Annotated in this window: 46 protein-coding genes and 1 pseudogene (1 of these 47 running past the window's edge); 23 read left to right on the forward strand and 24 right to left on the reverse strand. The window is 73.4% G+C overall.

Annotation, left to right across the window (positions count from 1 at the left end; translation table 11 throughout):
* Window positions 1-74, forward strand: partial view of an NAD-dependent epimerase/dehydratase family protein gene (locus ABWI04_RS03540; RefSeq protein ID WP_345172976.1) — the 3' end only. The gene continues 781 nt to the left of window position 1, outside the view; only the last 74 of its 855 coding nucleotides appear in the window; its start codon lies beyond the left edge, outside the window; its stop codon occupies window positions 72-74.
* Between the two features lie 8 nt (window positions 75-82).
* On the opposite strand, the gene ABWI04_RS03545 is transcribed toward ABWI04_RS03540, so the two are convergent.
* The gene (locus ABWI04_RS03545; RefSeq protein WP_353831398.1) at window positions 83-844 is read right to left on the reverse strand and encodes a dioxygenase family protein; all 762 of its coding nucleotides are present in this window, start codon (window positions 842-844) and stop codon (window positions 83-85) included.
* Window positions 845-980: 136 nt separating this feature from the next.
* On the opposite strand from ABWI04_RS03545, the gene ABWI04_RS03550 reads away from it, so the two are divergent.
* Window positions 981-1505, forward strand: coding sequence for a MarR family winged helix-turn-helix transcriptional regulator (locus ABWI04_RS03550; protein WP_345173123.1), 525 nt, complete (start codon window positions 981-983; stop codon window positions 1503-1505).
* Here ABWI04_RS03550 and ABWI04_RS03555 read toward each other — a convergent pair.
* Window positions 1502-2590 (reverse strand): winged helix DNA-binding domain-containing protein, encoded by a 1089-nt coding sequence (locus ABWI04_RS03555; RefSeq protein WP_353831399.1) that lies wholly within the window; start codon window positions 2588-2590, stop codon window positions 1502-1504. The genes ABWI04_RS03550 and ABWI04_RS03555 overlap by 4 nt on opposite strands.
* Window positions 2580-3215, reverse strand: coding sequence for a TetR/AcrR family transcriptional regulator (locus tag ABWI04_RS03560; RefSeq protein ID WP_345172970.1), 636 nt, complete (start codon window positions 3213-3215; stop codon window positions 2580-2582). Before ABWI04_RS03560 ends, ABWI04_RS03555 begins: the two co-directional genes overlap by 11 nt.
* A 126-nt stretch (window positions 3216-3341) precedes the next feature.
* On the opposite strand from ABWI04_RS03560, the gene ABWI04_RS03565 reads away from it, so the two are divergent.
* Together ABWI04_RS03565 and ABWI04_RS03570 are read left to right on the forward strand one after the other, a co-directional pair.
* Entirely contained in the window at window positions 3342-4154 is an 813-nt protein-coding gene (locus tag ABWI04_RS03565; protein ID WP_353831400.1) for a class I SAM-dependent methyltransferase, read from the forward strand.
* Between the two features lie 76 nt (window positions 4155-4230).
* On the forward strand, window positions 4231-4848 hold the full coding sequence (locus ABWI04_RS03570) for a TetR/AcrR family transcriptional regulator (protein WP_345172964.1): 618 nt from the start codon (window positions 4231-4233) through the stop codon (window positions 4846-4848).
* A 13-nt stretch (window positions 4849-4861) separates the two neighbouring features.
* Here ABWI04_RS03570 and trpS read toward each other — a convergent pair whose 3' ends face one another.
* The gene (gene trpS, locus ABWI04_RS03575) at window positions 4862-5893 is read right to left on the reverse strand and encodes a tryptophan--tRNA ligase (protein WP_353831401.1); all 1032 of its coding nucleotides are present in this window, start codon (window positions 5891-5893) and stop codon (window positions 4862-4864) included.
* A 223-nt stretch (window positions 5894-6116) separates the two neighbouring features.
* On the opposite strand from trpS, the gene ABWI04_RS03580 reads away from it, so the two are divergent.
* The 3 genes from ABWI04_RS03580 (at window position 6117) to ABWI04_RS03590 (ending at window position 8627) form a co-directional block, all read left to right on the forward strand.
* Entirely contained in the window at window positions 6117-6605 is a 489-nt protein-coding gene (locus ABWI04_RS03580; protein WP_345172959.1) for a MarR family winged helix-turn-helix transcriptional regulator, read from the forward strand.
* A 72-nt stretch (window positions 6606-6677) separates the two neighbouring features.
* Entirely contained in the window at window positions 6678-8132 is a 1455-nt protein-coding gene (locus ABWI04_RS03585) for an MFS transporter (protein ID WP_353831402.1), read from the forward strand.
* Between the two features lie 27 nt (window positions 8133-8159).
* Complete coding sequence (locus tag ABWI04_RS03590) at window positions 8160-8627, forward strand: pyridoxamine 5'-phosphate oxidase family protein (RefSeq protein WP_345172955.1); 468 nt, start codon at window positions 8160-8162, stop codon at window positions 8625-8627.
* A 203-nt stretch (window positions 8628-8830) separates the two neighbouring features.
* On the opposite strand, the gene ABWI04_RS03595 is transcribed toward ABWI04_RS03590, so the two are convergent.
* Genes ABWI04_RS03595 through ABWI04_RS03610 form a run of 4 tightly spaced genes read right to left on the reverse strand, consistent with a single transcriptional unit; the run spans window position 8831 to window position 11959 of the window.
* Entirely contained in the window at window positions 8831-9739 is a 909-nt protein-coding gene (locus ABWI04_RS03595) for a M56 family metallopeptidase (protein ID WP_345172952.1), read from the reverse strand.
* The gene (locus ABWI04_RS03600; RefSeq protein WP_345172950.1) at window positions 9736-10119 is read right to left on the reverse strand and encodes a BlaI/MecI/CopY family transcriptional regulator; all 384 of its coding nucleotides are present in this window, start codon (window positions 10117-10119) and stop codon (window positions 9736-9738) included. The genes ABWI04_RS03595 and ABWI04_RS03600 overlap by 4 nt, the downstream gene beginning before the upstream one ends.
* 38 nt (window positions 10120-10157) lie before the next feature.
* The gene (locus ABWI04_RS03605; protein WP_345172948.1) at window positions 10158-10835 is read right to left on the reverse strand and encodes a response regulator; all 678 of its coding nucleotides are present in this window, start codon (window positions 10833-10835) and stop codon (window positions 10158-10160) included.
* Complete coding sequence (locus ABWI04_RS03610) at window positions 10832-11959, reverse strand: sensor histidine kinase (RefSeq protein WP_345172946.1); 1128 nt, start codon at window positions 11957-11959, stop codon at window positions 10832-10834. Before ABWI04_RS03610 ends, ABWI04_RS03605 begins: the two co-directional genes overlap by 4 nt.
* A gap of 134 nt (window positions 11960-12093) precedes the next feature.
* Between ABWI04_RS03610 and ABWI04_RS03615 the strand changes: the two genes are divergently transcribed.
* Window positions 12094-13281: a glycosyltransferase 87 family protein gene (locus ABWI04_RS03615; RefSeq protein ID WP_353831403.1), complete on the forward strand. Its 1188-nt coding sequence runs from the start codon at window positions 12094-12096 to the stop codon at window positions 13279-13281.
* On the opposite strand, the gene bluB is transcribed toward ABWI04_RS03615, so the two are convergent.
* A complete protein-coding gene (gene bluB, locus ABWI04_RS03620; protein WP_353831404.1) occupies window positions 13175-13804 on the reverse strand; it encodes a 5,6-dimethylbenzimidazole synthase in 630 nt (209 codons plus the stop codon). The genes ABWI04_RS03615 and bluB overlap by 107 nt on opposite strands.
* 52 nt (window positions 13805-13856) lie before the next feature.
* The gene (locus ABWI04_RS03625) at window positions 13857-14699 is read right to left on the reverse strand and encodes an SMP-30/gluconolactonase/LRE family protein (RefSeq protein WP_353831405.1); all 843 of its coding nucleotides are present in this window, start codon (window positions 14697-14699) and stop codon (window positions 13857-13859) included.
* 163 nt (window positions 14700-14862) lie between these two features.
* Here ABWI04_RS03625 and ABWI04_RS03630 point away from each other — a divergent pair, with 163 nt between their 5' ends.
* Together ABWI04_RS03630 and ABWI04_RS03635 are read left to right on the forward strand one after the other, a co-directional pair.
* Entirely contained in the window at window positions 14863-15102 is a 240-nt protein-coding gene (locus ABWI04_RS03630) for a ribbon-helix-helix domain-containing protein (RefSeq protein ID WP_149263024.1), read from the forward strand.
* Window positions 15099-15488, forward strand: coding sequence for a hypothetical protein (locus ABWI04_RS03635; protein ID WP_185031584.1), 390 nt, complete (start codon window positions 15099-15101; stop codon window positions 15486-15488). Before ABWI04_RS03630 ends, ABWI04_RS03635 begins: the two co-directional genes overlap by 4 nt.
* Before the next feature lie 10 nt (window positions 15489-15498).
* Here ABWI04_RS03635 and ABWI04_RS03640 read toward each other — a convergent pair whose 3' ends face one another.
* Window positions 15499-17817, reverse strand: coding sequence for an MMPL family transporter (locus tag ABWI04_RS03640; RefSeq protein ID WP_353831406.1), 2319 nt, complete (start codon window positions 17815-17817; stop codon window positions 15499-15501).
* 72 nt (window positions 17818-17889) lie between these two features.
* Between ABWI04_RS03640 and ABWI04_RS03645 the strand changes: the two genes are divergently transcribed.
* Window positions 17890-18519: a TetR family transcriptional regulator gene (locus ABWI04_RS03645; RefSeq protein WP_345172931.1), complete on the forward strand. Its 630-nt coding sequence runs from the start codon at window positions 17890-17892 to the stop codon at window positions 18517-18519.
* A 205-nt stretch (window positions 18520-18724) separates the two neighbouring features.
* A complete protein-coding gene (locus tag ABWI04_RS03650; RefSeq protein WP_353831407.1) occupies window positions 18725-20647 on the forward strand; it encodes a hypothetical protein in 1923 nt (640 codons plus the stop codon).
* A gap of 22 nt (window positions 20648-20669) precedes the next feature.
* On the opposite strand, the gene ABWI04_RS03655 is transcribed toward ABWI04_RS03650, so the two are convergent.
* The 3 genes from ABWI04_RS03655 to ABWI04_RS03665 all read right to left on the reverse strand — a co-directional run bounded on the left by ABWI04_RS03655 (window position 20670) and on the right by ABWI04_RS03665 (window position 22109).
* Entirely contained in the window at window positions 20670-21032 is a 363-nt protein-coding gene (locus ABWI04_RS03655; RefSeq protein WP_221493399.1) for a DUF2516 family protein, read from the reverse strand.
* A gap of 172 nt (window positions 21033-21204) precedes the next feature.
* Window positions 21205-21660, reverse strand: a complete 456-nt coding sequence (locus tag ABWI04_RS03660; protein WP_353831408.1) for a hypothetical protein — start codon at window positions 21658-21660, stop codon at window positions 21205-21207.
* Window positions 21657-22109 carry a helix-turn-helix domain-containing protein gene (locus tag ABWI04_RS03665; protein WP_345172926.1) on the reverse strand — a complete coding sequence of 151 codons (453 nt, stop codon included), beginning with the start codon at window positions 22107-22109 and terminating at the stop codon, window positions 21657-21659. The genes ABWI04_RS03660 and ABWI04_RS03665 overlap by 4 nt, the downstream gene beginning before the upstream one ends.
* Window positions 22110-22284: 175 nt before the next feature.
* Between ABWI04_RS03665 and ABWI04_RS03670 the strand changes: the two genes are divergently transcribed.
* Window positions 22285-22668 (forward strand): DoxX family protein, encoded by a 384-nt coding sequence (locus ABWI04_RS03670; RefSeq protein ID WP_353831409.1) that lies wholly within the window; start codon window positions 22285-22287, stop codon window positions 22666-22668.
* 48 nt (window positions 22669-22716) lie between these two features.
* Here the strand turns inward: ABWI04_RS03670 and ABWI04_RS03675 are convergent, their stop codons facing one another.
* Window positions 22717-23601 carry a neutral zinc metallopeptidase gene (locus tag ABWI04_RS03675; protein WP_345172922.1) on the reverse strand — a complete coding sequence of 295 codons (885 nt, stop codon included), beginning with the start codon at window positions 23599-23601 and terminating at the stop codon, window positions 22717-22719.
* 216 nt (window positions 23602-23817) lie between these two features.
* Here ABWI04_RS03675 and ABWI04_RS03680 point away from each other — a divergent pair, with 216 nt between their 5' ends.
* From ABWI04_RS03680 to ABWI04_RS03705, 6 genes are all read left to right on the forward strand, one after another.
* Entirely contained in the window at window positions 23818-25593 is a 1776-nt protein-coding gene (locus ABWI04_RS03680; RefSeq protein WP_345172920.1) for a DUF2207 domain-containing protein, read from the forward strand.
* A gap of 61 nt (window positions 25594-25654) precedes the next feature.
* Window positions 25655-26062, forward strand: a complete 408-nt coding sequence (locus ABWI04_RS03685; RefSeq protein WP_345172918.1) for a hypothetical protein — start codon at window positions 25655-25657, stop codon at window positions 26060-26062.
* A gap of 176 nt (window positions 26063-26238) precedes the next feature.
* The gene (locus ABWI04_RS03690) at window positions 26239-26937 is read left to right on the forward strand and encodes a FadR/GntR family transcriptional regulator (protein WP_345172916.1); all 699 of its coding nucleotides are present in this window, start codon (window positions 26239-26241) and stop codon (window positions 26935-26937) included.
* The gene (locus ABWI04_RS03695; protein ID WP_353831410.1) at window positions 26934-28181 is read left to right on the forward strand and encodes a CynX/NimT family MFS transporter; all 1248 of its coding nucleotides are present in this window, start codon (window positions 26934-26936) and stop codon (window positions 28179-28181) included. Before ABWI04_RS03690 ends, ABWI04_RS03695 begins: the two co-directional genes overlap by 4 nt.
* Window positions 28182-28220: 39 nt before the next feature.
* Window positions 28221-28622: a hypothetical protein gene (locus ABWI04_RS03700; protein ID WP_353831411.1), complete on the forward strand. Its 402-nt coding sequence runs from the start codon at window positions 28221-28223 to the stop codon at window positions 28620-28622.
* Between the two features lie 54 nt (window positions 28623-28676).
* Window positions 28677-31934: a DUF4132 domain-containing protein gene (locus ABWI04_RS03705; RefSeq protein ID WP_353831412.1), complete on the forward strand. Its 3258-nt coding sequence runs from the start codon at window positions 28677-28679 to the stop codon at window positions 31932-31934.
* Window positions 31935-32104: 170 nt separating this feature from the next.
* Here the strand turns inward: ABWI04_RS03705 and ABWI04_RS03710 are convergent, their stop codons facing one another.
* A complete protein-coding gene (locus tag ABWI04_RS03710; RefSeq protein ID WP_345172908.1) occupies window positions 32105-33082 on the reverse strand; it encodes an asparaginase in 978 nt (325 codons plus the stop codon).
* Between the two features lie 162 nt (window positions 33083-33244).
* Complete coding sequence (locus ABWI04_RS03715) at window positions 33245-34072, reverse strand: beta-keto acid cleavage family enzyme (protein ID WP_353831413.1); 828 nt, start codon at window positions 34070-34072, stop codon at window positions 33245-33247.
* Between the two features lie 19 nt (window positions 34073-34091).
* On the opposite strand from ABWI04_RS03715, the gene dtd reads away from it, so the two are divergent.
* Entirely contained in the window at window positions 34092-34517 is a 426-nt protein-coding gene (gene dtd, locus ABWI04_RS03720) for a D-aminoacyl-tRNA deacylase (protein ID WP_353831414.1), read from the forward strand.
* A 25-nt stretch (window positions 34518-34542) separates the two neighbouring features.
* On the opposite strand, the gene ABWI04_RS03725 is transcribed toward dtd, so the two are convergent.
* From ABWI04_RS03725 to ABWI04_RS03740, 4 genes are all read right to left on the reverse strand, one after another.
* Window positions 34543-35034 carry a hypothetical protein gene (locus tag ABWI04_RS03725; RefSeq protein ID WP_345172904.1) on the reverse strand — a complete coding sequence of 164 codons (492 nt, stop codon included), beginning with the start codon at window positions 35032-35034 and terminating at the stop codon, window positions 34543-34545.
* A gap of 79 nt (window positions 35035-35113) precedes the next feature.
* Window positions 35114-36100, reverse strand: a complete 987-nt coding sequence (gene ygfZ / locus ABWI04_RS03730; protein ID WP_353831415.1) for a CAF17-like 4Fe-4S cluster assembly/insertion protein YgfZ — start codon at window positions 36098-36100, stop codon at window positions 35114-35116.
* A gap of 58 nt (window positions 36101-36158) precedes the next feature.
* On the reverse strand, window positions 36159-36575 hold the full coding sequence (locus ABWI04_RS03735) for a Fur family transcriptional regulator (protein WP_345172900.1): 417 nt from the start codon (window positions 36573-36575) through the stop codon (window positions 36159-36161).
* Between the two features lie 462 nt (window positions 36576-37037).
* Window positions 37038-37523, reverse strand: coding sequence for a heme-binding beta-barrel domain-containing protein (locus tag ABWI04_RS03740; RefSeq protein WP_345172898.1), 486 nt, complete (start codon window positions 37521-37523; stop codon window positions 37038-37040).
* Between the two features lie 121 nt (window positions 37524-37644).
* Between ABWI04_RS03740 and ABWI04_RS03745 the strand changes: the two genes are divergently transcribed.
* Both ABWI04_RS03745 and ABWI04_RS03750 read left to right on the forward strand, forming a co-directional pair.
* Window positions 37645-38307, forward strand: a complete 663-nt coding sequence (locus ABWI04_RS03745) for a GIDE domain-containing protein (RefSeq protein WP_345172896.1) — start codon at window positions 37645-37647, stop codon at window positions 38305-38307.
* 151 nt (window positions 38308-38458) lie between these two features.
* Window positions 38459-38821 (forward strand): DsrE family protein, encoded by a 363-nt coding sequence (locus tag ABWI04_RS03750; RefSeq protein WP_345172894.1) that lies wholly within the window; start codon window positions 38459-38461, stop codon window positions 38819-38821.
* A 99-nt stretch (window positions 38822-38920) separates the two neighbouring features.
* On the opposite strand, the pseudogene ABWI04_RS42790 reads toward ABWI04_RS03750, so the two are convergent.
* A pseudogene (locus tag ABWI04_RS42790) lies at window positions 38921-39496 on the reverse strand (DUF2238 domain-containing protein); the annotation flags it as partial.
* Between the two features lie 143 nt (window positions 39497-39639).
* Here ABWI04_RS42790 and ABWI04_RS03755 point away from each other — a divergent pair.
* Window positions 39640-40659: a TerC family protein gene (locus ABWI04_RS03755; RefSeq protein WP_345172892.1), complete on the forward strand. Its 1020-nt coding sequence runs from the start codon at window positions 39640-39642 to the stop codon at window positions 40657-40659.
* Window positions 40660-40665: 6 nt separating this feature from the next.
* On the opposite strand, the gene ABWI04_RS03760 is transcribed toward ABWI04_RS03755, so the two are convergent.
* Window positions 40666-41196 carry a DinB family protein gene (locus ABWI04_RS03760; RefSeq protein ID WP_345172890.1) on the reverse strand — a complete coding sequence of 177 codons (531 nt, stop codon included), beginning with the start codon at window positions 41194-41196 and terminating at the stop codon, window positions 40666-40668.
* A gap of 105 nt (window positions 41197-41301) precedes the next feature.
* Window positions 41302-42308 (reverse strand): hypothetical protein (locus ABWI04_RS03765; RefSeq protein ID WP_353831416.1); only part of this gene is annotated, 1007 nt, incomplete at its 5' end.

Consider the following 42308-nt stretch of genomic DNA (forward strand, 5'->3'; position numbering starts at 1 on the left):
TCGGCTGGAAGCCGCGGGTCGCGTCCTGGCGCACCGGTTTCGCGCGGATGGACGTGCCCGTCCGGACCGACTGACCTCCCGGTCAGCCGAACTGGAACGAGCGCTTGGCCAGTCCGAGCCAGTAGCCGTCGATGACCGACCGCCGTCCCGAGGCGGCGTCGGCGTCGGCGCCGAGCGCCACGAACAGGGGCGCGAAGTGCTCCGTCCGGGGGTGCGCGATGCGCGCCGCCGGGGCCTTGGCGCGGAAGTCGAGCAGGGAGTCGACGTCGCCGCCCCGCACGGCCCGGTCCGTCCACTCGTCGAACTCCGCCGACCAGGCGGGCGGCGCCGCGTCCGGGTCCGGGCGCATCTCCCGCAGGTTGTGCGTGGTGAAACCGCTCCCGACGATGAGGACGCCCTGGTCGCGCAGCGGCGCGAGGCTCCGCCCGATCTCGAAGAGCCGCTCGGGCTCCAGGGTGGGCATCGACATCTGCAGCACGGGCACCTCGGCGTCCGGGTACATCTCCACGAGCGGGACGTACGCGCCGTGGTCCAGCCCCCGCTCCTCGTCCTGGTGGACGCCGGGGATCAGCTTGCGCACGTCGTCGGCGAGGGCCGGCGCGCCGGGCGCGTCGTACCGGACGTCGTAGTAGCGCTGGGGGAAGCCCCAGAAGTCGTACACGAGCGGCACCGGCCGGGTCGCGCCGATGCTCAGCGGCGCCTCCTCCCAGTGCGCCGACACCATGAGGATCGCCTCCGGCCTCGGCAGTTCCGCCGACCAGCGGGCCAGCTCGGCGGTCCACCGGTCGTCGTCGGCCAGCGGAGGCGCGCCGTGGCTGAGATAGAGCACCGGCATCCTGGTCATGTCCACCCTCCCCTTACTTGAGAGTTCAACCATACTCGACATCATTGAACTTTCAAGTCTTGAGGGTTCAAATGCCGGGTAGAGTGGAGGCATGGCCGAGACGATGACCGGCGACGGGACGACGACCGACGAGACGATGACCGGCGAGACCACCGGCGAGGCGACCGGCGGGACGACGGCCGAGCCGCGCTGGCTCGACGACGACGAGCAGGAGACCTGGCGCGCCTTCCTGTGGACGTCCCGGCTGCTCGGCGAGGCGCTCGACCGCCAGCTCCAGCGCGACTCGGGCCTGCCGCACGCCTACTACATGATCCTGGCGATGCTGTCGGAGGCGCCCGGCCGCGCGCTGACGATGACCGAGCTCGCCGAGATCGTCCACTCGTCCCCGAGCCGCCTGTCGCACGCGGTGAACCGGCTGGAGGAGGCCGGCTGGGTGAGCCGGTGCAAGCCCGCCGCCGACCGGCGCACCACGATCGCCCACCTCACCGACGAGGGCTTCGCCGTCCTCGCGAAGGCGGCGCCGGGCCACGTCGCCGAGGTCAGGCGCCACCTGTTCGACCCGCTCACCCGCGAGCAGATGCTGGCCTACCGCGAGATCCTGCACGCCCTCCTGGGATCCCTCGACCCGAACCGCGAGGCGCCGTGCGCCCGCGAGGGCTAGACGAACTCCACGCCGTGCGACTTCGCCTTGGGGTGCGCGGCGGCGAGCAGGCGCATGCCCTCCTCCTCCAGCGCGGCGCGCTCCGGCGCCGGGACGGGGGCGAACGGCTCGATCCGCAGGACCGCCTCGCCGCGCGCCTTCTCGATCTTCCACATGCCGTGGACGAAGCCGTCCACGAGGAACGTCGCGCGGATGATGCCGTTGACGGTGAAGACGCGCCTGCGGTGCTCCTCGGAGATGATCCGCGCCCGGTCGGCGTGGGACAGCAGCAGGTTGTCGAAGTCGGGGACGAACCGGACCGGCGCCTCCGCGCCGGGACCGGGGCGCGGCGCGTCCGGCAGGTCGTACAGCGTCCTGCCGTTCTCGTCGCGGAAGGTCACCAGCTCCGGCCCGAGCCGCTCGACGACCTCGCCGAGGCGCGTGAGCCCGGCCCACTGCTGGACGTCCTGGACGCTCGCGGGCCCGAACGCCCCCAGGTAGCGCCGCACGAGGTCGTCCAGGGACGGGTCGGGCGCCGCGGGTCCGAGCCAGTTCTCCAGCGTCGTGTGCCGGGCGGTCCCGGACGAGCCCCATATCCCCCGCGGCGGGACCTGCACGAGCGGCAGCCGGCAGCGGACGGCCCACGCCAATAGCGCCGGGTCCTCGTCCGGCCACCGTTCGGCCAGCAGCGCGCGCAGATCCTTGTCGGAGCGCGGCTCCTCCTCCAGCAGGGCCCGCGCCCACGCCGTGACGGCCTCCAGGTCGAGGTGCCCCAGTTCGGCCGCCCGCGCCTTCAGATAGTTGTCGAGGATGACCTGGGTGATCGGCCGCAGCGCGCGGGCGTCGCGGGCGCTGACCAGGTGCAGCGTCCCGCGCATCAGGACCATCCGCAGCGCCCGGCGGTCGGCGATCAGCTCCCCGGCCTCGTCGAGCGCGTAGTCCGCGAGCCGCGTCCACAGCCCGATGTGGGGCGGGTTCGGGGCCTGCGCCTGCAGGCCGACCAGATGCTCGATCGCCTCCAGCGCGGGCATGGCGTGCCGCTCCAGCAGGAGCTGGCGGGCCAGCAGTGCGCGGTTGAGCGCGCGTCGTCCCAGCTCAGTCGTCATAGCGGGTGACCAGCTCCTGCCAGCTCGGCGCGGGACCGGGCGGTTCCGGCCGGTCCGCGAGGTTCAGGGCGTCCAGGAACAGCGCCAGGTAGCGGTGCCGCAGCCGGTTCATCCGCTCGTCGTCCCCGATCCGGATGCCGTGCAGGTGTTCGAGGATCACCGAGACGTCGCCGACCTCGATCCCGGGGCGCAGCGCGCCCGCCTCCCGGGTGCGCTCCAGCAGCCGCCGCGTCGCGACGTGGATCTCCCGGCCCTTGCGGCTCATGTCCTCGGTGACCTCGAAGCCGCCCGCCAGCCGCATGGTGAGCGAGCCCGCTCCGATGTCCAGGCAGCGGCGCATGAACGCGGCGAACGCCTCCCACGCGTCGCCGTCGTCGTCCAGGGCCGCCTCCACCTCGGCGAGGTAGCGGTCCATGCCCTCGTCGGCCAGCTTCTGGAGCAGGTCCTCCTTGCTCTTGTACCGCCGGTACAGCGCGCTGATCCCCACCCCGGCGTGCTCGGCCACCGCCGAGATCGGCGCTCCGGGGTCGGCGGTGAACACCGCCCGCGCCGCCTCCTTGATCAGCTCGTCGTTGCGGGCGGCCTGTGCCTTCCGCCCGCTCATGGGCTCTCGTGCCGTCTCCATGCCCGCCATCCTAGCGGAACGAAGAATTCCGTTCTACGTCTGGGAACCGGCGGCCTTGACCCGGCCGCCGTCCGCCTCCATTATGAACACACGTTCATGAACAAGTGTTCACATGAAGGAGGCCGGATGACGGAGATCGTCAACACCCACCAGGCGGAGGCGTGGAACGGGTACGAGGGCGAGCACTGGGCCGAGAACCACGACCGGTACGACGCCATGAACGGCGGGTTCAACGACGCCCTGCTGGAGGCGGCGCGGATCGGGCCGCGCGACCGGGTCCTCGACATCGGCTGCGGGAACGGGCAGATCACCCGGCTCGCGGCGAGGCGGGCGTCCCTCGGCAGCGCGACGGGCGTCGACCTGTCCCGGCCGATGCTCGCCCGCGCCCGCTCCCTCGCCGGGAGGGAGGGCGTCGCGAACGTGGCGTTCGAGCGGGGCGACGCGCAGGTGCACCCGTTCCCCGCGGCCGGCTTCGACGTCGCCCTCAGCCGGTTCGGGATCATGTTCTTCACCGACCCGGTCGCCGCGTTCGGCAACGTCCGGCGGGCCCTGCGCGAGGGCGGCCGGCTGGCGTTCCTGTGCATGACGCCCCCCGCCGAGAGCGACATGGCCGCCCTCGCGGCCGCGCTCCCGCCCCTCGACCGTCCGCCCGTCGGGCACGGCGGCCCGCTGTCGCTCTCCGACCCCGACCGCGTCGAGGAGGTTCTCGGCGGCGCGGGTTTCCACGACGTGTCCAGCCGCAGGGTCGAGGCCGAACAGGTCTGGGGACGGGACGCCCGCGACGCCGGGGAGTTCTTCGCCGGGTGGGGGCCGATCCGCCACAACTACGGCGCGGGCGAGGAGGTGCGCGACGCCCTCGTCGAGGCGATGCGCTCCTTCGAGCGCGACGGCGCCGTCCGCCTGCGCGCCACCGCGTGGCTGGTCACGGCACGGCGATGAGGCGCGCCACCGGGCGGCGGCCCCCGCCCGGACTCGCCGCGCACGGGTCCGGGGCCGCTCATTACGATGCGGGGTGATGTCACCTCGAAGAGCGGCGGCGCTGGGCGCCGGCGACCGCACCCTGCGCGACCACCTGATCGCCACGGCCGAGCGGATGATCGCCGAGCGCGGGACGGCGGGCCTGACCGTCCGGGCGATCGCGCGGGAGGCCGGCGTCGCCGACGGCGTCCTCTACAACCACTTCGCCGACAAGGAGGAGCTGCTCGCGCACGCGCTGCGGGCGCACGCCGAGTCGGTCGCACGGCCGCTCGGCCCCTTGCCCGAGCCCGGCGCCGGCACGGTCGAGGAGAACCTGCGCGCGTACGTGGCGTACGGTCTCGCCCTGCACGACGGGGTGCTGCCCGCGCTGGCCGGGCTGGTCGGGCACCCGGCCGTCCTCGCCCGGTTCGCGGCGCTGAGCGGCGGGGGCGACACCTGGAGGGACCGGCTCGCCGCCTACCTGCGCGGCGAGCGCGACCTCGGCCGCCTCGCCCCGCAGGCCCGGGTCGAGGCGGCGGCCTCCCTGATCGTCGGCGCGTGCCACGAGCCGGTGCTGTCGGTGCTGTTCCAGGGCCAGGGCCTCGCGCACCGCGTGTCACCGGACGTCGTGGACGACCTCGTCGCGACCGTCCTCAACGGCCTCGCCCCCCGCTAGGGCGCCCCGCTCCTCACGACGCCATCGCCTCCCTGACCTCCGCCAGCGTGCGGTCCGCGATCGCGTTGGCGCGCTCGTCTCCCTCCGCAAGGACCTGGCGCAGGTACGCGCGGTCGGCGGCCAGCTCGGCGCGGCGGGCGCGGATCGGGCGCAGGAACTCGTTCACCGAGTCGGTCACGACCTTCTTCAGCGCCGCCGAGCCGCCGTCGCCGATCTCGGCGGCGACGGCGTGCGGGTCGCGGTCCTGGCAGAGCGCGGCGAGCAGCACCAGCCCGGAGACCTCCGGGCGGGTCTCGGGCGCGTAGGCGATGGTCCGGTCGGCGTCGGTCACGGCCCGCCTGATCAGCCGCGCCGTCTCGTCCTCGGTGGCGGAGAGCGCGACGGCGTTGCCGCGGCTCTTGCTCATCTTGCGGCCGTCGGTTCCGAGCAGGAGCGGCGCGGACGACAGCAGGGCGTCCGGCACCGGGAAGACGGGCCCGTAGCGCTCGTTGAAGCGGCGCGCGACGGTCCGGGTGATCTCCTGGTGCGGGAGCTGGTCCCGGCCGACGGGCACCAGGTTGGCCTTGCAGAACAGGATGTCGGCGGCCTGGTGGACGGGGTAGGTGAACATCAGCCCGCTGACGGCCGCCTGCCGGGACGTCGCGATCTCGTCCTTCACCGTGGGGTTGCGGCTCAGCTCCGCGATCGACACCAGCGACAGGAACGGCAGCATGAGCTGGTTCAGCGCGGGGACGGAGCTGTGCCGGAAGATCGTCGCCTTGGCCGGGTCGATCCCCGCCGCGAGGTAGTCGGCGACCAGGCCCTCGACGTACTCCGACAGGTGGTCGGCGACGTCCCGGTCGGTGAGCACCTGGTAGTCGGCCACGAGGACGAACAGCTCCACGCCCGCGCGCTGGAGCCGCACCCGGTTGGCCAGGGTGCCGAAGTAGTGCCCGAGGTGCAGCGGGCCGGTGGGGCGGTCGCCGGTCAGGATCCGGAAGGCTCCGGGGTCGACCGCGATGCGTTCTTCCAGCTCGCGGCTGCGGGCTTCAGGGGTGGTGTCCATGGGGTCCTCCTCGTCGGGTCCGGCCGTCCGCCGGTCCGGTCCCGGTTCGCCGAGGAGGAGAAAGGGCCGTCCAGCGGACGGCCCGATCGCATGCGTCGTTGTGGCCGTCCTAGGACGGCCACCAGCCGAGACATGCGGTGCGCTTCACCCCTCGATGCTACTCCATCGGATGTGCGGGCTGCCAGATAATCTAGAACGGAACCATCTTGGGTAGGCTGGGCGCATGACCTCGATGGCCCCCGCCCGCACGCAGACGGACCTGTCCTTCCTGCTCGACCACACCAGCCACGTGCTGCGCGGCCGCATGACCGCGGCGCTCGCGGAGATCGGGCTGACGCCGCGCATGCACTGCGTCCTGGTGCACGCGCTGGAGGAGGAGCGCACCCAGATCCAGCTCGCCGAGATCGGCGACATGGACAAGACCACCATGGTCGTGACCGTGGACGCGCTGGAGAAGGCCGGGCTCGCCGAGCGGCGCCCCTCGTCCCGGGACCGGCGGGCCCGGATCATCGCCGTCACCGAGGAGGGCGCGCGGGTCGCCGCCCGCAGCCAGGAGATCGTGGACGGCGTCCACGCGGCGGCCCTCGGCTCGCTGCCGGACGACCAGCGCGAGGCTCTCGTCCGCGCACTGAACACCCTGGTCACCGGGCATCTGGCCACCCCGCCGGAGGCGTCGGCGCCGGCCCGGCGGGCCCGCGAGCGCCAGAAATAAGCCCGTCCCAGATCGTCTGTAACAAAACTATCTGCTACGGTCTCTCCTGTACCTCCCGACAGGAGATGACCAATGCCCTCCCTCTCGCTCTCCCCGCTCCGCTCCCGATGGGCGGCGCTCGGCGTGCTGTCGGCCACGATGCTGATGACCATCCTCGACGGCAGCATCGTCACGGTCGCCGCCCCCGCCATCCAGGACGACCTCGGCTTCTCGCCCGCCGGGCTCAGCTGGATCATGAACGCCTACCTGATCCCCCTCGGCGGCCTGCTGCTCCTCGCCGGACGGCTCGGCGACCTCGTCGGCCGCCGCACGCTGTTCCTCGCCGGGAACGCCGTCTTCACCGCGGCGTCGGTGCTGGCGGGCGCCGCCACCTCGTCCGGCCTGCTGATCGCCGCCCGGTTCCTGCAGGGCGTCGGCAGCGCCCTCGCCTCCGCCGTCGTGCTCGGCATCCTCGTGACGCTGTTCGCCGACCCCCGCGAACGGACGAAGGCGATCGGGGTGTTCAGCTTCACCGGCGCGGCCGGCGCCTCCATCGGGCAGGTGCTCGGCGGCGTGCTCACCGACGCGCTGAGCTGGCACTGGATCTTCCTGATCAACCTGCCGATCGGCCTCGCCGTGATGCTGCTCGCCCTCCCCGCGCTCCCCCGCGACCGGGGCGCCGGCCTGGCCGCCGGCGCCGACGTCGTGGGCGCGGCGCTCGTCACGTCCGGGCTGATGCTCGGCATCTACACGGTCGTCAAGGTCGAGCGGTTCGGCTGGCTCTCGGCGCACACGCTCGGCCTCGGCGCCGTGTCGCTGCTGCTGCTCGCCGGGTTCGCCGTCCGCCAGTCCCGCGCCGCGACCCCGCTGATGCCGCTGCGGATCCTGCGCTCCCGCAACGTGTCCGGCGCCTACGTCGTCCAGCTGCTGACCCTGTCGGCGATGTTCTCGTTCCAGGTGATCGTCGCCCTCTACATGCAGCAGGTCCTCGGCTACAGCGCGCTCGGCACCGGCCTCGCGATGCTCCCCGCCGCCGTCTCGATCGGCGCGGTGTCGCTGCTGGCCTCCGCCCGGCTCTCCAACCGCTTCGGCGAGCGCTTCGTGCTGGTCGCCGGGCTCGTCCTGCTCATCGGCGCGATGGCCTGGCTCACGACCGTCCCGGTGGACGCGGACTACGTCACCGACCTGCTCCCGGTCTTCGTGCTGATCGCCGGCGGCGGGCTCGTGCTGCCGTCCCTGACCGGGCTCGGCATGTCCAGCGCCCGTCCCGAGGACGCGGGCCTGGCGTCCGGCCTGTTCAACACCGTCCAGCAGGTCGGGATGGCGCTCGGCGTCGCGGTCATGACCACGCTCGCGGCGTCCCGTGTCGAGTCCCTGCGGGCGGACGGGCGGGACACCGCCGCCGCCCTCACCGGCGGCTACCACCTGGCGTTCACCGTCTCGGCCGGCCTGCTGGTCGCCGCGCTCGCGGTGTCGCTGCTCGTCCTCCGCCGCCCGGCGCCGGTGGCCGCCGCCGCGCCCGTCGAGTCCGTCCCCACCACCGTCTGACCCCACCACCACCTGAAGGAGATCACGATGACCGAGTACGGCCCCGGCCAGGGACCCGGCCCCAAGCCCGTCGGCGAGGACGAGCTGTCCCGCCTCCTCGGCGAGCAGCAGTTCGGCGTCCTCGCCACGAACCGGAAGAGCGGCCACCCCCACGTCTCCACGGTCGTCTACACGTGGGACCCGGACGAGCGCGTCGTGCGGATCTCCACGACGGCCGATCGGGCGAAGGTGAAGCAGCTCCGGCGCGACCCGCGCGCCGCCCTGCACGCCTCCGGCCCCGGCCACCTGTCGTTCGCGGTCGCCGAGGGCGCCGCGGAGCTGTCCGCCGTCAGCGAGGAGCCCGGGGACGCGACCGGGCGCGAGCTGCTCGCGATGACGCCGGGCTTCGACGACCCGGCGGACGAGCGGGCGTTCCTGGAGCAGATGGTGAAGGACCGACGGCTGGTCATCCGCCTGCGCGTCGCCCGCCTCTACGGCACGGTCCTGGCCGACTAGCGGCACGGGCGGGCGGCGCTGCCGCGGGGCCAGGGCCGGTCCCGAAGTGGCCCTGGCCGCGCGCGCGAACGCGTGACCTGCCCGGTGGAGCGAAGCCGGAGGCGAGCGGAGCCGGGCAGATCGCGAAGCGATGCCGCGTTCGCCCAGGCCCGGTCACGCAGCGAGCCGCCAGGCGAGCGAAGTGGGCCGGGACTGCGAAAAGACTAGTGCGGCAGGACCAGGAGCAGCAGCGGGAGGACGGCGATGACCGGGACGGCGACCGACGCGGCGAGGCGGGTCCGGCGGGGCAGCGGCTCCGGCTCCAGCAGCCGGTTCACCCGCGCCATCACCGGGATGTCGCTGTGGGAGGCGACGCCGAGCGTGCCGGACGGCGCGGCGGCCGGGCGGGCGGCCGCGAAGCGCAGCAGCGCGGTCGCCAGCTCGCGCGGCGGCCGGCCGTGCCGGGCGCGGTCGTCGGCGGCCATCTCGATCAGCAGCTCCACCGCGTCCAGGCACCGCCCGACCAGCCGGAACTGCGGGAAGACCTGGCGCAGCGACGCGAACGGCAGCAGCACCAGGTCGTGGCGCTCGCGGGCGTGCGCGCGCTCGTGCGCGAGCACCGCGGCCAGCTCGCCGCGGTCGAGCAGCTCCAGCGTCCCGGCGCTGACGACGACCTTGGACGAGCGGACGCCCGGCACGCAGTACGCCGCGGCGCCGGGGTGGTCGAGGACGAGGGTGCCGGGCACCGAGGAGTCGCGGCGCGACACCAGCGCGAGCAGGGCCCGGTGCCGCCGCCGGGCCCGCACGACCCGCAGCACCGCGAACATCAGCATGACCAGCAGCACGCCGGTCAGGCTGATCGCGGCGAGCAGGGCCGCCACCTGCGCCGGGTTGAGCCGGGCCGCCTGGTCGTCGTACAGGCCGGGCAGCCCGCCGAGGACGCCCTTGCGGTACGGCAGGAGGGCGAGCCCGAGCAGGGCGCCGATCGTGGCGACGCCCCAGCACAGCCCGAGGGCCTGCCAGAGCGCGATCCCGATCCGGGGCGTGCGCCACGTCCACCGGGCCCGGGACAGCAGGTGCGCCCCGCCGACGGTCCCCAGTGAGATCAATGCGAGCAGGGCGGTGCCGGTCATGCCGGAGGTTCCTTACCGGTGAGGCCCGCGAGGGTCTGGCGGATCACGTCGATCTCGTCCCGCGACACGGAGCGGACGAAGTGCGCGAGCGCCGCGTCGCGGTCACCGGTCTCGTTCAGGGCCCCGAGCATCAGCTCGGTGACGTACATCTCGCGGCTCGCCACCGGGTGGTAGCGCCAGGCGCGGCCGTCGCGCTCGCGTTCCAGGAAGCCCTTCTTCGCGAGCCTGTCGAGGACGGTCATGACCGTGGTGTGCGCGAGGTCCCGGTCGTCGGCGAGGGCACGGCTCACGTCGCGCGCGGTGGCCGCCTGGTGCCCGGCTTCCTGCCGCGCCCACAGGACCTCCATGACCGTGCGTTCAAGCTCTCCCAGACCCTTCACGCGTCCCAGATTATCCGACGGCCACCGCACTGACCACGTCAGGTAGTACTACCGCCCGTAGGGGGCGCGACGAGGCCGGACTCGTAGGCGATGATGACGAGCTGGACGCGGTCGCGGGCGGCGAGCTTGGCGAGCAGCCGCGCGACGTGCGCCTTCGCGGTGGCCACGCTGATCACCAGCTCCGCGGCGATCTCCTGGTTGGACAGGCCGCGCCCGACCAGGGTCAGCACCTCCCGCTCGCGCTCGGTGACGCCCTCCACGTGCCGGGGGCGCCCCGCGGCCGGTCGCGGACGCGCCGCGAACTCCTCGATCAGCCGGCGGGTGACGCTCGGCGCGATCAGGGCGTCCCCGGCCGCGACGACGCGGATCGCCGCGAGGATCTCCTCCAGCGCCATGTCCTTGACGAGGAAGCCGCTGGCGCCCGCCCGGAGCGAGCCGTAGACGTAGTCGTCGTCGTCGAAGGTCGTCAGCATCAGCACGCGGGCGGTGCCGGGCCCCGCGCCGCGGATCCGGCGGGTGGCCTCGATGCCGTCCATGTCGGGCATGCGGATGTCCATCACGACCACGTCCGGGGCCAGGTCCGCCGCGAGGCGGACCGCCTCGGCGCCCGTCCCGGCCTCGCCCGCGATCTCCAGGTCGGGGGTGTCGGCGATCAGGACCCGCAGCCCGGCGCGGATCAGCGGCTGGTCGTCGGCCAGCAGGACGCGGATCGTCATGCGGCCGCCGGCGCCGGGATCCGCGCCGCCACCCGGAACCCCCCGCCGGGCCGCGGGCCCGCGGCGAACTCGCCGCGCAGCAGGGCGACCCGCTCCCGCATCCCGACGAGACCGTATCCGGTGCCGACCACGCCGCCGGCCCCGTCGTCCTCGATCTCGACGGCCAGCTCGCCGTCGCCGTAGCCGATCGTCACCCGGCAGCGGTCGGTGTCCGCGTGCCGGACGACGTTCGTGACCGCCTCCTGGACGATCCGGTAGGCGGACAGGTCGACGTCCGGCGGCAGCGCCCTCGGCTCGCCCGACGTGCGGACGTCGACCGCGACGCCCGCGTCCCCCGCGGCCTCGGCGAGGCGGGCGAGGTCGTCCAGGCCGGGGGCGGGCCCGAGCGGCGCGGCGCCGGGGTCGTCCCTGCGCAGGGCGGTGAGCATCCTGCGCAGCCCCGACAGGGTGTCGCGGCTGGTGGCCTCGATGGCGTCCAGCGCGTTGCGGGCCTCGGCGGGCTGGGTGTCGATGACCCGCCCGCCCACGCCCGCCTGGATCGCGATGATCCCGATGCTGTGGGCGACCATGTCGTGCAGCTCCCGCGCGATCCGGAGCCGCTCGGCCGCGACGGCCTGCGCGGTGGCCTGCTCCCGCATCGCCTCGGCGTGCGCGCGCCGCGTCCGAAGGGAGTTCCCCGTCATGTACGTGACGGCCGCCGCCAGCAGGATCGTCATCAGCAGGATCTCGTCGGCGTTCAGGAAGGCGGTGACGGCCGCGGCCTGGAGGACGCCCGTCGCGGCGCCGACGGGCACGGAGACCTTCCGCGGGCGGGTCGCCGCGATGTATCCGGACGAGACGTCGGTGATGAGGACCAGCAGGCCGGCGACCGCCCCGGACGGCAGCGACACCATGGCGAAGACCCAGGCGAGGAGCAGGATCGCGTGCGCGGCGAGAGCCCGCCGCCGCAGCAGGGACAGCACGAGGACCGTGAGCCCGGCCGCGACGGGGATCTCCAGCTGCTGGAAGGCGGACCTCCCATGGGAGAACGTGAGGAACACGACCACCGGGTACACGGCGGCGCCGCTCCAGGCGAGAACCGTCCCTGCGCCGCGGCTCACGCGGCGCACCGGCAGGGCTGACATGCGCCGATCGTAACCGCCGCCCCCGTCCCGGCACATTGGCCCGGAGGCGTAATCCCGCAGGCTACAAGCGCCTTTCGCCAATGTGGCCGGTGGCCCGATGCGCGGCGGGCGCCTCCGCCGAGACCGTTGCCCGGGTGAAGCGCTGGGCACCTTTCCTTCTGGCCGCCGAAGTTCTCGGAATCGTCGTCTTCTCCGCCGTCTACGACTCGCTGGATTTCCGCATCTACCGGCTCGGCGGGCATGTCTTGACGGATGGCGCGCGCCTCTACCAAGGACAGCTCGCCGAGCACTATTTCACCAACACGCCTTTCATGGCCGCGCTGTTCACTCCGTTGGCCGCGCTCCCGCTCACCCTCGCCCGCGTGCTGTGGCAACTGTCATCGCTGGCGGCCTTCGCCTGGGCGTGCGCGCTCACCGTGCGAATGGCCGGTCGCGACATCTCCCTTGTCCTGGTGGTGGCCGCGGGCCTGCTCCTCCAACCGGTCTGGCAGTCGTTCTTCCTCGGCCAGGTCAACCTGATCCTGCTCGCCCTGGTCCTCGCCGACCTGCGTCGGGTCGCGCGCGGGCGTCCGGCCGGAATCGGCGTCGGCGTGGCGACCGCGATCAAACTGACGCCGGCCGTCTTCGTCGTGCTGCTCCTGCTGAGCAGGCGGACGAAGGACGCGGTCACCGCCACCGCGACCTTCGCCGCCTGCACTTTCCTCGCCTACGCCATCGCGCCGGACGCGTCCCGCGTCTATTGGTCGCGCACCTTCTACGACACCTCTCGCGTGGGCGTGACCTACATCAGCAACCAGTCCCCCTATGGCGCGCTGGCCCGCGTGTTGCGGGGCACGGCCGAGGTGGGCGACTGGTACACGGCGATACCGCTGGCCATCGCCGTCTCCGGCCTCGCGGTGGCCGCCCTCTGGGCTCGACGAGGCGACTGGCTGAGCGCGACGGCCGTCACCGGCGCGACGGGCCTGCTCGTCTCCCCGGTCTCCTGGGCGCACCACTGGGTGTGGATCGTCCCGGCGCTGGCGGTGCTCCTCCGGAACGGCCACCGGAAGAGCGCCCTGGCCGCCTTCATCGTGTTCGCCGTCTCGCCGTTGTGGTGGACGCCCCACAACGGCGACCCGCGCGAGTACGGCTTCCACGTCCTCCTGACCCCGGTCGCCAACTGCTACCTGCTGGCGGGCCTGTCCTTCCTGGCGTACGCGGCGATCCGCCTCCGGGTCAGCCCGCCGGCTCCGTCCAGCGATCGTGGTGGACGGCGGCGTCCAGTGCCCTGCGCCGCCGCCAGCCGTGCCGTTCGAGATCGGGAACGGATTCCAGGTGGGTGACGGGGCCGAGGCAGAGCCAGGCGACCGGGCGGATCGTCTCCGGGATGCCGAGCAGGTCGCGCAGGTGCGGCTCCCGGTAGAACGACACCCATCCGACGCCGAGGCCCTCGGCGGTGGCGGCGAGCCACAGGTTCTGGATCGCCAGGCACACCGAGTACAGCCCCGCGTCGGCGATCGTGTGCCGCCCGAGGACCGCCGGGCCGCCGCGCTCGGGATCGTAGGTGACCACGACCGACAGGCTGGACTCCAGGATCCCGTCGATCTTGATCCGGGCGAACCGCTCGGCGGCGTCGCCCGTCAGGGTGGCGGCGAAGGCGGCGCGTTCGGACTGGACGTGCTCGTGGAAGGCCCGCCGGATCTCCGGGTCTCCCACGAGCACGAAGTCCCAGGGCTGGGACAGCCCGACGCTCGGCGCGGCGTGCGCGGCCTCCAGCACCCGGTCGAGGACGTCCCGCGGCAGGGGCGCACCGGTGAACTCGCCGCGCACGTCGCGGCGGCGGTGGATGGCGTCGTAGATGTCCATGGCAGGCGATTGTGCCCACGCCGGAGCCCGCGCCGCCCGCCGGGCGGGGGCGTCAGGGCCGTCCGGCGCCCGGGACGTCGACCTCGACGGTGAACACCCGGCCGCTGCCGGGCGCCACCGGCTCGGCCTCGGTCATCCCGCGCCATTCGGCGGCCGTGACGAACAGGGTGGTCCCGCCCGGCCCGCCCAGGACGCAGGCGAAGCCGCCGCGGTCGAGGCCGACCGTGCGCAGCACCTCGCCGCCCTCCGCGACGCGCACGCACCGCTGGTTGGGGACGTCGGCGTACCAGACGGCGCCCTCCGCGTCGACGCAGATGCCGTCCGGGACGCCGTCGCCGAGGTCCGCCCAGGTCCGGCGGCCGGACAGCTCCCCGTCCGCGCCGATGTCGAAGGCCACCAGGCTGCCGCCGTAGGAGTCCGCGACGATCAGGGTGGAGTCGCCTGGCGTCACCGCCATGCCGTTGGGGAAGGCGATGCCGTCCGCCACCTCGCGCACGGAGCCGTCCGGCCGCACCAGGGCGACCGCCCCCGGCGCGAACTCCTCCCCCGCCATCGGGTCGAAGCCGGGCCGGTTGACGTAGACGTTGCCGCGCCCGTCGGCGACGACGTCGTTCCAGCCCGGCCGGCCGAGGTCGGCGTGGACGGCCAGGGAGCCGTCGGGTTCCCGGCGCAGCAGCCGTCCGTCCGCCGAGGAGACGATCACCATGCGCCCGTCCGGCAGCCACGCGGTGCACAGCGGGAGCGAGGCGACCCGCGCCACCACCTCGTGCGCGCCGTCCAGCCCCACCGCGACGACCTCGCCCGCCGTCCAGTCGGAGAAGTACAACCTGTCGCCGTGCCAGCGCGGCGACTCGACCAGTCCGCGGCCGTCGAGAAGCGTCCGCACTTCGTCCATCGTCCTCACCGTCCTCCTCGGATACCGATGTTCCGCCTTCTACACGAACGGCATCCGGCCGGATCGACACCGCGCCCCCGCCCACTCCGCGGTCCGCGTTCCGCTGGAGCCGGGACGACCCGAGTACACACTGGAAGGCCTCCGAGTGTGTATCGTGTGCCCCATGGCGAGACTCAACATCACGCTGCCCGACGAGCTTGCCGCCACGCTCCAGGGGCTCGCCGAGGACAAGAAGATCGCCTCGGTGTCGGGGTTCCTGGCGGACGGCGCGCGGCTCAAGCTGGCCTACCTCCGGGACGCCTCCACGATCGACGACCTGTTCGGGCCGCCGAGCCCCGACGAGCAGGCCATGGTCGACCGGCTGGTCGAGGGCGGCCCCTCGTCCCGCCGGGACGTCGCGTGATCACCGGTCACGTCTTCGACGCGACAGCACTCCTGGACCTCGCCACCGGCAAGACCGTCTACGTCCGCGCCCGGCTCCGGGCGTCCATCGCCCAGCACGCCACCATCGTCATCCCCGCGACGTCGCTCGCCCGCGCCTGGCAGCTCGTCCCCGACCACGGCCGCGCCGTGCTGGAGCGCCTCCCCGGCATGCAGGTCGTGCACGTCGACGACCTCGACGACGTGATCGCCCAGCAGACCGGCCTGCTCGTCACCACGATCCCGAACCTCGGCATGGACGCCGCCCAGGCCGCCTGGTCCGCCCGGTGGCGGCGCTGGCCCCTGATCACCGCCGAGCCCGGCCTCTACGCGTCCGTCCCGGGCGTCCGCGTGGAGCAGATCCCCTAGCGGGCCGCGGTCAGGTCGTGAGCTCCAGTTCCAGCTGCTCGTGGACGGGCCGCGGGGGCGGGGGCGGCGGAGCGACCGGCCGGGAGCGGCCCGGCCACCACCAGTTGGCATGGCCGAGCAGGCTCATCAGCGCCGGGACGAGCATGAGGCGCACGATCGTGGCGTCCATGGCGACGGCGACCGCCAGCCCCAGGGCCATCATCTTCACCATCGGGTCCGGCTGCGGGACGAAGCTGGCGAACACGAAGATCATGATGAGCGCGGCGGAGGTGATGAGGCGGGCGGTGGCCCCGATGCCGGTCACGACGGACTCGTGCGGATCTCCCGTCCGGTCGTACTCCTCCTTGATCCGCGACAGCAGGAAGACCTCGTAGTCCATGGACAGCCCGAAGATCAGGGCGAACATGAACAGCGGGATGAACGACATGATGGGGATCGCCTGGTCGACGCCGAACAGCTCGACGCCCCAGCCCCACTGGAAGACGGCCGTGACGACGCCGAACGACGCGCCGATCGACAGCAGGTTCATCAGCGCGGCCTTCACCGGGACGATCACCGACCGGAACGCGACGACCAGCAGCAGGAGCGCGACGCCCACCACCGCGACCACGACGGCCGGCATGCGGTCCCCGACCGTGGCGGCGATGTCGATGATCGCCGGGTTCTCCCCGCCGAGGTAGATCCGGGCGCCCGGATGCGCGTCCCGCACCTCCCTGATCTCCACGTTCCGCAGGCGGTGGACGAGGTCGGTGGTCGAGGCGGCGTGCGGCGCGTCCCGGGGGACAACCTGCACGATCGCCGTCGTGCCGGTCACGACGGGCTCCCCGGCGAACACCACGCCGGGCACCTCGGAGAGCTTCTGCCGCAGTTCCTGCCCGAGCAGGACCGCGCGCTTGTCGGGCTTCTTGGTGGTGTCCGGCGCCCCCTTGGGAAGGGCCGGCTCCGGGGAGGGGCTCGGCGCGGCCGCCGGCGCCGGACCCGTCAGGCCGGACAGCCCCTCGCGCCCCTTCACGGTCGGGACCACGCGCTTCGGCTTGGCGCGCCTCTCCTCGCCCGGCACCTTCGCGACCACGACGAACGGGCTGTAGTGGCCCGCGCCGAACTCCTCGGCGACGATGTCGTAGGCCTGCCGCGCCTCCATCTTCGGGGACGACATGCTGTCGGCCATCACCCCGAACCGCAGGCTGAGCGTCGGCACGGACAGCGTCAGCAGGACGAGCGTCGCGACGATCGCGTACGGCCAGGCGTGGCGGTCGACGTGGCGTCCCCAGGCCGTCCAGCGGGCGGAGCCGCGGTCCGGGCGCACCCGTGGCAGGCGGTACCGGTCGATGCGCGGCCCCAGGGCGCCCAGGATCGCCGGGAGCAGGGTCAGCGCCGCGGCGACCATGATGGCGACGGCCAGCGCGGCGGCGATCCCGATGCGCCCGATGAAGGCGATCCCGGACAGGAACAGCCCGCAGATCGCGAAGACGACGGTACCGCCGGCGAACACGACCGCGTGGCCCGAGTGCGCCATGGCGCGCCCGACCGCGGTCTCGGCGTCGTCGCCCTCGGCGAGCTGCTGCCGGTAGCGCGTCACGATGAACAGGGCGTAGTCGATCCCGGCGCCGATGCCGAGCATGGCGGCGACCATCGGCGCGGTCGGCGCGATCTGGAACATCGACGCCAGGAAGTGGATCAGCGAGTACGCCACCGCCATCCCGCACAGCGACACCACGATCGGGATTCCCGCGGCGAGGAACGAGCCGAACGCCAGCAGCAGCACCAGCATCGCCAGCAGGATCCCGACGCCCTCCTGCGGCCCGCCCTTCGGCTGGTTGAGGATCATCGCGACGATCCCGCCGAACTTCACCTCCAGCCCGGCCATCCGCGCGGGCTCGACGGCCCGGTTCAGCGCGTCGAGGTCGGCGTGGCCGACGTCGCTCATCGTGCCGGTGAAGTTGAGCCGGACGACGACGGCGGCGTCGTCCTTCAACCCGCCCATCCCCTGCGCGTAGGGGTTCTCGACGAACGCGACCCGGTCGAGCTCGGAGATGTTCTCGATCGACTGCCCGACGGTGAGCGCGACCCTCCAGTCGGCGGGACTGGCCTGGCGCGTCTCGTGGAACACCACGGTCGCGGTCGGCCCGGTCATCGCGGGGAAGTCCTGCCCGAGCGTGTCGAGGGCGCGCTGGGTCTCGGTGCCCGGCAGGGTGCTCTGCTGGACGAACATCCCCCCGTGCGTCAGGCCGAGGACGCCCGCGCCGAGCATCACGGCGACCCAGAGCTCGAACACCGCGCGGCGCCGTCGCACGCAGAGCCGTCCGAGTGCCTCCAGGAAACGCGCCATGCCCGCAGAAAACACCCAATGCATGCAGTTTTGCAATAGATGCAACTTTGCAGCCATGGTAACGTGCGTCACATGGTGGAGGACGACGGCCGGCCGGGGCTGCGGGAGCGCAAGAAGATGCGCACGCGGCAGGCCATCGCGACGGCCGCGCTGCGCCTGTTCGCCGAGCGCGGCTACGAGGAGACGACGATCGCCGACATCGCGGCCGCCGCCGACGTCTCGCCCCGCACGTTCTTCAGCTACTTCCCCTCCAAGGAAGACGTGATCTTCGCCGAGATCGACGACCGGCTCGCCGAGGTCGCCGAGCGGCTGCGCCGCACCCCCGGCGAGTCCCCCATGGAGACCATCCGGCGCAGCATCGTGGACGTCCTCGAAGCGATCGTGGCCGAGCACCGCGACTACGGCCCGGTCCAGGTCGCCCTCATCCTGGAGCGCCCCGCCCTGCGCGCCCGGGCGCTCCAGCGCATGACCGACGCCCAGGACGCGATCGAGGCGCTGCTGCGCGAGCTGTGCCCCGGCATCTCCGAGATCGACGCGGTGGCCGCGGCGGGCATCGCGGTCGGCGGCATGCAGGCGGTCGTGGCGCACTGCCGCCGCGAGGGCTACGACCCGCTGTCCATGCGCACCGCCCTCGACCGCGCCGTGGACATCGTCGAGCACGGCCTCGTCTCGGTGGACGCGCTGTCGCGTCCGTCCCCCTGAGCCGCCGGGCACCGGCCGGCGGAGGCGCCCGCCGGCCGGTGCCCGGCTCAGCGCCCGCCTCCCGCCGATCGGATGGGCGAAAGATCAGCGAATGTCTCCGGCGCGGTGTAGAACTGCGGCCGTGGCAGACGAGACAGGGCGACCGGACGGCCCCGCGCGACTTTCCGAGCATGAACGCGGCACGGAGGCCGCGCTGAGCCAACTCGTGACGAGATCCGGCTTCGGCGGGCCGTCCAGGAGCACGCTCGCCCACATCGACATGGTCGGCCGGTTCCTGGCCGGAGCGGTGGACCCCGCGACGGCCGTGGCCGGGCAGACGTCCGATGTCTGCCCGTGGGGGCCGCTGGCCGGACGGATCGGGGCCGCCGCGCTGCGGGCGGTCTCGCCCGTCACCGCCGATCCCCATCGGGAGACCCTGCTGGCCCTGCTGGAGCTCTGGTCGCGCACGCCCATGGCCGACCCCGCCGTCCGGCTGCGCAGGGGACGCGTGGCCGCGAGCGTCACCGCCGCGCGGGACGAGCACGGGGCGGCCGTGACGATCGGGGGCGCCGACCCGGAATGGGTCGCCCGGAAGAATCCGGAACTGGCCTTCCTCGACCGCGCGTTCGACGAGGGCGCCCCGCCCGCCCTCGGCGACGTCGTGGAAGTCGCCGACGCGCCCCTGGGATGGGGGACCGCCGATCAGCTCACCCGCCTGGTCGCCCTGGTCCGCGCCAAGGGCCCGGTGCCCTGGGACCGCAAGGCCGTGGACCTGCTGGCCGGGAAGACCGGCTTGTCGCGCACCACCGCGAGCGTGGCGCTGTGCGGGTTCCTCGGCCACCCCAACGCCAAGGCCGGCAAGCTGTCACCCCAGGCGCGCAAGACCCTCAAGGTGACGTTCCGCGACCTCGAAGACGCCTGGTTCCGCGACCTGGAAGGGCACACCGACGAGGACCGGCTCGAACTCCTCGCCGACGTCCTCCCTCAGGACCCGGAAGAGCTGTGGGAGCCCGGTGGCCTCGGCGAGGTCGCGCTGCGCCTCTCCCAGGCGTGGCGGCAGCGGTTCGGCGCGAAGCCGGTCGCACCGCCCGCCACCGTCCAGGCGGCCGAGACGGTGGCCCCGAACGTCACCGGCGCCCAGCTGTGCGAATGGCTGATCGATCCCGGCGCCGTCCCGCTGCTCACCAAGGACCTGGACACCTGGCTGGAGTCCGACGACACCCCCAAGTACAGGCACCAGAAGTGCGTTCCCGCCGCGGAGACGCTCCAACTCCGGAACCTGATCGAAGCCGTCCTGCTCGGGCTGCGCTGGTCCTACGACGAGCTGCCCGCCGGCGACCCGGTCCGGGAGGGCGCTTCCGCGGCCTACGACCTGCTGCTCCAGCGGCTGGCCCACCCCGGCCTGCTGCTGCCGGCCTGCCTCTTCGACACCGGGTCGGAGGGGCTGGACGCGATCACCGGCAGGTTCGGGACCACCCCCTACAGCGGCCCGAGCGAACTCACCGTCGACTACGTCGACGACGGCCTCACGGTCGCCTCACTCATCGAGCACCGGCGGCTCGCGAGCCTGTTCTTCCGCCCCGCCCTCTACGGCGTGGACGACCGGACCGAGCGCCTCGCCGAAGTGGTGGACGCGTCCCGCGACAGCAGGCACGCCTTCGAACGCGTCCGCCTGCTGCGGGGGAAGGGCGCCGAGGCCATGGCGCGCCGCATCCGGTCCGGGGCTCTGCCGGAGGGCGCGTACGAGGCCGATCCGTCGGCGTCGGCGCCGTCCTTGGTGGAGGAGGCGGCCGGGCGCCTGGACGTCCCGCCGGACTCCGCCGCGCTCTACCTCCAGTTGCTCACCCTGACCGCACCGACGGACCGCAACGTGCGGAAGTGGAACAACTGGACCCCAGCCCGCCTCCGCAAGGCCGCCGAGCCCCTGGTGGCCCGCGACCTGGTGGCCCGGCACGAGTACCGGGGCGACGGACGCAAGATCTTCCTCCCGGGTCCCTACACCCAGGGCCCGCCGCCCCAGGAGACGTGGAAGGCCGACCTGAAGGCCGCGGCGGACGCGGAGGACCCCCGGAACCCCTTCATCTGGCGACCGCTCCCCGACCGCTTCACCTACGCCTGGCACCACGCCCAGAAACACCCGCCCGCGTGACACGCCCAGGTCGTCGATCCTGCTACCAGGGGCCGTAGGGGCCCTGGCGGGAGCCGCCGCGGCCGCCGTTCTTCTTGTACGGGCCGACGGCCGGGCGGACGTCGGCCAGGTAGACGGCGGCGGCGATGAACGCGGCGACCGGGAGGATGCCGAGGAGCAGGGCGATGGGGCTGGCGCCGAGCGCCACCGGCGCGACCGCGTAGGCGGCGCCGACCACCGTCGCGACGATCAGGATGATCATCCACAGCTTCTTGCTCTGCTTGCTCGCCGCGGCGTAGGCGTTCACGGGCACGGTCAGCGAGTCGACCAGCGCCCACGCCTCCATCGCGAACGCGATGATCAGCAGCAGCCAGAAGAAGTAGTCCAGCACGTTGAAGCCCGACATCGGCGATCAGCGCTCCTGCTCGTCTCGGACGGCGACTCCTCGTCGCACGCGGGTCTTCCTTCACCGCAACCCTATGCGCACCGTCCACCAGGGCGGCCTGATGGAACAGGCACCTGTAGGGACGACGGAGCCCGGCCGGGTGTTCCCGGCCGGGCTCCGTCGTTCGGCGCCGTTACTTCTTCGTGGTGGAGCGGGACTGCCCGGTGGCCCGGCTCTGCGCCGTCCGGCGCTGCGCGGTGCGGGCCTTGGACGCCTGCTTCGGCGCGGCCTGGTCGGTCGCGGCGATCTCGGCGACCTCGGAGGCCTCGCGGTGCACGACCTTCTTGCCGCGCTCGGCGAGCTCGTCGATGAACTCGACGGCGCGGGTGCCGAAGTGCGTGGCGTACGCGACGGCGGCGCCCGGCAGGTCCTTGGCGTCCACGCGCTCCTGGTACCGGGAGACCTCGCCGCGGTAGCGGGCGGCGGTCTCGCGGACCTGCACGCGGTAGCGGTCGACGGTCTCGCGGACCTCGCCCTGGTACCTGGTCACCTGCTCGGGGACCTCACGGATCTTCTCCACCGCGAAGTCGCCGGCGCCGGCCACGGCGTACACGGCCTTGTTCTCACGGAGGTTGCTGGCCAGCGTCATCCGACCTCTTCCTTTCCCTGTTGCTGTGGTCCGGCCTGTTCTGGGCCGGTCTCTTCCGGTACGGCGGTCTCGGCGGGCTCGTCGGGCTCGGCGCCGAGGACGCCGCTGGCTTCGTTCTCCTTGAGGAACGACGCGTAGATGTCGAGCAGGACCTGCTTCTGCCGTTCCGTCAGGACGAGGTCGGCCCGCACGGCGGCCTGCACGTCGGTGTCGGCCTCGCGGTCCTCCAGGATTCCGGCCTGCACGTACAGCGCCTCGGCGGAGATCCGCAGCCCCTTGGCGATCTGCTGCAGGATCTCGGCGCTCGGCTTGCGCAGGCCGCGTTCGATCTGGCTCAGGTACGGGTTGGAGATCCCGGACACGTCCGCCAGCTGGCGCAGCGAGATCTTCGCCCGCGTCCGCTGCTCCCGGATGTACTCCCCGATGGAGCCGACCTTCGAACTCGCCATGTCTCCACTCTCCGTCATGGTGCTTGCTATTGCAAGCACCATAGCTAGCACTTTGTGGTGAAACGGCTCACATGACTGAAATGCCAGGTGGCGCAGGTCACGGCGGGCGGTGTCACACGGGTCGCGGCGCCGGTGTCTTGGGGACGAACCACTCGTCCCACCAAGGAGGAAGCTCATGAACACGGCGCTGTGGATCGCGGCGGGGCTGTTGACCGCGGTGGCGCTCACCGGTGGTTTCACCAAGGTCCTCGTCCCCACCGCCAAGCTCGCCGAGGCCCCCGGCGGGCAGTGGACCGGGAGCGCCGGCGACGGCTTCGTGAAGGCGCTCGGCGGTCTGGAACTCCTCGCCGCCGCGGGCCTGGTCCTGCCCGCCGTGGTCGGCGTCGCGCCGGTCATGGTGCCGGTGACGGCCGCCTGCTGGGTGCTGCTGATGGTCGGCGCGATGGTCACGCACGGCCGGCGCGGCGAAGGCAGGTTCGTGGCGTTGAACCTGGTCTACCTCGCGATCGCGCTCTTCATCGCGGTGGGCCGCTTCGGCCCCTGGCCCTTCACCGGCTGACCGTGCGCGGGAACCGTCATGCCCCGCCGTCCCCCACGGACGGCGGGGTCAGCTCACCTTGGACGGGGGCGCGATCCAGGTGTTGCAGACGGTCAGGTCGCGCCCGTTGAAGCCGGCGACCACCCAGCCCGCGTAGTGGCGGCCCGAGCCGTGGTCGCGCTTCTCCGGCGGCTGGCGGTCGTCGCCCCTGGCCAGCACGTCGTTGACCATGGCCGTGTACTGCTCGCGGGTCATCGGGAGGGTGGTGCGCTCGCTGCCGAGGAACGCGCCCGCGAAGCACTGGGCCTGGAGCTCGATGCGGCGGCTCGCCTCCGTGCGGGTGGCGGTGTCGCCGGACTCCATCTGGCCGTCGCCGTAGAGCAGGATCCCGGCCCGGTCCTGGACGTGGTGCCCGTACTCGTGCGCGATCACGCGGGCGTAGACGGCGTAGTGGGACAGCGGCTCGCCGCCGGACGTCTCCACGACGTGCCGGAGCCCCACGTACATCGTGTTGTTGGCCGGGCAGTAGAACGCGGACGCGCCGGGCGCCGGGTAGGAGCCGCACGGGCTGCGCCCCGGCTCGACCCAGAACACCCGGTCGGGCCTGTCGAACGCGATGCCGGCCTTGGTGAACTGCTTGGTCCACGTCGCGTCGAGGCAGTCGCTCAGGGTGTCCATGAACCCGCGCATGGACTCGGCGGACGGCTGGATCTGCGGCAGGCGGCAGCTCACCGGCGTGAGCGGGCCGGTCCTGTAGAGCTTGCTGTTGGTCGCCTTCTCCCGCGGGGTCGAGGGGCCGCCGGCCGTGGTGGTGGGCGTCCCGGTGCCGCCGGCGGCGTCCCGGCCGCCGCCGAACAGCGAGATCCCCAGGATCGCCAGGACCACCAGGGACGTGAGCCCGCCGAAGATGCCCGCGATCGTCCCGCCCGCGCTGCGGCGCGGCGGCGGGCGCATCGGGGCGTACCGGTACTGCGGAGGCCCGTAGGCAGGAGACCCGTAGCCCGGACCGCCATACCCCGGCCCGCCGTACGGCGGACTCCCCTGCGGCGGCCCACCGTACGGCGGGCGGCCGTAGGGCGGTCCGGGAGGCCGCGGCGGAGGGGGCGGCGGGGGGTAGTGACCTGCCATAGCGCAGAATCATCGCACGCATTCCCGATACCATTTGCGGCCATGTCTGCTCTTGCGGCGATGTTCCGGTCGCGTCCGGCGGTCCTGGTGGTCTCGGCGGCCCTGGCCGCCCCCCTGCTGACCTGCACTTCCGCGACGGCGGCCGAGGCCGGCGAGCCGTCCGCGGCCGGTGCGGCGGCGTCCGGTCCCGCGGCCGAGCGGGTGCTCAAGGACGACGTCGTCCTCACCGCGGTCCAGGGCGGCACGGTCAGGGTGAAGGAGACGATCGTCTACCGGTTCGCCGGGCACGACGGCTTCCAGCGGACGTACCCGACCAGGACGCACGAGAGCGTCACCGAGGACCGCGTCCACCGGATCGAGAACCTGCGGGCCGCCAGCCCGGACGGCGGGCCCACGAGGGCCACCGCGTCCGCCTCGGGCCTGAACACGACGGTCAAGGTGGCGGGCGACCGGAAGCTCACCGGCGACCACACGGTCGTCCTGGAGTACGACGTGCGCGGCGCGATCACCCGGATGGGCGCGGCGGAGGAGCTGCGCTGGCCGGTGGTCGGCGGCTGGAAGGTGCCCCTCGACGAGGCCAAGGCGGTCGTCGAGGGCGGCGCGATGATCCGCAACGTCAACTGCTTCACCGGGCCGATCGGCAGCACGATCGGCTGCACGCAGTACTACACGAACCACACGCACACCCAGGGCGTCTTCGCCCAGCAGGGCATGCTGCCCGGCGAGTACCTGACGGTCGTCGCGGGCCTGCCCGCCGGGACGACGGGCGGGCGCGCGATCTACGAGCGCCGCCACACGGTCGCGACCGCGTTCTCCGTCAACGCCGTGACCGGCGCCGCGCTCGCCGGCCTGCTGGTGCTGCTCGTGGGCGGCGTCCTCGCCCTGTACCTGCTGCGCGGCCGGGACGCGCGGACCGTCGGCAAGCGGGCCGCCGAGGGCGACCAGGTGCCGGTGGCCGGGACGGAGTTCGAGCCGCCGAACGGGGTGCGGCCCGGCCAGATCGGCACGCTGATCGACGAGCAGGCCGACGTGATCGACGTGACCGCGACGATCGTCGACCTCGCCGTGCGCGGCTACCTGCTGATCGAGGAGGAGGACCGGGCCGTCACCGGCCGCCTCGACTGGACGCTGCGCCGCCTCGAACGCCCACAGGCCGACCTGCTCCCCTACGAGCGGATCCTGCTGGACGCGCTGCTGACGGCGCCGGACGGGTCGGCCCGCGACGCCGTCCGGCTGTCGGAGCTCGGCGGGACGTTCGCGACGAAGCTGACGCAGGTCAGGTCCGCGATGTACGACGACGTGGTGAAGCAGGGCTGGTTCGCGCGGCGGCCCGACACCGTCCGGTCCCGGTGGACGGTCGCGGGCATCCTCGTGACGGTGCTCGGCATCGCCGGGACGGTCGCGCTGGCGCTCACCACCGAGTGGGCGCTGGCCGGGCTCGCGCTGATCATCGCGGGCGCGGCGCTGGCCTATGGCGGCCAGTACATGCCGGCGAAGACCTCGCGCGGCGCCACCGTCCTCGCGCACACGATCGGTTTCCGCGCGTTCCTGGAGCGCGGCGCCCTCCCCGACGACGGCTCCATGGCGGCGCGCCAGCGGATCGCGCTGTTCTCCCGGTTCCTGCCCTACGCGGTGGTGTTCGACCTCGTGGCGAAGTGGGCCGAGACGGTGAAGGACGCGGGCGAGCGCGCGGAGGGGGCCGACAACCTCTACTGGTACGAGGGCCCGGCGGAATGGGACCTGTCGAAGTTCGCCGAGTCGATGCGCACGTTCACGCTGGCCACGTCGGGCTCCATCTCCCAGTCGCGCGGGCTGTGACGGCGCCGGGCGGTTAACCGCCGGACGCCGGGTAAAGCCTGGGGCGAGGAGGTGTCGCCCCATGGTCGCCAGCGCCGTGCTCGCCGCCCCCTTGGCCGCCCAGTCCAACCGCCTCGGCGACGCCTACTTCATGGCCGTCGGCCCGGCCGTCATCTTCGTGGCGCTCATCGCCTGGGTGACGGTCGTGCTGACGACGTCACGCAAACGCCACCACTATCCCCCCAGCTCCGCGGACGGCCTGTCCCACCGCGGGCCCGTCATGGGCGGCGTGATCACGGGCAGCCCGTCGCAGCGGACGCGCCGCGACCCGGCCCCGTCGGTGACCCACCGCGAGGTCATGGCCCATGTCGAGCGGGGGCGCGCGGAAGAGGAGGCGGCCCGCGAGCGGGGACGGGCGGAGGCCGAGAGGGTCCGCGCCGAGCCGCCCGCCAGGAGCCGCCGCAGATTCGGCCTTCCCAGGCTCCGCTGACGCGGAGCGGCCGGAACGAAGGACGCGCCGCCCGCCGGATCCGGCGCCCCCGCACCCCGCCCGGCGGGCGCCGTGGACGCCCGCGGTGGCGGCCGCGACCCCTCCCGGCCGCCACCGCGGGTCCGCGCCGGACCCGCCCCTCGTAAGATGTCTGACATCTTACTTTGGAGGCTTTCGTGGCGTTGAGTCCCGTACCGGGCGGGTCGACGGTGGACGCCGTCCTCGACCAGCTCCAGGCGCAGGTCAGCGGGGGCGCCTGGCCGGTCGGCCGGCGGATCCCGGCCGAGCTGGAACTGGCCGCGCAGCTCGGGGTCAGCCGTCCGGCCGTCCGGGAGGCGATCCGGGCGCTGTCGCACGTCGGGGTTCTGGAGGTGCGCCGCGGCGACGGGACGTACGTGCGCAGCACCGCCGACCCGCGCCCGCTGCTGCGGCGGGTGTCCCGCGCGTCCGCCCGGGACGTGTTCGAGGTGCAGCTCGCCTACGACGTCCAGGCGGCCCGGCTGGCGGCGCGCCGCCGCACCGGCGCCGACCTGGCGCGGCTGGAGGAGCTGCTCCGCGCCCGCGACGAGGCCACCGAGCCGGACGCGTTCGGCGCCGCCGACGCGCGCTTCCACCTCGGCGTCGCGGAGGCGTCCCGCAACCCGGTGCTGATCGAGGCGATGCGGTTCTTCATCGACCGGCTGCACGAGTCGATGCGCGCGATCCGGATGGACCGCGAGGTGCCCGAGGCGGGTCCGGCCCGGCACCGCGCCGTGCTGGACGCCATCGCGGCGGGCGACCCGGAGGCGGCCGCGTCCGCCGCCGCCGCCGTCGTGGAACCGACCCTCGCCGTCCTGCAGTCCCTGCTCGGCGACGCGCCCGGGGAGGACGCGTGACCGGGCGGCGCGCCGGGCTGGCCGGCGCCCTGCTGATGATCGTCCTGCTGGCGGTCAACCTGCGTCCGGCGATCGCGGCGGTCGGGCCGCTGCTGACCGAGATCAGCGACGCCTTCCGGCTGTCGGGGACGGCGGCGGGCGCGCTCACCACGCTGCCGCTGGCGTTCTTCGGCTCCTACGGGCTCGTCGCCGCCTTCCTGCGGCGCCCGCCGCGCAGCGAGACGCTGCTGGTGTGCGCGATGGCGCTGCTCGTCGCCGGGCTCCTGCTGCGGCTGCCGGGCGGCGTGGCCGCGCTGTTCGCCGGCTCCCTGGTCGCGGGGATCGCGATCAGCATCGGCAACATCGCGGTGCCGGCCATCATCAAGCGGGACCACCCGTCCCGGATCACCACGGTCACGGCGGTCTACACGGTCGCGGTGACGGCCGGCGCGGCCCTGTCGTCCGGGCTCGCCGTGCCGGTGGAGGACCTGTTCGGCGCGTCGTGGCGGCTGCCGCTCGGCCTGCTCGCGATCCCCGCCGCGCTCGCCGGGCTGCTGTGGCTGCCGAGGGCGCGGCGGGCGGCGCGCGCGGCCCGCTCCGCGCCGCCCGCGGCGCCCCCGGCCGGCGTCGCCGCGCTGGTGTGGCGGTCGGGCCTGGCCTGGCACGTCACGGTGTTCATGGGCCTGCAGTCGCTGCTGGCCTACGTGGTGATCGGCTGGCTGCCGACGCTCTGCCAGGACCGCGGGATGGACGAGACGGCCGCCGGCTCCGTGCTGGCGCTGGTGGCGGCGGTCCAGGCGGTCGGGTCGCTGGCCGTCCCGGTGCTGGCCCGGCGGACCCGCGACCAGCGCCCCCTGGTGATCGCCACGGTCGCGCTGACCGCGCTGGGCTTCTTCGGGGTGACCTGGGCGCCGATCGCCTCGGTGTGGGGCTGGTCGGTGGTCCTCGGCCTCGGCCAGGGCCTCGGTTTCGCGACCGCGCTGTCGTTCATCGGGCTCCGCGCCCACGACGCCCACGTCGCGGTCCAGCTGTCGGGGATGGCGCAGGGCGTCGGCTACGTCATCGCGGCGCTCGGCCCGCTCGCCCTGGGCGCGCTGCACGACGCCACCGGCGGATGGACCGTTCCGATGCTGGGCGTGCTGGCCGTCTGCGCCGCCCTGGCCGTCCCGGGCCTGCCCGCCGGGCGGCTCCGCACCGTGGGCGCCCCCGCCTCCCCGGCGCCCGACGTGGTTAACACCGGTTCCAGCGGACACATCCCTAACTGACCTGGCGTGGGCCGATCCGCGCCTCGGGAGGTGGTCGCCTTGCTCACCACGATCGTCGCCGGCCCCGTACTGGCGAACACGGCCCCCACGGGAGCCCGCTACTTCGTCTGGATCATTCCGTTCGCGATCGTCGGCGCCCTGCTGACGTGGCTGTACGCGACCCGGGCCGCCTCGTCCAGGAAGCTGCACTGCTCGCGCCGGAACAACCAGCTGAACCAGCGCGGCATGGAGCAGGGCGGCTACTACACCTACGCCCCGGGGATGTTCTCGCACAGCTACCCGCCGGCCAAGGAGGGCCAGCCCGAGGAGTTCCGCAAGGACAACCCCCAGCCCGGGCGGGAACCGAAGAAGCCCTGGCCCGAGGGCGTCCTCTACGAGCAGACGATCTTCAAGGAGGAGTTCGAGACCCTCAGGGCGTCCAAGAGCACCGAGAACCGCTAGCCCGCGTCCGGCAATCCGCCCCCGGGTGTCGGCGGGCCTCACTACGCTCCCGGCATGATCAAGTCGAGCGCCGCGCCTCCGGACGAAGACACCCTCGAAATGCCGAGGTCCTGGATGCGGCATCTGCATCCGCGGCGCGGCGGGCATCCGGGACCGAAACTCGCGTCGGCCGACGTCCACGAGGACGAACTGCTCGCACCGTACGCGGGCGCCATCGAGAAAGTCCTCGGCCGCACCGAGGCCGACCCGGCGCTGACCGCCGTGGTGCGCGAACACCTGGACTGCAGGGGAAGCGCGCTGGAAGCGGCGGCGATCGTGGCCGTCCACGGCGCCGAGAAAACATACCTGGACCCGTCGCGGCAGGAGGAAGCGCTCAAACGCCTGCGCGCGTTCATCGCGCAGACCGGCGACGCCGAGTACCGGCGCGTCGTCTCGCTCATCGACGGGCTGCGCACGACGCCCGCACGGCGGATGGTCGCCGCCTACCTCGTCCCGACCGAACTCGACTGGGTGGCCGAATGCTGCGCGGCGCCTGCGCATTCGGTGCCGCGGGAGCTGCTGCTCCGTTCCCTGGGCTCGGCCGAGCATCTCGAAATTCTCGGCGCCGGAGCCCATATCTCCGTCTCCGACTGCTACTACGTCGAGAACCTCATCACTCTGGCGGACGGCGTGGGTCCTGCGATCGCCCCGTTCATGGCCGAGGCCTTCGACCTGTTCCACGACAGCGCGCCGCGCCGCAAGGGCCTGCTGGACGTCCTGAGCCGGCTGCCCGGCGACGAGGCGTTCCGGCAGATGCTGGAGCGCGCGGGCAACCTTCACATGATGGCGGCGCTCCGAGACACCATGCGCCGGTTCCCGGTCCGCGCGATCCGCGTACTGGCGGCCGCCTCGGCGGCGGGGGACGCCACGGCACGCGCCCTGCTGACCGACCACCTGCGGGCTAATGCGGAACTGGTGCGGCAGACCCTCCCGGACCTGCCCGCGGGGAGCCGCGCGGTCGTGGAGGAACTGACGGCGGCCGACGACCGGGCTCCGGACGCGGCGGCGGACGAGCTGCCCCGCGCGCTGGCCGCCCCGCGGTGGGAGCGGACGGAGCCGAAGCCCAAGCCGGTCGTCGTCAAAGGCGTGCCCGTCTCGCGGGAGCGGGCGATGGCGTGGGCGCCGGGCGAGCGCGACGCCTGGCTGAACAGCGAGATCGTCACGATCGTCGACGCGAACCACCACTCGTTCGGGCGGGTCCCGGTTCCGGCCGAGCGCACCGAGACCTGGGTGCGGCGGGTCGAGGAGGCCCGGTCCCCCACGACCGATCTGGGCCGGATGCTCTACTGGCAGGGCGCGGTCCTGGCGGCCGGTCCCGAAGACCTCGTCCGCCCCGTCCTGGCCGAGTGGCAGGCCGACTGGCGCCACGAGCGCGGGCTGGGCAGGAAAGGGAACCCCTACGACCCGGACACGTGGCTCCGCGTCATCATCGCGCGGTACGGGCTCGACGCCCTCCCGGTCGCGCTCGGCTACGCGCGGGCCCGGCCCGCGAACGGCGCCGAACTGCTGCTGCCCTTCCTCGACGGCGATGTCGCGAACGCGATGGCCGACTGGCTCCAGCGGAGCACGGCGGCACGCGGGGCCGCGACCGAATGGTTCACCCGGCACGGACGGGCCGCGCTCCCCTACCTCGTGCCGGTCGCGGTCGGCCGCGCCGGCAGGGCGCGCAAGGCCGCCGAGCACGCCCTGCGCCTCGTCGCCGCACAGGAAGGTCCGGACGCCGTCCTCGACTTCGCGCGCGAGCACGACGAGCGGGCCGTCGAGCCGATCAGGACCGCCCTGGACGCGGAGGCGGACGAGGCGCCGCGTCCCCGCAGGAAGCCGCCCGCCGACCTGGCGGTGAACGCCGAGGTGCTGCCGCAGGTCCTGCTGCGGAACCGGGAGCGCGCGCTGCCCGTGCCCGCCGTCCGGAACCTGCTCACGCTCCTGGCGATGTCCACGCCCGCCGAACCCGATCCCGACCTCGGAAGCGTCCTGGACGCGTGTGACGAGAGTTCGCTGTCCCGCTTCGGCTGGGCGCTGTTCCGGCACTGGCGTGAGAACGGCGCCGAACCCCGGGACGCCTGGCAGTTCGCCGCGCTGGCCTGGCTCGGGGACGACACGACCGTCCGCGAACTCGTCCCGGCGGTCCGGGCGTGGCCGGGCGAGGGCGGCCACCACCACGCGGTGCGCGGACTCGACGTGCTCGCCGCGATCGGGTCCGACCTCGCACTGCGCGAGATCCACGCCATCTCCCAGAAGGTGAAGTTCAAGGCGCTGAAACTGCGGGCGCAGGAGAAGGTCGGGGAGATCGCCGCCGCGCGCGGCCTCACCACCGAGCAGCTCGGCGACCGCCTCATCCCCGACCTGGGCCTGGACGTCCACGGCACCCTCGTCCTCGATTACGGCCCGCGCCGGTTCACCGTCGGATTCGACGAGGCGCTCAGGCCCTACGTCATCGACGAGGCCGGTAAGCACCGGTCGTCCCTGCCCAAACCGGGACAGCGCGATGACGCCGCCCTGGCGCCCGCCGCCTACCGGCGCTTCACCGACCTGAAGAAGGACGTCCGCGCCCTGGCCGGGCTCCAGCTCCAGCGCCTCGAACGGGCGATGACGACGGGGCGCCGGTGGCCGCTGCCGGAGTTCCGCGAGTTCTTCGCCGGACATCCCCTGGTGTGGCACATCGCGCGGCGCCTGGTGTGGATCGCCGAGCACGGCGACACCGTGACGGCGTTCCGGCTCGCGGAAGACCGCACCCTCTCCGACGTCGGCGACGACGCCGTCACGGTGCCCGACGACGCCGTCATCGCCATCGCGCACCCGCTGCACCTCGCGGAGGCGCTGCCGGCCTGGGCCCAGCTGTTCGCCGACTACGAGATCATGCAGCCGTTCCCGCAGCTCGGACGGGAGGTGCACGCGCTCACCGGTGAGGAGAGGGCGGCGGCCCGGCTGGCCCGGTTCGAGGGGGTGACGGTGCCGTTCGGCAACGTGCTCCGGCTGGAGCGGCGCGGCTGGTATCGCGGCCCCGTGGACTCCGACGGCGGGATCTCGTGCCTCGTCCGCCCGGCCGGCGCCGACCGCTACGTCGTCGTCACACTGGCCACGGGACTGTACGCGGGCTCCGTCAGCGCGTCCGGCGATCAGACCCTCGAAGCGGTCTGGGTCGGCGCCGACCCCGCCCCCGATTACTTCTCCCGCGGCGCGTCCGAGGGCGCACCTCACACCTTCGCCGAACTGGACGCGGTGACCGCCTCCGAAGTGCTCGCCGACCTCACCGCCGTCGTCTCCCCCTGAACCGACGCGGGGCCGGCATGCCCGGGCGGCTGCTCCTGGACGGCTTCACCGCCCCCGCCATCACCGCGTCCTACGACACTGGCGCCCTGATCGAGACGATGGTGGCCCGGCTGCCGCCGGAGGAGCGCCAGAGCCTGCCTCGAAGGGGGCCGGGACTGGGGAACACCGCGCTAGACCGCCCGGTCGAAGACGCCCGGCGCCGGGCGGATGGCGCCGACGACCCGGTCCCCGCCGCGCACCTCGACGGTCGCCAGCTCGTCCAGGGCGACCCGGTCGGCGCCGTCGTGGACGCCGAGGGCGCGCAGCAGCGCGACGGTCACGGGCGTCCGCGCCCGCATCGCCCCGTCGTCGATCTTGACGACGCCGGCGCGCCCGTCGGCGAACGCGAAGGCGTCCACGCCCTCCGCGCCGCACTTGACGAGCAGCCCGGGGACGGCGTTCATCAGCTGCCGCTCCTCGCGCCGGGTCCCGGACGTCCACTGCGGGTGCGTCCGCATGGCGTCGGCGACGCGCCGCTCGTGCGTGCCCGGCTCGGCGAGGACGAGCGCCCGGAACGCCCGCGCGACGCCCGCGATGGACACGGCGAACAGCGGCGCCCCGCACCCGTCCACGCCGACCGCCGTGGCGGGCTCGCCGGCCAGCTCTTCGACGACCTCCCGGACGGCCTGCTGCAACGGGTGGTCGGGGTCGAGGTAGGAGTCGGCGGGCCAGCCCGTCGTGACGCACGTGGCGAGCATCGCGGCGTGCTTCCCGGAGCAGTTCATGCGCAGCCGGGAGGCGCCCCCGCCCGTCCGGGCGACCTCCTGCTGCGTCGCGGGGTCGAGCGGCCAGCTCTCGGGGCAGCGCAGGTCGGCGGCTCCCAGCCCGGCGCCCGCGAGGACCTTCTCCACGCCCTCGACGTGGAAGTCCTCGCCGGAGTGGCTGCCGGCCGCGAGCGCGAGCAGCTCGCCGCCGAGTTCGAGGCCGGCGCGCAGCATCGCGACCGCCTGCATCGGCTTGTTCGCCGACCGGGGGAAGATCGGCGCTCCGGTCTCCCCCGCCCGGAACGCGACGCCCCCGTCGGCGGCCAGCCCGATCGCCGCCCCCCGATGCCGGGACTCCACGAACCCGGAGCGCTCCACCTCGACCAGCACAGGATTGACGTCCACCGCACTCCTCCATCACCACGACACCGGCGCCCGCCTCCGGCGCTCTCCCACCCCGGAACGGTGACCTCGAAGGTCACGTACCCGGCGGACCCCATGAAAGCGGCACCCGGCACCACGAAAACGGCCAGGTTGCCCCATCCCGGCTTGACCCGCCGCCCGGGTTCAGCGGGGCTTGGTGGCGAGGAGCGCGCGGGCTTCGGCGGGCGCCATCGGGGGGCGCTGGGCCAGGCGGGCCGCCTGGGCCGCGCGCTCCACCAGCTCGGCGTTCGCCGTGACCGGGCGGCCCTTGGCGAAGGTGACTGTGTCCTCCATGCCGACCCGCAGGTGGCCGCCCGCCGACAGGGCCGCGAACATGACCGGGAGGGACGTCCGGCCGATGCCGGTGGCCGACCACGTGGCGCCCTCCGGGAGGGCCTCGACGGCGGCCACCAAGGTGCGGGCGTCTCCCGGCATGCCGCCCGGGACGCCCATCACCAGGTCGCAGTGGACGTGCCCGCCGTAAGGGAGCCCGTGCTTGTCCAGGAGGCGGTGCAGCGCCGTGATGTGCCCGAGGTCGAACAGCTCGAACTCGGGGACGACCTCCAGTTCCTGGGTGCGCTTGTACAGCTCCACCATGAACGACCAGGGGTTCATGAACACGTCGTCGCCGAAGTTGACCGTCCCGCAGGTGAGCGAGCACATGTCGGGTCCGGCGTCGAGGACGCGCAGCCGGTCCTCGTAGGGATCGGTGACCGCGCCGCCCGTGGACAACTGGACGATCAGGCCCGTGCTCTCCCGCAGCGCCGTCACCGTGTCCCGCAGCCGGGACGGGTCGAGCGTGGGCCGCGCGTCGTCGTCGCGGATGTGCACGTGGATCACGGCCGCGCCGGCCGCCTCGCACTCCTTGGCCGTCCGGACCAGTTCATCCAGGGTGACGGGCAGGGCCGGGACATCCGCCTTGGCGGACTCCGCGCCCGTGGGCGCCACCGTGATGAGCGTCGTTGCTCCCATGGCGGCAGAATGCATGGTCATGCGTGCTGTAGTCCAGAGGGTGAGCCAGGCCAGCGTGTCCGTGGACGGGCGCGTCGTCGGCGCGATCGAGGGGCCGGGACTGCTGGTCCTGGTCGGCGTGACGCACGACGACGGCCCGGAAAAGGCCCGCAGACTGGCGTCCAAGCTGTGGGGGCTTCGGATCCTGGAGGGCGAGAAGTCGTGTTCCGACGTGAACGCGCCGCTGCTCGTCGTGAGCCAATTCACTCTCTACGGGGACGCGCGGAAGGGCCGCCGCCCGTCCTGGACGGCCGCCGCGCCCGGCCCCGTCGCCGAGCCCCTGGTGGACGCGGTGGTCCGGGAGCTGCGCGAGCTGGGCGCGAAGGTCGAGACCGGGGAGTTCGGCGCGGACATGAAGGTCGCGCTGGTCAACGACGGGCCGATCACGCTGATCCTGGACGTCTGACCGCGCCGCCGGCCGGGCGCGCGGGTCAGCGGAACCCGTAGACCATGCCGACGAGCGCCGCGACGGTCCCGCCTGCGGCGAGGAGGATGAGGGCGCGGTCCTGCGGGACGAGGCGGCCTCGCACGTCCGAGGACACCACCACGGTCCCGGTGTCGCTCTCGTCCCCGACGGGGCCGTGCTCGAACGGGTTGCGGAGCCCGGCGAGCCGCCACAGCGCGTCGTTGCGGAGCCGCTGGTGGGCCGGGCCGCAGGCGAAGAGCCGCCCCCGGGTGCGCTCGGTGCAGGCCGCGCCCTTCGGCGTCAGGACCCGGCACAGGGTGGGGACGAGGACGAACTCGTACAGGCACCAGGCCAGCAGGCCGAGCAGCGCGAGGCGCCAGGACCGCTGCCACCACGCGATCCCGGCGATCGCCGCGAACAGGGTCCACCACGCCAGAGCGGACTCCCGGCGCGGGCGGCGCCGGGTCCCTCCCCTCCGCGCCGCGGGCGGCTCCCCTTTCCCCAGGTTCGGGACCATCGGTAGGAATCCACCTTCCCCGGGCGCCGAGCGGTCAGAAATCGTCTTATCAGACGATATTCGCCCCAGGGGCGGGCTGCTACCCGTGTTTCGCGGGCCGGCGGCGCAGAGCGATCTGCGCGTTCGCGCCCGTCTCCGGCGACACGACGACCTCCTGCGCCGCCGCGACGCCGCCCGCGAGCAGCTCGGCGTCCACCGGGACGTTCCGCTTGACCAGCGCCAGCGCGACCGGCCCCAGCTCGTGGTGCCGGGCCGCCGACCCGACGAACCCGACCGTCCGGCCCCCGGGGACCTCCACCGGGTCGCCGTGCGCGGGCAACCGGTCGACGCTGCCGTCCAGGTGCAGGAACACCAGGCGGCGCGGAGGGCGCCCGAGGTTGTGGACGCGCGCGACGGTCTCCTGCCCCCGGTAGCAGCCCTTGTTCAGGTGGACGGCCGTCTCCACGTACCCGGCCTCGTGCGGGATCGTCCGGTGGTCGGTGTCGAGGCCGAACCGGGGCCGGTGCTCGGCGATGCGCAGCGCCTCGTACGCCCACATCCCCGCCGGCCTGAGGTCGGCCGGGAACTCGCCCCGCGCGACGATCCGCGTCGTCGTCCCCGCGACGTCCGGCCAGGCGGGACGGCCGTCGCCGGGGCCGCCCGGCCCCGTGACCACCATGAACTCGTCCGACACGTCCGCGACCTCGACGCGCAGCATGAACCGCATCCGGTCGAGGAACTCCACCAGCGCCGGGGCCGTCCCCGGCTCGACGTGGGCCCACACGGCCTCGCCGTCGTCGACGAGGAACAGGTGGTGCTCGATGTGCCCGTTCGGGCTGAGCAGCAGCGCCTCGGTCGGCTCGGACGGCTTCAGCCCGTCCAGGTGCTGGCTCAGCAGGCTGTGCAGCCAGCTCAGCCGGTCCGGCCCCGAGACGCGGACGACGCCCCGGTTGCTCCGGTCGACGAACGCCGTCCCCTCCTCCAGGGCGCGTTGCTCGCGCGCGGGGTCCCCGTAGTGCGCGGCGACCTCCTGGTCGGGCGCGTCGGCGGCGACGGCTCCGGGCGACTGCAGCAGAGGGCTCTCCATGCCGTCCAGACTATGCCGCGGACCGGCGGATCATGCCGCCCCGGCCGCCCCGCCTCGGCTAGCCCTCGCGGCAGTCCTTGCAGCGCCCGTACACGGTCAGGTGGTGGACGTCGGTCTCGAAGCCGAAGTCGCGCGCCAGGACCTCGGCCAGGCCGGCCGCCGCGCGCGGGTCGACGTCCTCCACGGTGTGGCAGCCCCGGCAGACGAGGTGGATGTGCTCGGCCTCGGCGGCGAGGTGGTAGTTCGGCGGGCCGTGCCCGAGATGGGCGTGCTTGACGAGCCCGAGCTCCTCCAGGAGTTCGAGCGTCCGGTACACGGTGGAGATGTTCACACCGCGCGCGGTGCGCTGCACCTCGGTGCAGATCTCCTCGGGGGTCGCGTGCTCCAGGTCGGTGACCGCTTCGAGCACCAGCTGCCGCTGCGGGGTCACCCGGTACCCCTTCGCCCGCAGCTCCTCCTGCCACGACTCGACCATGCACCGAGTCTAGGCTGTGCTTTCGAAGTCCCGGCCCACTTCGCTCGCCTTGCGGCTCGCCACGTGACCGGGCCTGGGCGAACGCGGTATCGCTTCGCGATCTGCCCGGCTCCGGTCCGGACGTCCTGTTTCAGCCCTCGGAAAACCCGCTTGCCTCTCCGCGGGGGCGTCGCATACGTTCGGGATACGCGCGAAAGGAGGTGGTCCTAACCAATGGTTGCTTGTAGGACTCGCGAGGTGGCTGTCCGCTAGTCGCCGTTCCGCCTCGGATCCTCCGCCCACGGGCAGAGGTAGTCGGTCGCGACGGTGACCGGCGAATACCAGGCAGTTACCCGGTCCCCGGACCGATGGACCCGTCCTGTCCATCGCCCGCCACCCGGCGGGAAGGTCCGGGGATCGTTCATTTCCGGAGGCCGGCCGCCTCTCGGGGCGCTCACCCCCGGAGCCCGCCCCCTCCGGCGCTCAGGAGACCTTCTTCAGCTGGGCCGACAGGTGCGACTGGAGCTGGTGGCCCATCGCCGCCATGTCGTACGCCCAGCCGAGGTCCTCGCCGATCAGCCCGTAGAGGCGGTGGCCGCCGGTGACCTCCTTGGCCGACTCCGTCCGCGCGACGACGTCCGTGTGCAGCTCCACCCGGTTGAACGCCACGTTCCCCACGTAGATCTCGACGATGCCCGTCGGGTGGGCCAGCGTCACCTCGACCTGGTGGTCGGGGCGCGGGCGCCAGTACCCGGTCTCCATGCCCAGCGGACGCCCGAGCGCGCCGTCCTCCTCGATCTTCCAGGTCCGGCTCGCGTAGATCAGGAAGGGCTTCCCGACGTGCGTGAACGAGATCTCCTGGCCGAAGTTGAACGACTCGATCGTGGGATAGCCGCCCACGCCGGCGCCTTCCCAGGTGCCGAGGAGGAACTTCAGCGGCTCAAGGTCCGGGTGCAGCTCAACGTCCATGGGCACCGAGCGTAGCGGCGTCCGCGGCCCGCCGCGGCCGTCCGCGTCCCCGCGCTCCGTCCCCTCCGGTCCGGGACCGGCGTCCCTGTCCTAAGCCGGGCGGCGCCCCGATCATGGGAGCGTGTCGCTCCTCACCGCGAGCATGCTGGTTCCGCTGGTCATCGCCGCGGGCCTGCTGGCCGCGGGCTGGGTCTGGCGGCTCCGGCTCCGCAACCTGCACCGCGCCGTCCAGACGGACTGCGCCGGCGTCGCCGCGCTCCACGACGGCGTCCCGTGCCAGGTCAGCGGGACGGCCCTCGCCGTCCAGCCCGCCCCGTTCTCCGGCCGTCCCTGCGCCTGGTACAGGACGAAGGCGACGGCCCACGCGAAGACGGGCAAGCGGGTCTTCATCGACGAGAAGTCGAAGACGCCCTTCCCCCTGCGGGACGGGTCGGGGCACGTTCTCATCGATCCCGCCACCGCGGCCGTCGACGGCGCCGTCCAGACGATGGACGAGCGCCGCCCCGCCAGCGGGGAGCTCCCCGGCGTGGACGGGGAGGTCGCGGAGTACCGGTACCAGGAGTGGATCCTGCCGGCCGACCAGCCGCTCTACGTCCTCGGCACCGCGACCGGCGGCTCCGTGGGCAAGGACCGGGAGACCGGCCAGTACGCCATCAGCACGCGGACGCGCCGCGAGTACCGGCGCCGCGCCGTGATGTTCACGGGCATCGGGTACGGCGGAGGCGCGGCCCTCTTCCTCGCCTGCGCCGCCGTGGTCGCCGTCGACCACCTCTTCTCCGGCTGACGCGCCCGGGCTACCTGAGCCGGCCCAGCTTGATCACGAGGAGGACGGCGGCGACCGCCATCAGCCCCAGCACGACGACGAGGATCCCCGCGTTCACCAACCCGGCCACAACGCAGGATGCTACGCGGAACACCGGGCTAGAGTGCCCCCCATGGCAAGACCACTGGTCATCAAGGTGACGGCTGGCGCGGACGCCCCCGAGCGCTGCAACCAGGCGTTCACGGTCGCGGCGGCCGCCGCGGCGAGCGGGGTCCCGGTCTCCCTGTGGCTGACCGGGGAGTCGGCGTGGTTCGCGCTGCCGGGGCGGGCCGCCGAGTTCTCACTGCCCCACGCCACTTCCCTGGACGACCTTCTCGGCGTCGTCCTCGCCGCGGGCCGCGTCACGCTCTGCACCCAGTGCGCCGCCCGCCGCGGCATCGGCCCGGACGACGTCCTGCCCGGCGTCCGCATCGCCGGCGCCCCGACCTTCGTCGAGGAGATCACCCTTCCCGACGTCCAGGCCCTCGTGTACTGAGACGAGGCGGACGTCCGCCGGCACGGGGCGGGCGCCGGGGCTCGCGCTCTCCGGGCCGGCCGCCCGGAGGCGAGGCCGCCGTGCGCTCCGCAGGGCGAGCGCGAGGCCGGCGGCGGTGGAGCCGGTGAGGCCGAGCATGAGGTCGCCGATGGTGTCGCGGTAGATCGTGACGGTCTCGGGGGTGTCGAGGATGAAGACGCCGTACTCGAAGAACTCCCACAGGATGGCCGCGACGGCGCCCAGGCCGGTGCACGTCAGGGCCAGCGTCCAGGCGTCGAGGCGCGCCCAGCGGCGCAGCGCGACACCGGCGGCGGCGCTCAGCAGGGCCCAGTTCCCGAAGTGGCAGGCGTCGTCGAACCAGCCGACCGTGTCGTAGAGGTCGGCGGCGTTCCCGGCGATGTCCACCACGAACGGTGCGGTGACGAGGAGGTCGACGTCCCAGGGGAAGGGCCGCCCCCGCCCGCGCAGCGCCCAGACCAGGGTGACGATCATGACGGCGGCGGGGTAGGCGGCCACCCGCACGCCCATCGCCTTGTCCGCGAACCGGTCCCACTCGGGGAAGGCGACGGCGAGCGCCAGCAGCGCGGCCAGGGCGGCCTTGGCCGCGAGAGCGGGCGGGCGCCAGCGAGAGGAGTCCATGACCGGAGCATCGCCCCCCGGCCGCTCCGGCGGCATCGGCGCGGATACTCAGACCCGCCTGAGTGCTTTCGCCCCGCGCCGGAGCCGGATCTCACGGCCGGGGCGTGAGGCCGCGACGGTAGAACGGCCCGATAACGGATATAGGACTGCCGACCCGCCCCCGAAACTGGAGCCGCCGGATGGCCGACATCCCCGCCTGGGCCTGGGGCGCGACGATCGCACTGATCATCGCGCTCTTCGTGTTCGACCTGCTCGTCGCCGTCCGGCGGCCGCACGTGGTGCACATCCGGGAGGCGACGTTCTGGTCGGTCTTTTACATCGCCGTCGCGGTCCTGTTCGGCGGCGCGGTGTGGGCGCTCGCCGGGTCGGCGGCCGGCACCGAGTACTTCTCCGGCTGGATCGTGGAGAAGAGCCTGTCGGTCGACAACCTCTTCGTCTTCGTGATCATCATGGCCAAGTTCTCGGTGCCCGCCGAGTACCAGCAGAAGACGCTGCTGTTCGGCATCGCCGCGGCGCTGGTCCTGCGGGCGATCCTGATCGCGGTCGGCGCCGCCGCGATCAACCTGTTCTCCTTCACGTTCCTGATCTTCGGGCTGGTCCTGATCTGGACGGCGGTCCAGCTCATCCGGCACCGCGACGAGGAACCCGACGTGGAGGACACCTTCCTCGTCCGCCGCGCGCGCAGGATCCTGCCGGTGAGCCAGGACTTCCACGGCGGGCGGATGCTCGCCCACGAGGACGGGCAGCGCGTGATGACGCCGCTGCTGCTCGTCTTCGTCGCCATCGGGAGCACGGACCTGCTGTTCGCCCTGGACTCCATCCCGGCCGTGTTCGGCGTCACCGACGACCCGTTCATCGTCTTCACCGCCAACGCGTTCGCCCTGCTGGGGCTGCGCGCCCTCTACTTCCTGATCGAGGGCCTGCTCGAACGCCTCGTCTACCTGTCGATCGGCCTGTCGGTGATCCTCGCGTTCATCGGCTGCAAGCTGATCCTGGAGTTCCTGCACCAGGACGTCTCCACGTCCGTCCCCGAGATCCCGACGACGCTCTCCCTCGGCGTGATCCTGGTGATCCTGCTGTTCACCACCGGCGCCAGCCTGGTCCGCGTCCACCACCACCCGGAGGAGCGGGCCAAGGCCGGCTCCCTGCGCGGGCGCCGTGAGAAGAAGCCGCGCGAAGAGGAGCCGGCCGCCCGCTGACCGGGCTCAGCCCATGCTCTTGGCGCCGTCCAGCGATTCCCGGATGATGTCGGCGTGGCCCGCGTGCTGGGCCGTCTCGTTCGTGATGTGCAGGAGCACCCGGCGGATCGACCAGTGCGTCTCGGTGTTCCACGGAGCCTTGGGCAGTTCCCGCTGGAGGTCCAGGTCGGGCAGTGTGGGGATCAGCTCGTCGGTCCGGCGGGCCACCTCCTCGTAGGCGGCAAGCACGCCGGCCAGCGTCTCGCCGGGGAGCATCCTGAACTCGTCGGCGCGGCGCTTCCAGTCCTCCTCGGTCATCTGGGTGAAGTCGCCCATCGCGGCGGCGCCTTCGAGGATGAAGTCCACCCAGCCCCGCTCGCACGACGTGACGTGCTTGACGAGGCCGCCGAGGCACAGCTCGCTCGCCGTGGACCGCTGCCCGGCCTGCTCGTCCGTGAGGTCCCGCGTGGTGAACCGCAGGAAGTGCCGGGCCTTGGCGAGCGCCGCCAGCAGGTCCGCGCGCTCCCCGGTGACGGCGCGCGTGTTGTCAACGTTCATGGTTCCCGCCTTCGGTCGTGTCTCTTCGGCTGCGAGACCACGGTAGGAACCAAGGCGGTCAGATCCTGGCCTCGATCGCCGGGCCGGGGAGCTTCCTTGGCCGCGTCATGGCCGCGCCAGGAGCTCTCGCGTGCAGTCCCGTTCCGCTTCGGCGCCGAGGGCGTCCCAGCTTTCGGCCGCCCGGGCGAGGCCGTCGGCGTCGCCCGCCAGACGGCCGCGGGCGCGGGCCAGGCACGCCGCCGCCCACCTGTTCTCCTCGGCGAGCGGATCGGCCTCGGCCAGCAGTTCCGCCGCGTCCGGCAGACCCGCGGCCACGGCCAGTTCCGCGCCCGCCGCCCGCGCGTACGCCAGGTACGGGTCCAGCGGCGCCCCGGCGGCGAACGCCTCGTGGACCAGCGGCTCGGCGTCGTCGAACGAGCCGTCGTGCAGGGCGAGACGGGCGTCCACGAACGCCACCGCCGCCGCCGGGCCGTCGGCCGCACGGGCGACGCGGGCCCGCCACAGCGCCGCCCGTTCGCGGTCCCCGGACATCCCGCACGCCAGGGCGGTCGCGCACACCGACGCCAGCATCCAGCGCGGCGCCGGCCTCCCGGCCCGCTCCCACCGGTCCCACATCCGCTCGCCGTGCCCGATCGCGTCGCGGAAGCGGCCGGTCAGCGCGAGCGGCTGGACCAGGCGGCCCGCGGTGATGTGCGTGTCGCGCAGGAGGTCGTCCTCCATGCCGGCCCGCGCCGCGGCCATCCCGCCGCGCAGGTCCCCGGCCATGATCGCGTAGATGCAGGCGCGTCCGTAGGTGTTGCAGACCTCCGGCGCGCAGTACGGGTCGTCGCGGTCCATGGACGCCAGCAGGCGCAGCCGCTCCCGGGTGATCCGGTTCGCCTCCCGCAGCCGCCCGGCGCACAGCGCCGCGGTGCCCGCCGCGCACAGCGCGGAGCTGGTCAGCACCGGGTCCCCGGCCGCCCGCGCGGCGGCGACGGCGGCCGTCGCGAGCCCGGCGTCCGGGACGCCCTCGCCCGTCTGGCAGGCTTCCTGCACCTTCCGCTGGACGCGGAGCCCGACAACACGAGGATCCACGACACCGGCGGCAACTGGAGCTCCTTCGTCCCGTACGT

It is taken from the genome of Actinomadura sp. NPDC000929 (assembly GCF_040492065.1).
Taxonomy (GTDB): Bacteria; Actinomycetota; Actinomycetes; order Streptosporangiales; family Streptosporangiaceae; genus Spirillospora; species Spirillospora verrucosospora.

Excerpts from the sequence above, each read along its gene's own strand:
- ABWI04_RS03545 (WP_353831398.1), bottom strand. The coding sequence starts at position 844 with ATGACCAGGATGCCGGTGCTCTATCTCAGCCACGGCGCGCCTCCGCTG.
- ABWI04_RS03550 (WP_345173123.1), top strand. The coding sequence starts at position 981 with ATGACCGGCGAGACCACCGGCGAGGCGACCGGCGGGACGACGGCCGAG.
- ABWI04_RS03555 (WP_353831399.1), bottom strand. The coding sequence starts at position 2,590 with ATGACGACTGAGCTGGGACGACGCGCGCTCAACCGCGCACTGCTGGCC.
- ABWI04_RS03560 (WP_345172970.1), bottom strand. The coding sequence starts at position 3,215 with ATGGAGACGGCACGAGAGCCCATGAGCGGGCGGAAGGCACAGGCCGCC.
- ABWI04_RS03565 (WP_353831400.1), top strand. The coding sequence starts at position 3,342 with ATGACGGAGATCGTCAACACCCACCAGGCGGAGGCGTGGAACGGGTAC.
- ABWI04_RS03570 (WP_345172964.1), top strand. The coding sequence starts at position 4,231 with ATGTCACCTCGAAGAGCGGCGGCGCTGGGCGCCGGCGACCGCACCCTG.
- trpS (WP_353831401.1), bottom strand. The coding sequence starts at position 5,893 with ATGGACACCACCCCTGAAGCCCGCAGCCGCGAGCTGGAAGAACGCATC.
- ABWI04_RS03580 (WP_345172959.1), top strand. The coding sequence starts at position 6,117 with ATGACCTCGATGGCCCCCGCCCGCACGCAGACGGACCTGTCCTTCCTG.
- ABWI04_RS03585 (WP_353831402.1), top strand. The coding sequence starts at position 6,678 with ATGCCCTCCCTCTCGCTCTCCCCGCTCCGCTCCCGATGGGCGGCGCTC.
- ABWI04_RS03590 (WP_345172955.1), top strand. The coding sequence starts at position 8,160 with ATGACCGAGTACGGCCCCGGCCAGGGACCCGGCCCCAAGCCCGTCGGC.
- ABWI04_RS03595 (WP_345172952.1), bottom strand. The coding sequence starts at position 9,739 with ATGACCGGCACCGCCCTGCTCGCATTGATCTCACTGGGGACCGTCGGC.
- ABWI04_RS03605 (WP_345172948.1), bottom strand. The coding sequence starts at position 10,835 with ATGACGATCCGCGTCCTGCTGGCCGACGACCAGCCGCTGATCCGCGCC.
- ABWI04_RS03610 (WP_345172946.1), bottom strand. The coding sequence starts at position 11,959 with ATGTCAGCCCTGCCGGTGCGCCGCGTGAGCCGCGGCGCAGGGACGGTT.
- bluB (WP_353831404.1), bottom strand. The coding sequence starts at position 13,804 with ATGGACATCTACGACGCCATCCACCGCCGCCGCGACGTGCGCGGCGAG.
- ABWI04_RS03625 (WP_353831405.1), bottom strand. The coding sequence starts at position 14,699 with ATGGACGAAGTGCGGACGCTTCTCGACGGCCGCGGACTGGTCGAGTCG.
- ABWI04_RS03630 (WP_149263024.1), top strand. The coding sequence starts at position 14,863 with ATGGCGAGACTCAACATCACGCTGCCCGACGAGCTTGCCGCCACGCTC.
- ABWI04_RS03640 (WP_353831406.1), bottom strand. The coding sequence starts at position 17,817 with ATGGCGCGTTTCCTGGAGGCACTCGGACGGCTCTGCGTGCGACGGCGC.
- ABWI04_RS03645 (WP_345172931.1), top strand. The coding sequence starts at position 17,890 with ATGGTGGAGGACGACGGCCGGCCGGGGCTGCGGGAGCGCAAGAAGATG.
- ABWI04_RS03655 (WP_221493399.1), bottom strand. The coding sequence starts at position 21,032 with ATGTCGGGCTTCAACGTGCTGGACTACTTCTTCTGGCTGCTGCTGATC.
- ABWI04_RS03660 (WP_353831408.1), bottom strand. The coding sequence starts at position 21,660 with ATGACGCTGGCCAGCAACCTCCGTGAGAACAAGGCCGTGTACGCCGTG.
- ABWI04_RS03665 (WP_345172926.1), bottom strand. The coding sequence starts at position 22,109 with ATGGCGAGTTCGAAGGTCGGCTCCATCGGGGAGTACATCCGGGAGCAG.
- ABWI04_RS03670 (WP_353831409.1), top strand. The coding sequence starts at position 22,285 with ATGAACACGGCGCTGTGGATCGCGGCGGGGCTGTTGACCGCGGTGGCG.
- ABWI04_RS03675 (WP_345172922.1), bottom strand. The coding sequence starts at position 23,601 with ATGCGCCCGCCGCCGCGCCGCAGCGCGGGCGGGACGATCGCGGGCATC.
- ABWI04_RS03680 (WP_345172920.1), top strand. The coding sequence starts at position 23,818 with ATGTCTGCTCTTGCGGCGATGTTCCGGTCGCGTCCGGCGGTCCTGGTG.
- ABWI04_RS03685 (WP_345172918.1), top strand. The coding sequence starts at position 25,655 with ATGGTCGCCAGCGCCGTGCTCGCCGCCCCCTTGGCCGCCCAGTCCAAC.
- ABWI04_RS03705 (WP_353831412.1), top strand. The coding sequence starts at position 28,677 with ATGATCAAGTCGAGCGCCGCGCCTCCGGACGAAGACACCCTCGAAATG.
- ABWI04_RS03715 (WP_353831413.1), bottom strand. The coding sequence starts at position 34,072 with ATGGGAGCAACGACGCTCATCACGGTGGCGCCCACGGGCGCGGAGTCC.
- dtd (WP_353831414.1), top strand. The coding sequence starts at position 34,092 with ATGCGTGCTGTAGTCCAGAGGGTGAGCCAGGCCAGCGTGTCCGTGGAC.
- ABWI04_RS03725 (WP_345172904.1), bottom strand. The coding sequence starts at position 35,034 with ATGGTCCCGAACCTGGGGAAAGGGGAGCCGCCCGCGGCGCGGAGGGGA.
- ygfZ (WP_353831415.1), bottom strand. The coding sequence starts at position 36,100 with ATGGAGAGCCCTCTGCTGCAGTCGCCCGGAGCCGTCGCCGCCGACGCG.
- ABWI04_RS03735 (WP_345172900.1), bottom strand. The coding sequence starts at position 36,575 with ATGGTCGAGTCGTGGCAGGAGGAGCTGCGGGCGAAGGGGTACCGGGTG.
- ABWI04_RS03740 (WP_345172898.1), bottom strand. The coding sequence starts at position 37,523 with ATGGACGTTGAGCTGCACCCGGACCTTGAGCCGCTGAAGTTCCTCCTC.
- ABWI04_RS03750 (WP_345172894.1), top strand. The coding sequence starts at position 38,459 with ATGGCAAGACCACTGGTCATCAAGGTGACGGCTGGCGCGGACGCCCCC.
- ABWI04_RS03755 (WP_345172892.1), top strand. The coding sequence starts at position 39,640 with ATGGCCGACATCCCCGCCTGGGCCTGGGGCGCGACGATCGCACTGATC.
- ABWI04_RS03760 (WP_345172890.1), bottom strand. The coding sequence starts at position 41,196 with ATGAACGTTGACAACACGCGCGCCGTCACCGGGGAGCGCGCGGACCTG.